The 55,326-nt window shown below is 70.0% G+C and carries 55 protein-coding genes and 2 pseudogenes (2 of these 57 running past the window's edge); 30 read left to right on the forward strand and 27 right to left on the reverse strand.

Annotation, left to right across the window (positions count from 1 at the left end; genetic code table 11):
• Both AB0H84_RS10485 and AB0H84_RS10490 read left to right on the forward strand, forming a co-directional pair.
• On the forward strand, positions 1–101 hold the end of the coding sequence (locus AB0H84_RS10485) for a prolyl oligopeptidase family serine peptidase (protein WP_357601269.1). Its footprint begins 1,963 nt before the window's first position; 101 of the gene's 2,064 nt are visible here — the last part of the coding sequence; its start codon lies off the left edge, out of view; it ends in the stop codon at positions 99–101.
• Positions 102–258: 157 nt separating this feature from the next.
• The gene (locus AB0H84_RS10490) at positions 259–450 is read left to right on the forward strand and encodes a hypothetical protein (protein WP_357601272.1); all 192 of its coding nucleotides are present in this window, start codon (positions 259–261) and stop codon (positions 448–450) included.
• Positions 451–629: 179 nt separating this feature from the next.
• On the opposite strand, the gene AB0H84_RS10495 is transcribed toward AB0H84_RS10490, so the two are convergent.
• Positions 630–935, reverse strand: a complete 306-nt coding sequence (locus AB0H84_RS10495) for an IclR family transcriptional regulator C-terminal domain-containing protein (RefSeq protein ID WP_357601275.1) — start codon at positions 933–935, stop codon at positions 630–632.
• Positions 936–1,138: 203 nt separating this feature from the next.
• Here AB0H84_RS10495 and AB0H84_RS10500 point away from each other — a divergent pair, with 203 nt between their 5' ends.
• A complete protein-coding gene (locus AB0H84_RS10500; RefSeq protein WP_357601278.1) occupies positions 1,139–2,542 on the forward strand; it encodes an alpha/beta fold hydrolase in 1,404 nt (467 codons plus the stop codon).
• A 122-nt stretch (positions 2,543–2,664) separates the two neighbouring features.
• Here the strand turns inward: AB0H84_RS10500 and AB0H84_RS10505 are convergent, their stop codons facing one another.
• Positions 2,665–3,114: a MarR family transcriptional regulator gene (locus AB0H84_RS10505; RefSeq protein ID WP_357601281.1), complete on the reverse strand. Its 450-nt coding sequence runs from the start codon at positions 3,112–3,114 to the stop codon at positions 2,665–2,667.
• A 65-nt stretch (positions 3,115–3,179) separates the two neighbouring features.
• Here AB0H84_RS10505 and AB0H84_RS10510 point away from each other — a divergent pair, with 65 nt between their 5' ends.
• On the forward strand, positions 3,180–4,058 hold the full coding sequence (locus AB0H84_RS10510) for an MBL fold metallo-hydrolase (protein WP_357601284.1): 879 nt from the start codon (positions 3,180–3,182) through the stop codon (positions 4,056–4,058).
• A 460-nt stretch (positions 4,059–4,518) separates the two neighbouring features.
• On the opposite strand, the gene AB0H84_RS10515 is transcribed toward AB0H84_RS10510, so the two are convergent.
• Both AB0H84_RS10515 and AB0H84_RS10520 read right to left on the reverse strand, forming a co-directional pair.
• The gene (locus AB0H84_RS10515) at positions 4,519–6,276 is read right to left on the reverse strand and encodes an ABC transporter ATP-binding protein (protein WP_357601287.1); all 1,758 of its coding nucleotides are present in this window, start codon (positions 6,274–6,276) and stop codon (positions 4,519–4,521) included.
• Between the two features lie 39 nt (positions 6,277–6,315).
• Complete coding sequence (locus AB0H84_RS10520) at positions 6,316–8,004, reverse strand: ABC transporter ATP-binding protein (protein ID WP_357601289.1); 1,689 nt, start codon at positions 8,002–8,004, stop codon at positions 6,316–6,318.
• A 142-nt stretch (positions 8,005–8,146) separates the two neighbouring features.
• Here AB0H84_RS10520 and AB0H84_RS10525 point away from each other — a divergent pair.
• From AB0H84_RS10525 to AB0H84_RS10550, 6 genes and pseudogenes are all read left to right on the forward strand, one after another.
• Positions 8,147–8,473: pseudogene (locus tag AB0H84_RS10525) on the forward strand (hypothetical protein); the annotation flags it as partial.
• A 22-nt stretch (positions 8,474–8,495) separates the two neighbouring features.
• Positions 8,496–8,632, forward strand: a pseudogene (locus tag AB0H84_RS10530) (nitrate reductase); the annotation flags it as partial.
• A 59-nt stretch (positions 8,633–8,691) separates the two neighbouring features.
• Positions 8,692–9,246 carry a nitrate reductase molybdenum cofactor assembly chaperone gene (narJ, locus tag AB0H84_RS10535; protein ID WP_357602022.1) on the forward strand — a complete coding sequence of 185 codons (555 nt, stop codon included), beginning with the start codon at positions 8,692–8,694 and terminating at the stop codon, positions 9,244–9,246.
• A 1-nt stretch (position 9,247) separates the two neighbouring features.
• Positions 9,248–9,382: a hypothetical protein gene (locus AB0H84_RS10540; protein WP_357601292.1), complete on the forward strand. Its 135-nt coding sequence runs from the start codon at positions 9,248–9,250 to the stop codon at positions 9,380–9,382.
• Positions 9,383–9,405: 23 nt separating this feature from the next.
• Positions 9,406–9,558 carry a respiratory nitrate reductase subunit gamma gene (locus AB0H84_RS10545; RefSeq protein WP_357601294.1) on the forward strand — a complete coding sequence of 51 codons (153 nt, stop codon included), beginning with the start codon at positions 9,406–9,408 and terminating at the stop codon, positions 9,556–9,558.
• 47 nt (positions 9,559–9,605) lie between these two features.
• Positions 9,606–10,226, forward strand: a complete 621-nt coding sequence (locus tag AB0H84_RS10550) for a phosphotransferase (RefSeq protein WP_357601297.1) — start codon at positions 9,606–9,608, stop codon at positions 10,224–10,226.
• Between the two features lie 7 nt (positions 10,227–10,233).
• Here AB0H84_RS10550 and AB0H84_RS10555 read toward each other — a convergent pair whose 3' ends face one another.
• Positions 10,234–10,902, reverse strand: coding sequence for a phosphotransferase (locus AB0H84_RS10555; RefSeq protein ID WP_357601300.1), 669 nt, complete (start codon positions 10,900–10,902; stop codon positions 10,234–10,236).
• A gap of 74 nt (positions 10,903–10,976) precedes the next feature.
• Between AB0H84_RS10555 and AB0H84_RS10560 the strand changes: the two genes are divergently transcribed.
• The 5 genes from AB0H84_RS10560 (at position 10,977) to AB0H84_RS10580 (ending at position 14,511) form a co-directional block, all read left to right on the forward strand.
• Positions 10,977–12,059: a serine hydrolase domain-containing protein gene (locus tag AB0H84_RS10560; protein ID WP_357601303.1), complete on the forward strand. Its 1,083-nt coding sequence runs from the start codon at positions 10,977–10,979 to the stop codon at positions 12,057–12,059.
• 87 nt (positions 12,060–12,146) lie between these two features.
• Positions 12,147–12,362 carry a hypothetical protein gene (locus AB0H84_RS10565; protein WP_357601306.1) on the forward strand — a complete coding sequence of 72 codons (216 nt, stop codon included), beginning with the start codon at positions 12,147–12,149 and terminating at the stop codon, positions 12,360–12,362.
• A gap of 132 nt (positions 12,363–12,494) precedes the next feature.
• The gene (locus AB0H84_RS10570; protein WP_357601309.1) at positions 12,495–13,031 is read left to right on the forward strand and encodes a sigma-70 family RNA polymerase sigma factor; all 537 of its coding nucleotides are present in this window, start codon (positions 12,495–12,497) and stop codon (positions 13,029–13,031) included.
• On the forward strand, positions 13,028–14,170 hold the full coding sequence (locus tag AB0H84_RS10575; RefSeq protein ID WP_357601312.1) for a CU044_5270 family protein: 1,143 nt from the start codon (positions 13,028–13,030) through the stop codon (positions 14,168–14,170). Before AB0H84_RS10570 ends, AB0H84_RS10575 begins: the two co-directional genes overlap by 4 nt.
• A 74-nt stretch (positions 14,171–14,244) precedes the next feature.
• Complete coding sequence (locus tag AB0H84_RS10580; protein ID WP_357601315.1) at positions 14,245–14,511, forward strand: hypothetical protein; 267 nt, start codon at positions 14,245–14,247, stop codon at positions 14,509–14,511.
• A gap of 1 nt (position 14,512) precedes the next feature.
• Here AB0H84_RS10580 and AB0H84_RS10585 read toward each other — a convergent pair whose 3' ends face one another.
• Together AB0H84_RS10585 and AB0H84_RS10590 are read right to left on the reverse strand one after the other, a co-directional pair.
• Entirely contained in the window at positions 14,513–16,630 is a 2,118-nt protein-coding gene (locus AB0H84_RS10585; protein ID WP_357601318.1) for an RtcB family protein, read from the reverse strand.
• Between the two features lie 94 nt (positions 16,631–16,724).
• On the reverse strand, positions 16,725–17,552 hold the full coding sequence (locus AB0H84_RS10590; RefSeq protein WP_357601321.1) for a helix-turn-helix domain-containing protein: 828 nt from the start codon (positions 17,550–17,552) through the stop codon (positions 16,725–16,727).
• On the opposite strand from AB0H84_RS10590, the gene AB0H84_RS10595 reads away from it, so the two are divergent.
• Entirely contained in the window at positions 17,551–18,093 is a 543-nt protein-coding gene (locus AB0H84_RS10595) for a TIGR03086 family metal-binding protein (RefSeq protein WP_357601324.1), read from the forward strand. The genes AB0H84_RS10590 and AB0H84_RS10595 overlap by 2 nt on opposite strands.
• Before the next feature lie 36 nt (positions 18,094–18,129).
• Here the strand turns inward: AB0H84_RS10595 and AB0H84_RS10600 are convergent, their stop codons facing one another.
• On the reverse strand, positions 18,130–18,501 hold the full coding sequence (locus AB0H84_RS10600; protein WP_357601327.1) for a VOC family protein: 372 nt from the start codon (positions 18,499–18,501) through the stop codon (positions 18,130–18,132).
• An 85-nt stretch (positions 18,502–18,586) separates the two neighbouring features.
• Here AB0H84_RS10600 and AB0H84_RS10605 point away from each other — a divergent pair, with 85 nt between their 5' ends.
• Both AB0H84_RS10605 and AB0H84_RS10610 read left to right on the forward strand, forming a co-directional pair.
• Complete coding sequence (locus AB0H84_RS10605) at positions 18,587–19,048, forward strand: MarR family transcriptional regulator (protein WP_357601330.1); 462 nt, start codon at positions 18,587–18,589, stop codon at positions 19,046–19,048.
• 47 nt (positions 19,049–19,095) lie between these two features.
• Complete coding sequence (locus AB0H84_RS10610) at positions 19,096–20,526, forward strand: serine hydrolase domain-containing protein (protein ID WP_357601333.1); 1,431 nt, start codon at positions 19,096–19,098, stop codon at positions 20,524–20,526.
• A gap of 55 nt (positions 20,527–20,581) precedes the next feature.
• Here the strand turns inward: AB0H84_RS10610 and AB0H84_RS10615 are convergent, their stop codons facing one another.
• Genes AB0H84_RS10615 through AB0H84_RS10625 form a run of 3 tightly spaced genes read right to left on the reverse strand, consistent with a single transcriptional unit; the run spans position 20,582 to position 23,993 of the window.
• Positions 20,582–21,322, reverse strand: coding sequence for a succinate dehydrogenase/fumarate reductase iron-sulfur subunit (locus AB0H84_RS10615; RefSeq protein WP_344992652.1), 741 nt, complete (start codon positions 21,320–21,322; stop codon positions 20,582–20,584).
• A complete protein-coding gene (locus AB0H84_RS10620; protein WP_357601336.1) occupies positions 21,319–23,244 on the reverse strand; it encodes a fumarate reductase/succinate dehydrogenase flavoprotein subunit in 1,926 nt (641 codons plus the stop codon). Before AB0H84_RS10620 ends, AB0H84_RS10615 begins: the two co-directional genes overlap by 4 nt.
• Complete coding sequence (locus AB0H84_RS10625; protein WP_357601339.1) at positions 23,244–23,993, reverse strand: succinate dehydrogenase cytochrome b subunit; 750 nt, start codon at positions 23,991–23,993, stop codon at positions 23,244–23,246. The genes AB0H84_RS10620 and AB0H84_RS10625 overlap by 1 nt, the downstream gene beginning before the upstream one ends.
• A 134-nt stretch (positions 23,994–24,127) precedes the next feature.
• Between AB0H84_RS10625 and AB0H84_RS10630 the strand changes: the two genes are divergently transcribed.
• The 7 genes from AB0H84_RS10630 to AB0H84_RS10660 all read left to right on the forward strand — a co-directional run bounded on the left by AB0H84_RS10630 (position 24,128) and on the right by AB0H84_RS10660 (position 31,441).
• Entirely contained in the window at positions 24,128–25,057 is a 930-nt protein-coding gene (locus tag AB0H84_RS10630; RefSeq protein ID WP_357601341.1) for a LysR substrate-binding domain-containing protein, read from the forward strand.
• A 33-nt stretch (positions 25,058–25,090) separates the two neighbouring features.
• On the forward strand, positions 25,091–26,224 hold the full coding sequence (locus tag AB0H84_RS10635; protein ID WP_357601344.1) for a fused response regulator/phosphatase: 1,134 nt from the start codon (positions 25,091–25,093) through the stop codon (positions 26,222–26,224).
• Positions 26,221–27,366 (forward strand): ATP-binding protein, encoded by a 1,146-nt coding sequence (locus AB0H84_RS10640; protein WP_357601347.1) that lies wholly within the window; start codon positions 26,221–26,223, stop codon positions 27,364–27,366. The genes AB0H84_RS10635 and AB0H84_RS10640 overlap by 4 nt, the downstream gene beginning before the upstream one ends.
• On the forward strand, positions 27,359–27,808 hold the full coding sequence (locus AB0H84_RS10645) for a response regulator (RefSeq protein WP_357601350.1): 450 nt from the start codon (positions 27,359–27,361) through the stop codon (positions 27,806–27,808). Before AB0H84_RS10640 ends, AB0H84_RS10645 begins: the two co-directional genes overlap by 8 nt.
• A 187-nt stretch (positions 27,809–27,995) precedes the next feature.
• Positions 27,996–28,781, forward strand: coding sequence for a hypothetical protein (locus AB0H84_RS10650; protein WP_357601353.1), 786 nt, complete (start codon positions 27,996–27,998; stop codon positions 28,779–28,781).
• Between the two features lie 12 nt (positions 28,782–28,793).
• Entirely contained in the window at positions 28,794–30,692 is a 1,899-nt protein-coding gene (locus AB0H84_RS10655) for a fumarate reductase/succinate dehydrogenase flavoprotein subunit (protein WP_357601356.1), read from the forward strand.
• Positions 30,689–31,441 carry a succinate dehydrogenase/fumarate reductase iron-sulfur subunit gene (locus tag AB0H84_RS10660; RefSeq protein WP_319711691.1) on the forward strand — a complete coding sequence of 251 codons (753 nt, stop codon included), beginning with the start codon at positions 30,689–30,691 and terminating at the stop codon, positions 31,439–31,441. Before AB0H84_RS10655 ends, AB0H84_RS10660 begins: the two co-directional genes overlap by 4 nt.
• A gap of 45 nt (positions 31,442–31,486) precedes the next feature.
• On the opposite strand, the gene AB0H84_RS10665 is transcribed toward AB0H84_RS10660, so the two are convergent.
• The 12 genes from AB0H84_RS10665 to AB0H84_RS10720 form a co-directional block, all read right to left on the reverse strand.
• Complete coding sequence (locus AB0H84_RS10665) at positions 31,487–32,800, reverse strand: hypothetical protein (protein WP_357601359.1); 1,314 nt, start codon at positions 32,798–32,800, stop codon at positions 31,487–31,489.
• Positions 32,801–33,180: 380 nt separating this feature from the next.
• Positions 33,181–33,585 (reverse strand): (deoxy)nucleoside triphosphate pyrophosphohydrolase, encoded by a 405-nt coding sequence (locus AB0H84_RS10670; RefSeq protein WP_357601363.1) that lies wholly within the window; start codon positions 33,583–33,585, stop codon positions 33,181–33,183.
• Positions 33,582–34,676: a bifunctional lytic transglycosylase/C40 family peptidase gene (locus tag AB0H84_RS10675; RefSeq protein ID WP_357601366.1), complete on the reverse strand. Its 1,095-nt coding sequence runs from the start codon at positions 34,674–34,676 to the stop codon at positions 33,582–33,584. Before AB0H84_RS10675 ends, AB0H84_RS10670 begins: the two co-directional genes overlap by 4 nt.
• Positions 34,673–35,314 carry a hypothetical protein gene (locus AB0H84_RS10680; protein WP_357601369.1) on the reverse strand — a complete coding sequence of 214 codons (642 nt, stop codon included), beginning with the start codon at positions 35,312–35,314 and terminating at the stop codon, positions 34,673–34,675. The genes AB0H84_RS10675 and AB0H84_RS10680 overlap by 4 nt, the downstream gene beginning before the upstream one ends.
• A gap of 2 nt (positions 35,315–35,316) precedes the next feature.
• Positions 35,317–37,578 (reverse strand): type IV secretion system protein, encoded by a 2,262-nt coding sequence (locus tag AB0H84_RS10685; RefSeq protein WP_357601372.1) that lies wholly within the window; start codon positions 37,576–37,578, stop codon positions 35,317–35,319.
• Positions 37,575–40,055: an ATP-binding protein gene (locus AB0H84_RS10690; protein WP_357601375.1), complete on the reverse strand. Its 2,481-nt coding sequence runs from the start codon at positions 40,053–40,055 to the stop codon at positions 37,575–37,577. Before AB0H84_RS10690 ends, AB0H84_RS10685 begins: the two co-directional genes overlap by 4 nt.
• A gap of 47 nt (positions 40,056–40,102) precedes the next feature.
• Complete coding sequence (locus tag AB0H84_RS10695; protein WP_357601378.1) at positions 40,103–43,282, reverse strand: TcpE family conjugal transfer membrane protein; 3,180 nt, start codon at positions 43,280–43,282, stop codon at positions 40,103–40,105.
• 25 nt (positions 43,283–43,307) lie between these two features.
• Entirely contained in the window at positions 43,308–43,553 is a 246-nt protein-coding gene (locus AB0H84_RS10700; RefSeq protein ID WP_344993050.1) for a hypothetical protein, read from the reverse strand.
• Positions 43,554–43,634: 81 nt separating this feature from the next.
• Positions 43,635–44,354 carry a conjugal transfer protein gene (locus AB0H84_RS10705; RefSeq protein WP_357601381.1) on the reverse strand — a complete coding sequence of 240 codons (720 nt, stop codon included), beginning with the start codon at positions 44,352–44,354 and terminating at the stop codon, positions 43,635–43,637.
• A gap of 621 nt (positions 44,355–44,975) precedes the next feature.
• Complete coding sequence (locus tag AB0H84_RS10710) at positions 44,976–45,275, reverse strand: hypothetical protein (protein ID WP_357601384.1); 300 nt, start codon at positions 45,273–45,275, stop codon at positions 44,976–44,978.
• 233 nt (positions 45,276–45,508) lie between these two features.
• Positions 45,509–46,732 carry an exodeoxyribonuclease VII large subunit gene (gene xseA, locus AB0H84_RS10715; RefSeq protein WP_357601387.1) on the reverse strand — a complete coding sequence of 408 codons (1,224 nt, stop codon included), beginning with the start codon at positions 46,730–46,732 and terminating at the stop codon, positions 45,509–45,511.
• 26 nt (positions 46,733–46,758) lie between these two features.
• On the reverse strand, positions 46,759–47,994 hold the full coding sequence (locus AB0H84_RS10720; RefSeq protein WP_357601390.1) for a hypothetical protein: 1,236 nt from the start codon (positions 47,992–47,994) through the stop codon (positions 46,759–46,761).
• A 101-nt stretch (positions 47,995–48,095) separates the two neighbouring features.
• Between AB0H84_RS10720 and AB0H84_RS10725 the strand changes: the two genes are divergently transcribed.
• The gene (locus tag AB0H84_RS10725; RefSeq protein ID WP_357601392.1) at positions 48,096–49,061 is read left to right on the forward strand and encodes a 4-hydroxy-3-methylbut-2-enyl diphosphate reductase; all 966 of its coding nucleotides are present in this window, start codon (positions 48,096–48,098) and stop codon (positions 49,059–49,061) included.
• A gap of 38 nt (positions 49,062–49,099) precedes the next feature.
• Here the strand turns inward: AB0H84_RS10725 and AB0H84_RS10730 are convergent, their stop codons facing one another.
• Positions 49,100–49,606, reverse strand: a complete 507-nt coding sequence (locus tag AB0H84_RS10730; protein ID WP_357601395.1) for a DUF6542 domain-containing protein — start codon at positions 49,604–49,606, stop codon at positions 49,100–49,102.
• Between the two features lie 14 nt (positions 49,607–49,620).
• Complete coding sequence (locus tag AB0H84_RS10735) at positions 49,621–50,877, reverse strand: DNA recombination protein RmuC (RefSeq protein ID WP_357601398.1); 1,257 nt, start codon at positions 50,875–50,877, stop codon at positions 49,621–49,623.
• 79 nt (positions 50,878–50,956) lie between these two features.
• Between AB0H84_RS10735 and ychF the strand changes: the two genes are divergently transcribed.
• Entirely contained in the window at positions 50,957–52,033 is a 1,077-nt protein-coding gene (gene ychF / locus AB0H84_RS10740) for a redox-regulated ATPase YchF (protein ID WP_357601400.1), read from the forward strand.
• A 182-nt stretch (positions 52,034–52,215) separates the two neighbouring features.
• Here the strand turns inward: ychF and glpX are convergent, their stop codons facing one another.
• Positions 52,216–53,250: a class II fructose-bisphosphatase gene (gene glpX / locus AB0H84_RS10745; protein WP_357601403.1), complete on the reverse strand. Its 1,035-nt coding sequence runs from the start codon at positions 53,248–53,250 to the stop codon at positions 52,216–52,218.
• A gap of 234 nt (positions 53,251–53,484) precedes the next feature.
• Here glpX and AB0H84_RS10750 point away from each other — a divergent pair, with 234 nt between their 5' ends.
• The 3 genes from AB0H84_RS10750 to AB0H84_RS10760 are packed head-to-tail and all read left to right on the forward strand — an operon-like array spanning position 53,485 to position 54,940.
• Positions 53,485–54,093 carry a TetR/AcrR family transcriptional regulator gene (locus tag AB0H84_RS10750; protein WP_357601405.1) on the forward strand — a complete coding sequence of 203 codons (609 nt, stop codon included), beginning with the start codon at positions 53,485–53,487 and terminating at the stop codon, positions 54,091–54,093.
• 11 nt (positions 54,094–54,104) lie between these two features.
• A complete protein-coding gene (locus AB0H84_RS10755; protein WP_357601408.1) occupies positions 54,105–54,635 on the forward strand; it encodes a DUF4245 domain-containing protein in 531 nt (176 codons plus the stop codon).
• Between the two features lie 35 nt (positions 54,636–54,670).
• Positions 54,671–54,940 (forward strand): exodeoxyribonuclease VII small subunit, encoded by a 270-nt coding sequence (locus tag AB0H84_RS10760; protein WP_357601411.1) that lies wholly within the window; start codon positions 54,671–54,673, stop codon positions 54,938–54,940.
• Between the two features lie 34 nt (positions 54,941–54,974).
• On the opposite strand, the gene AB0H84_RS10765 is transcribed toward AB0H84_RS10760, so the two are convergent.
• On the reverse strand, positions 54,975–55,326 hold the 3' portion of the coding sequence (locus tag AB0H84_RS10765) for a nitroreductase family deazaflavin-dependent oxidoreductase (protein ID WP_357601414.1). Its footprint extends 62 nt past the window's final position; only the last 352 of its 414 coding nucleotides appear in the window; its start codon lies beyond the right edge, outside the window; its stop codon occupies positions 54,975–54,977.

The following is a 55,326-nucleotide window of genomic DNA, read 5'->3' on the forward strand; positions in this document are numbered from 1 at the left end:
TGCTCCCGCTGTCCGGGGTGACGCACATGACGCCGCAGGAGGTCGTGGCGGAGAACCTGCTGCTGCTTCAGGTCGACTTCTTGAAGAGGTCGCTGGGCTGAGCCAGGTGCGGAGGGCGTCGAGCGCCCGGCCCACGGTCAGGCCGGTGACCACGATGGAGGCGACGAGAGTTGCCGATCACGACAGAGGCGACGAGAGTTGCCGATCACGACGGAGGCGACGAGGGTGCCGGAAAGCGCCGACACGGACCCTCACGGCATGTCATCCCGCCACCGCAAGACCCATCCGACCCGCTCCCGGGCAGGGCTCCGGCGCCCGTGCACGGCAGAGCCCCCGGCGGCGTCGGCAGCGCTTGACTACGGACGGCTCCGGCCCGGCGACGCCGGGCGCTTCGTCGTCGCCGGGGACCGCGACCTGCTCACCTCATGGCTGGACGCCACCGCGCTGTGAGCTCGGCGGCGAGCCGCACCGGCCTCGTCACGTGGCCCACGCTGCGTGCGAAGGCGCCGATCGGTCGGCGGGGAGCAGTCCTACCGTCCCGACATGCGGTCTCGCCTCAAGTTCGACGGCTTCGCCGGCGGCAAGCCAATCGATCACGGGACGCCGGGCGTCGAGCTGGGCGACGGCCATCACTTCGCCTCCGGCGCGAGGACGAAGGGCTGGTCGAGTTGGGCGCATTCGGTGGAGGTCCCGGCGCACACGGTCTTCAGCCTGTGGCCCCGATCGCGCATGTCGGCGTCGCTCCATTTCGCGCTGACATTGGCGATCGCCGCCGCGCCGAGGATCTCCGACCTGGCGTTGAGGATCGGGGCGGCGATCGCGGAGCTGCCCACCTCGACGTCACCGATGCTGACGCCGTATCCGCGCTCCCGGGTCCGCGCGAGGTCTGCTCGAAGCGCGTCGGGGTCGATCGGCGTCCTGTCGGTGAAACTCACGAGCGTTCGGGAGACGCATCCGGGAAGTCAACACGCTCGAAACACTCCTGCGGGTCCATCCGCGCTCCTCCGACCCGCACGCCCAACAGCTCCCACCGCGAACCTCGCCCACGGTCTGACAAACGCAGGTCTGACTACCTGCCCCCGAAAACCAAACCCTGGTCCGACGCGATCCCGGCCCCCGCTCCGGCATCGTGAACGCCATGTTCAAGCCCCTCACCATCACCCTCACGCTCGGGACGTTGCTCGGCACAGGCCTGCACGCCCCGGCGACGGCGGCGGCCGCCGCGAGCGGACCGCAAGAGTGGCAGACCTGCCCCAACGACAAGATCGGCATGGAGTGCACCGACCTCCAGGTCCCGGTCGACTGGCAGAAACCCGACGGCCGCAAGATCACCCTCAAGCTGGGCCGCCTCAAGGCCACCGGCAAGTCGGAAGGCTCGGTTCTGGTGGCCTACGGTGGCCCCGGCGGCCCCGGCATCGCGATCACCCAGTCCAGCCCCGGCTGGTGGGCCAAGCTCCGCGAGCGCATGGACATCGTGACATGGGACACCCGCGGCTACGGCGAGCAGTTCAGCGGCCTCAGCACGGGCCTGCCGTGCACGTGGACCCGCATCCCCATCCCCGACGCCCCCAGAAATGACGCGGATTTCGGCCGCCTGTCCGACACCAACCGCGGCTACGCGGAGGCCTGCCGGCACCAGGACCCCGAGCTGTTCGCCAACATGAGCTCGGCGGATCAGGCCAGAGACATGGAGGCGATCCGGAAGGCCCTGGGAGCGGAGAAGCTCAACTATTACGGCGCCTCTTATGCGGGCTTCTACGGCCAGGACTACGCCCGCCTCTTCCCCAACCGGGTCCGCACGATGGTCCTGGACGGCACCTGGAGCCACAGCGCAGCCGACTGGGAGGGCGAGCTGGAGGAGATGGCCAAGTCCAACGAGGAGTTCCTGCGACGCTTCTTCACCTGGTGCGCCACCAACGACTGCGATGACGTCCCCGCTCTCTGGCCCAAACTGATCGCCCGAGCCGACCGCACCCCCATCCCCACCAAGACCGCCAACGTCGCCTACAGGGCCCGCGACCTGCAGAGCTTCGCCCTTGCACTGGCCCGCCAGGGCGCCCCGGCCTGGCCCAAGCTGGCCCAGGCCATTCGCAAGGCCGCCAAGGGGGACGCCTCCGACTTCGTGCCCGAGCGGGGCGCTCGCTACCCCGACCAGAGCACAGGGGTCACGGAATGCGCTGATTGGCCGCGCTTCGCCAACCGCACCGAACTATCCGCCACCACGAAACGCCTGCTCCGCGTGGCCCCCAACACCGGCACCGCCAACACGATTGCCTCAGGGACCCTGGGCTGCATCGGCTGGCCCCAGCCCGTCACCAACCCACCCGCGCCTCTGCCGAAGGGCCTGCCGCCGATGCTGGGAGCAGGCACGTGGGGCGAGTCGGACGCGGTGGAACGCGTCCTGTCCCAGGTGCCGGGCAGCACCACCATCCACCACGACGGGCCCGGCCACACGCTGTACGGATTCAACGCCTGCGCCCGCGACCACATCAACGCCTACTTCACCGACCGCACCCTCCCACCTGCCAAGACGCAATGCTGACGCGCCCCCGGCGAGATCGCGTCGCGTGCGGATCGTGCCGCCTGCGGATCGCGCCCCCGGTGAGATCGCGCCGCCTGCGGATCGTGCCGAGCCCGGCAGTGAAGAGGCGGGGCTCCCTCCGTCTACTGCAGTGCTCGGAGGAGCAAATCGTTCAGGGCGGCCTGCTCCTGCAGCGTGATCTTCGCCAAGGGTGAGTCCTCGGTAAGGAGCGCGAGGAGGCGTTCACGCAGGGCGACGCCCTCGGCGGTAAGCACGAGTTGCTTGGCTCGGCGATCGTTCGGGTGAGGGCGCCGTTCGACGATGCCCTGTTCCTCCAGCCGGTCGACGACGAACGTGGCGTTCGACGGCTCGCACCCCATGCGATCGGCGAGGTCGCGCATGGTCAGCGGGCCGGTGAGCTCACGCAGTGCAACGGCTTGGGCGGTGGTCAGGTTCAGCGCGCCGGCCCGCTCTCTGACGTGGCCTTCGATCTGCCTGGCCAGGGCGTTGACGAGCCCGCACAGGTTCCGCTCGGCAACGGCCAGGGCCTCGCTGTCGGTGGCGGCCGTGCTGGTGGGGTCGGACAAGGTCATAGCACAAGGATACCTCAAGCCTGCACATTTGCAGCTTGAATAGTTCTAGTTGTAAGTTCTTAAGCATGAGCACTTACGAGGAGCGTCTGCGTCGGCCGTCCCCCATCCGTTCGCTGGAGTTCGGCGACTTCAAGGTCACCTATGTGCCTGACGGCGCGGTGCAGCTGAAGCCGTACGGATGGCTGCCTGGCACGACAGGGCAGGACTGGGAGGAGAACGCCGCCTTCCTTGACGACACGGGACACCTGGTGGGCAGCATCGGTGGCCTGCTCGTGGAGTACGGCGAGAGGGCGCTGCTGATCGATGCGGGAGTCGGACCGGTGTCCCTTCCGGACGACCCGGGCGACCCGCGGATCGGTGTCATCCAGGGCGGCCAGTTCCTGGAGAACCTCGCCAAGCTGGGCCGCAAGCCGACGGAGATCGAGGCGGTGGCCTTCACCCACCTGCACCTCGACCACCTGGGCTGGGCCTGGCACCCCGCGCCGGGCAGCGACCGGCCTGCCTTCACCGGGGCGGCCTACCTGTTCAGCGAGCCCGAATGGGAGCAGCGCCAGCTGAGCATCGAGCAGGGCACCACCGAGGAGATGCTCGCCGCGCTCTCGCCCCAAGTGCGCACGGTGCGTGAGGGTGAGGAGATCTTCCCGGGTGTTCGGATGGAGCTGGCTCCGGGGCACACGGCTGGGCACGCCACGTACACGATCACGTCCGGCGACCAGCGGCTGATCGCTTTCGGCGACGCCATCCACACCTCGGCCCAGCTCCGCCACCCGGACTGGTTCGCCGCCCCGGACCTGGACACGGCGGAGTCGACCATGCACCGGCGCCGGCTCGTCAAGGAACTGCAGCAGCCTGACACGATCGGCTTCGGGATCCACTTCGCCGACGTGGTGTTCGGCCGCGTCGACGACACGGCTGACGGCCCCATCTGGGTTCCCGTCGCCTGATCCCCTCACCGAACGAGTGCTCCTGGGGCGCGGCGCACAATCCCGGGAGGGCTGCCCGTGGAGCGCGACGCAGAGCCCCAGGAGAGGTGCCCGTGGAGCGCGACGCAGAGCCCCAGGAGAGGTGCCCGTGGAGCGCGACGCAGAGCCCCAGGAGGGGTGACCGTCCTGGGGCATGTGCACTACGCGCTCAGGGCGAGTGGCCGCTCTGGGCGCGTGCATGACCGTTCAGGGCGAGTGGCCGCTCTGGGCGCGTGCATGACCGTTCAGGGCCAGTGGCCGCTCTGGGCGCGTGCATGACCGTTCAGGGCCAGTGACCGCTCTGGGCGCGTGCATGACCATTCAGGGCCAGTGGTTGCCCTGTGTGCGTGCATCACGCGCGTTCAGGACGGGTGGCCATCCCTGGGACGCGTGCACCACGGGATCAGGGCGAGTGGCCATCCTGGGGGCGTGCACCGCACGTTCAGGACGGGGTGGTCGTCGGGGTGCCGTGCCAGCTGCTCCAGAGAGCAGCGTACGAGCCGCCCATGCCCACCAGTTCCTCGTGTGACCCCAGCTCGCTGATCCGCCCGTCCTCCACAACAGCCACCCGATCGGCATCGTGCGCCGTGTAGAGCCGGTGGGCGATGGCGATCACCGTGCGCCCGTCCAGTACGGCGGCCAGCGACCGCTCCAGGTGCCGGGCCGCACGAGGGTCGATCAGCGAGGTGGCCTCGTCCAGTACCAGGGTGTGCGGATCGGCGAGCACCAGGCGGGCCAGGGCGAGCTGCTGCGCCTGCGCGGGTGACATCGCCAGGCCGCCGGAGCCCACTTCCGTCTCCAGGCTCGAGGGCAGGGCGAGCACCCAGTCCAGCGCGTCCACCGCCTCGAGGGCCTTCCGTACGGCCGCGTCGTCGGCGTCCGGGCGGGCGATCAGCAGGTTGTCGCGCAGCGACCCCTTGAACACGTGGTGCTCCTGCGTGACCAGCGCCACGTGACCCCGCAGCTCGCCCAGCGGCAGGTCCACGAGCGGCACCCCGCCCACGGTCACCGATCCGGTACGCGGCCCGTGGATGCCCGCCAGCAGCCGCCCCAACGTGGACTTGCCGGCCCCGGAAGGCCCCACCATGGCCAGCCGTTCCCCGGGGCGGACGGTCAGGGACACGCCGTGCAGCACGTCGCGGCCCTCGCGGTACGCGTAACGCACATCGGCCGCCTCCAGCAGATCCCCGGAAGGGCGCGAGGAGCCGGCCGCCCGGTCGTCGGGCACGTTGGACACGCCCAGCAGCCGGGCCATGGACGCCCCGCCCACCTGCAGCTCGTCGATCCAGCTCAGGAACCGGTCCAGGGGGTCGATCAGCTGCTGCGCGTAGAGCGTGGCGGTGGCCACCTGGGAGAGCGCCACCCACCCGTTGGCGTAGAACACGCCGCCGACCAGCAGGGTGGTCACGACCGGGATCACGTATCCCAGCTCGACCGCGGGATACCACCTGGTGCGGAGCCCGAGCGTGTACCGTTCGGCTGCGAAGGAGCGGCTGATGTCGCCGTCGGTACGCGACCGGCGGCGCGTCTGAAGCCCGAGCGCCTCCACCACCCGGGCGCCCTCGACGGTTTCGGCCAGTCCTTCGGTCATGTCGGCATAGGCGGCGTTCTCGCGGAGATAGCCGTCCCGAGCCCGTTTCAGGTACCACCGGGTGGAGATCCAGATCACCGGCACGGCGACCAGCATCGGCAGCATCAGCAGAGGGCTGACCAGCAGCAGCGCGCCGATCGTGATCAGAAAGGTGACCAGGGCGATCAGCGTCTCCGGCACGGCGTTCCGTACGGTCCGGGAGAGCGAGTCCACGTCCCGGGAGGTACGTGTGATCAGGTCACCGGACCCGGCCCGCTCGACCGTGGAGAGCGGCAGTCCGAGCACCCGGTCCACGAACTCCTCCCGGAGCTGGGCGAGCACCTTCTCGCCGAGCCTGGCCGAGGCCAGCACCGCGTACCGCACGAGCGTGCCCTGCAGCAGCAGGAAGCCCCCGATGGCGGCGGCCACGACGGCGACGTTGACATCGGCACCGTACTGGACGTCCTGCACCAGCCCGCCGAGCTGCCACGGCACGACCAGACCGGCGACGGCCGCCAGCCCGTGCAGGGCGAGCGCGATCCCGAGTTGGCGCGGGTAGCGGAGTGCCAGCCGCCTGGCGTAGGCGCGCACCTGTTTCCGGTCGGCGACCGGCAGGATCTCACGAGCCATGCGGCCTCATCCCCTCCCCACCGTCACAAAAGTCATGGTTCAGCCCTCCCCACGGGTCACGGCCGCGGCGTACTCCGGCGAGTCGTCGAGCAGCTGCCGGTGCGTGCCCTCCGCGAGCACCCGCCCGTCCGCCACGTAAACGACGTGGTCGGTACGGTCGAGCACCAGCGGGCTGGTCGTGCAGATCAGCGTGGTCCGACCGGCCCTGGCCTTGGCCAGGCGTTCGGCGATGCGGGCCTCGGTGTGGGCGTCGACGGCGCTGGTGGGCTCGACCAGGATGAGCACCTCGGGGTCGGCCAGCAGCGCCCTGACCAGGCGCAGCCGTTGCTGCTGGCCCCCCGAGAACTCCCGCCCGCTCTCCGCCACCATGGCGGAGAGCCCGTCGGGCAGCGCCTCGACGATGTCCTCGGCGCAGGCGGCGTGCAGGGCCTGGCGCATCTCCTCCTCGGTGGCCTCGCCGCGCACGTCCAGCTCGTCGCGCAGGCGGCCGCTGAACAGCCGGGCGCCGTTGTCGGCGACCAGGATCCGGGAGCGGACCTCCTCGATGGGCAGCGTGGACAGCTCGGCCGCCCCGAACATGACGTCGCCGTCGGCGTAGCGGCCGAGCCGGTCGGCGATGGCGATGGCATCCTCGGGCGCGTCGGCGGCGACCGCCGTGAGGCAGCCGGGCTGGAGGGTGACGCCGCTGTACGAGTCGCGCAGCACGCCGCCCGCGCTGCTCCCGGTGCCGCCGGTGATCTCGGGCTCGATGGACAGGATCCGGATCACGCGCCCGGCCGCCACGTGGCCCTTGGTGAGCTTGTCGGCGGTCTCGGTGAGCGTGCGCATGGGCCCGATCAGGAATACGGCGTAGAGGTAGAAGGCGACCAGCTGCCCGGTGGGGATCTTCCCGGCGACGGCGAACGAGGCTCCGATGCCGGTGACGATCGCGATGAGCAGGCCGGGCAGCACGATCTGGGCGCCTTCGAGCACCGACTCGACCCCGGCCACGCCTACCCCGGCCTGCCGGACCCGCTGGGACTCGGCGCGGTAGCGCGCGGCGAAGACCTGCTCGCCGCCGATGCCGCGCAGCACCCGCAGGCCCGCCACGATGTCGGCGGCCCTGGTGGACAGGTCGCCGGTCAGCTCGCGCTGCCTGGCCTGCCGCTTGTGCAGCGGCCGCAGCAGCGGCCCGACGGCGACGGCCATGAGCGGCACCCCGAACAGGACCAGCAGCCCCAGCGGCAGCGAGGTCGAGATGAGGATCACGGTGACGGTGACGACCGCCACGACGGCGCCGACGCCGCGCGGCAGGATGTCCAGGGAGCTGCCGATGTGGGCGATGTCGGAGTTGCCGACGCTGACGACCTCGCCGGTCGAGAGCCGCTTCGGCAGCGTGGCGCCCAGCCGGGCGGCCTGCCCGGCGGTCAGCTGGACGGTGCGGTACGCGGCGGCCAGCCAGTTGTAGACCGCCATCCGGTGCCGCATGATCCCGGTGAACGCCTGCACCAGCCCCAGCCCGAACAGGACCGACGCCCAGAGCAGCAGCGCCCCGGTGTCCTTGGCGGTGACGGCCTCGATCCCCTTCCCGAGCACCGCCGGCATCAGCGCCTGCACCAGCCACCACAGCGTCGCGAAGCCGATGCCACCGAGAAGGGGCACGCCCTGCCGCCGCGCGGTCCACCACAGATAGCGGAGCGGGCTGCGTATGTCGGGCTCGCCGGGATCGGCTTCAGGAAGGGAGCGCATGGCCTGACAAGGTTGACAAGGCACCGCCCGGCCGGGCAAACGATTTTCCGCCCGCCGGCGCCACCACAGGCACGTGACCTTTACGAAGCTCAGGCATACACCCTGTGTAACAGAGGGTCACCATCTGTGATGGAGTGGGGGTATGAGCGCGGAGGACCTCCTGCTGAAGACCGGCCGATTCCTGCGCAGGCCGGCCACCAGCACCGACCTGCGCACTCTCCGCCTGAAGGGCGGAACGGAAGGCGCCGGCTTCCACCGCGACCGGTGGAGCCATGACAAGGTGGTCCGCTCGACGCACGGCGAGAACGGCACGTGCTCGTGCTCGTGCTCGTGCTCGTGCTCGTGCTCGTGCTCGTGCTCGTGGAAGGTCTGCGTCAAGAACGGCATCATCACCTGGGAGACGCAGCAGACCGACTACCCGAGCGCGGGCCTCGACCGCCCCGAGTACGAGCCGCGCGGTTGCCCGCGACCGCGACCTGTACGAGGCCCGCCCGTAGTACCGCACGCTGCCGATGGTCTGGTACGTCCCCCGCTCTCCCCCGTCGTGGACGCGCCGGCCGGCGGAGGCCACGACGGCGAGGACGCGGGCAACCCGTTCGCTGCCATCGAGTCGCTCCGCATCCCGGTCGGCCGCGGCACTCCCGCCGGCCTGTTCCCGCCCAAAAGGGCCCCCAAGAGAGGAAGCTCATGAACAGGGCCGTGATCTGGCAAGCCGCCGCGCATCTCCTCGCCTACCCCGACGAGCGCTTCTGGCGCCGCCTCCCGCTCATCAGGGAGGCCGCCGAGCCGCATTTCGGGACGTTCCTGTCGCAGGTCTCCGAGCTTGACCCCGGCGAGCTGGCCGCGCACTACGTGGAGACGTTCGACCTGCACCGGCGCTGCTGCCTCTATCTGACCTACTACACCGACGGCGACACCCGCCGCCGCGGCCGCTCGCTGGCCGCGCTGAAACAGCGCTACCGTGCGGCCGGGTGGGAGCTCATGGATGACGAGCTGCCCGACTTCCTCCCGGTGATGCTGGAGTTCGCCGCGCACGATCCCTCCGGCGCCGCGCTGCTCAAGGAGCACAGGCCGGGGCTGGAGCTGCTGCTCACCGCCCTGACCGACCGCGACTCGCCGTACGCGTACGTGATCGGCGCGGTCTGCGCGACCCTCCCGCCGATCACCGCCGCCGAACGGCTCCAGGCCACGCGCCTGACGCAGGGCGGGCCGCCCGCCGAGACCGTGGGAGGCTACCTGTGACGTGGGCTCCAAGAGCTGGACGGACGCGATCGGCGTCTCCAACGACCCCTACGGCGTGGCGACCACGGTCGCGGGGTTCGTGCCGAGCGAGGTGAGCCACCGCACCACGGTCGCGCCCGGTGCCGCGGCGTCTTGATCCTCCAGCCGGACACCCCGTCGATGGGTCAGGCCGACATTCTTTACAAGGTGCACACCGTCCTCGGGATGGGGCTGGTCGCTCTCTTCCCGTTCAGCCGCCTAGTCCATGCGCTTTCGGCCTCTTTGGGGTATTTGTTCCGTCCTTACATCGTGTATCGGAGTCGCGTTCGATAGCGTGCCGGGCGTCTGGGAGCGGCTCGGGTGCGCCAGAATCGACCCTTGTGAAGCACGGGTACACCAACAGCACATTCGGCGACGGCGCCCTGGTCGTGAAGTGCTACCAGGGCCCGGAGGCGGCGTTCCGGCTCGGCACGGAGAGCAGATACCTGCGCCGCCTGCGTGGCCGCATCCCCGTGCCCCGCGTGCACAAGGTCACCGAGACGAGCCTCACCACCCGCTTCGTCTCCGGCGTCCACGGCCAGGACCTCCTCGACGAGGGCCACGCCGCGGAGGTGCTCACCGAGTGCGGCCGGATCCTGTCCGAGCTCCACCGGCTGGGCATCGTGCATGGCGACTTCGGCCCGCAGAACATGCTGTTCGACCCGGCCACGTTCCGGACGACCGCCATACTCGACTGGGAGTGGGCCCACCCCGGGCGCCCGGTCGAGGACCTGGCGTGGTGCGAGTGGATCATCCGCAGCCACCACCCGGAGCACGTCCCGCTGCTCTCCCGCTTCTTCGCCGCCTACGACGGCCCGGTCCCCGAGTGGGCCGAGCGCCATGAGGCGATGGTGACGCGCTGCCGTGACCTGCTCGACTTCTGCGTCCGCTGGGAGCCGGGCGGTGGCGGCGAGAAGCTCTGGCGCGAACGCATCGACGCCACGAGCCTCTGGACCGAGTAGCCCCCCGTCAGGCGTGGGCGCGGATCAGCCGCACGGCCTCGTCGAGCAGCGAGATCTCCCGCCGGGTGAGCGTTGAATTCGCGCCTCTCCTCGCCTTGGCCTGCTCGAGCCCGTCATCGAAGTCCATGGCGCCGCCGAGCCCGGCGAGCAATGCGACGAGGGCCACCCGCGCCGGACCGGCGAACTCCCTCTCCTCCTCCACCGCCACCTGCGCGATGATCACCGCGGACATGGCGCAGTCCATCCCCGGCGGCCCCTCCTGGCTGTTGCACCAGTCGATCACCACGGGCCCTCGGGGCGTCAGCATGACGTTGTCCGGATGCAGATCGAGATGGAGCACCCGATCAGCGGGGTCCACGGACACCCGGGCCGGGATCTCGTGCAGCCGCACCAGCAGCCGTGCGAGAACGGCGCCCGCCTCCTCAGGTGTGATCGCCCCGTCGATGAGCGCCCGCAACATGGTCGGCCCGGTCAACCGCCCCATCACGAGATCGGTGGCCTGAGCCGCGCCGGGATACACCTCGGGCACCGGGAAGCCGTGCGCGGCCACGTACGCGATGACCGCCGCCTCCCGCCGCGCGTCGATGTCCACTCGATAGCGCCGTAACACCCGATCGCCGTCGATGGCGTACACGTCCGCGGTCCGTCCGGACCCCAGCAACTCACCGATCTCCATGGCCGCAACCTATCGATGGATGCGAGGACAAAAGCCGTGGCCGGCCCGTGGTGACGCGGGTTAGGTTCCCGTTCATGGCCGACGTACATGGCACGTGCGAGGACCGCTTCGGTGAGGTGCGCGACCTGCTCGCCACCTCACTCGACAAGGACGACGTGGGCGCCTCCGTGGCGGTCCACGTTGACGGCGAGCCGGTGGTGGACATCTGGGGCGGGTACGCCGACGCCGCCCGTACCACCCCCTGGGAGCGCGACACCATCACCAATGTCTGGTCCACCACCAAGACGATGACGGCGCTGTGCGCGCTGATCCTCGCCGACCGGGGCGAACTCGACCTGGACGCGCCGGTCGCCGCCTACTGGCCGGAGTTCGCCGCCGCGGGCAAGGAGCGCGTGCGGGTACGGCACCTGCTCTCCCACACCGCCGGCCTGCCCACCTGGGACGGGCCGATGGCGCTCGAGGACCTCTACGACTGGCACGCGGCCACGTCGCGACTGGCCGCGCAGGCTCCGCACTGGGAGCCTGGCGCCGAGGCCGGATATCACGCGATCACTCAGGGGTTCCTGGTCGGGGAGGTCGTCCGCCGCGTCACCGGTCGCAGCCTGGGCGCGTTCTTCGCCGAGGAGGTGGCCGGGCCGCTGGGCGCCGACTTCCACATCGGCCTTCCCGCCGAGCACGACCACCGGGTCGCCCCCAACATCCCACCTCCGGACGCGCCTTCCGACTCGTCCGGCAATCCCCCGGTACAGCCCGCGGACGTGAACACCACCGCCTGGCGGCGGGCCGAGATCCCGGCCGGGAACGGTCATGGCAACGCCCGCTCGGTCGGCCTCGTCCAGTCCGTGCTCGCCTGCGGCGGAACGCTGCGCGGGGTGCGGCTGCTGTCGGAGGCAGGCTGTGAGCGTGCCCTGGAGGAGCAGTACCAGGGGTTCGATCCCGTTCTGGGCGCGCGGATGCGGTACGGCATGGGCTACGGGCTGTCCGGCGAGGCGCGTACGTGCTTCTGGGGTGGGCGGGGCGGCTCCATGGTGCTGATCGACCTCGATGCCCGCATGACGGTGGCGTACGTGATGAACCAGATGCTCGAGCAGGGCAGGCTCGGGGACGACCGCGGCTTCGGGTTCGTGCTGGCCGCATACGAGGGGCTGGCCGCCTGATTGCGCTGTATCCAATTTATAGCCCTTTTGTAGCGCCAGTCGTGATTGTTGATCACGTAAGCCCCCCGCAGAAGGGAAGAAACACGCATGCGCGTTCGTGCAGGTATCGTCGCAGCAGGTATCGCAGCGCTGGCCGCCATCGGCGTCGCCGCGCCGGCCCAGGCCGCGTCGTGGACCTACATCGGCGAATACACCAGTTACAGCAAGTGCGTCGACATGGGTCAGTCGTACAAGCGTGAGGGCTGGCACGAATACAAGTGCTCGCTGAACGGCACCGGCTGGTACTACCTCTGGGTCAGGTAGTACGGAATACGAACGGCGCCTCCTGGACAAGGGGGCGCCGTTCGGCATGTATCCAGCCGAGGTGTAACAACGGGAGGGTTCGGACCACTTCGTGGTGTCAGAAGAACGCATCCCGAACGAAGGGGCTGGGCGGTGACGGATGATGCGCACCGGTTCACCGGCATGTACGACGAATGCCGGCAACGCGTGTGGGCCTATGTGGTCAGCCGCGCGGGGCGGCAGGTGGCGGACGAGGTGGTGAGCGAGACGTTCGCGATCGCCTGGCGGCGGCTGGACGACGTGCCCGAGCCGGCGCTGCCGTGGTTGCTGGGCGTCGCGAGGAACGTGCTGCGCGACAACGTACGCGCCGAGGTACGCCGGGAGGCGATCGCGGCCGAGCTGCGGGCCTGGACCGAGGGGGACGTGGCTGATCAGGTGACCGAGCGGCTGGGCGTGCTGCGCGCCCTGGCCACGCTGGCCGAGGACGACCGGGAGCTCCTCGTCCTGGTCGCCTGGCACGGCCTGTCGCCGAAGGAGGGCGCGCGGGTCATCGGCTGCTCGTCGGCGGCGTTCCGCGTACGGCTCCATCGGGCCCGCAAACGGCTCAAACAGGCCATGGAAGCCACGGATGCCGGCGCCCGCCGCGAACCCCTGCCCCACGTGCGGAACCTCAGCGAGGAGTGGTCATGAACCCCATCGACGAACTCAAGGCCGCCAGACCCGCCCACCTCGATGACCGGCCCATCGACCCGCGCACCAGAGCCGCCGAGCTCTCCCGCGCCATGGCGGCCCCGAGGCCGGTACGGCGCGGGCGCCGGGCCGTCCGGCCCGCGTGGGGGCTGGGCCTGGCCGGGGCCGCGGCGGCCGTGACGGCGGCGGCCGTCGCCATCTCCATGAACGGCACGACACCGGCGCCACGCCCGCCCGCCGGCAGCCCCGCGAGCGTCCCGAGCACCCAGAAGGTGACGTTGTCGGCCCGCGACGTGCTGCTGGCCGCCGCCGACAAGGCGGACCGGCAGCCGGACGGCGCCGGCGCGTACTGGCACAGCGTGTCGGTGGGACGCTACCTGTACAGCGCCGCCCAGGGCGGTTACCTGGTCATGGAGCAGCAGCGGAGCGAGATGTGGACGCCCCGCGCCACCGGCGCCGACCAGCAGCAGTGGAGTCGGCAGCAGTCGCTCGGCGCGCGCCCGGCCACTGAGCAGGACCGCCAGGCGTGGGAGCGGGCCGGTTCGCCTGCCGAGATCAAGGTCGTGGTGCCCGGGAAAGGACGTCTGGGCGACCACGTGCTGAAGACCTCCCCGGGCAAGGCCCAATCCAGTCACAGCCCCCTGGTGGACGGGGACAAGGTGTTCTGGCTGGGCCGTAACGTCACCATGAAGGATCTGCGGGGGCTGCCCAGCGACCCGGGCAAGCTCAAGCGGTGGCTGCGGGCCTCGTACGGGGGCCACGACACCGAGTCCTCGAGCGTGCCGATGTCGGAGGAGACCTGGCTGTTCAAGGTCAGCATGGGGCTGATCATGGACATGCCGGTGACCCCCGAGGTGCGCGGGGCCGCGTTCCGGATGCTGGCCGAGCTCGACGGCGTGAAGGTCATCGAGAACGTCACGGACGCGGAGGGACGCCCGGGCACGGCCGTGTCGATCAAGGAGCGCACCAAGGACGGCGTCACAGAGAATCGGCTGATCTTCGACGAGGCGACCGGACGCGCGCTGGCGAACGAGAACGTCCTCGTCAAGCCGAGCGGCCTCCAGGCCGGCTTCGAGCCGGGCACGGTCTGGAACTCCACCACGCTGATCGAGGCCGGCTGGACCGACGCCAAGCCCTAGGAGACCTGGCGGGACTCGTCGTTGGCGTTGGTGCGGATCTGCTGGATGCGCTGCTTGGTCAGGCCGGCGACGCCGTGGCCGTCATCGGGCGGGACAGGTCCAAGGCCGTCCCCGGGGCGGCGTTCATCCCCGGCGGACCTGAGCGGCACGGGCTGCCGGTCGAGGAAGGCATCAAGCCGATCGTCGCCCTGATCGACGCCCCGCCCGCCGAGCCGCTCAGCGCCTTCCTTCGCGAACACCGGATCAGCGTGGCCCACCCGGCCTTCGCCCCTGCCGCCGCGGAACGGCTCCACTCCCGCACGCTGGAGCTGATCGACTGGGGCGAGGGCCCGGCGAGGTGAGCTACCCCTTGTAGTTGAAGATCTGGCGCAGCGTGTGCTGGACCTCCACCAGATCCTCCTGGTCCGCCATCACCTGGTCGATGGGCTTGTACGCCTCCGGGTGCTCATCGACCAGCGCCGCGGCCCGGTTCGCGTTCCAGGTGCGGCCGCCCATCGCCTGTGTCAGGGAGGCGACGGACAGCTCGCGCTTGGCCTTGGTACGCGACATGCGGCGGCCCGCGCCGTGCGCGCAGGAGTTGTACGACTCGGGGTTGCCGCGACCACGCACGATGTACGACTGGGCGCCCATCGAGCCGGGGATCACGCCCTCGTCACCGGTGTCGGCCTTGATGGCGCCCTTGCGGGTGATCCACAGGGTCTTCCCGTAGTGGCTCTCCTGCTGGGTAAAATTATGGTGACAATTCCGGGTAAGGATATTGTCCTCCAGCGCAAAGGCATGGGTGCCGTCCACCACCGCGCAGAACACTTCCTCGACCCGGTCGGTCTCCTCGACCGCGGACACGGTCCAACCCCGCCGTTCCACCGCACCACGACCCGCCTCGAACCGCTGCCGATGTTCCGGAATGAGGAAAAATGAAGGGTCAAGGTCGCCGCGCATCAGGCCGAGCAGATAGAGCGAGCTCGGCTCGGTTCCAAAACCGACGCGCTTGCGCTCGCGGATACCGTACGTGCCGACACCGATGAGGTTGCAGATCACGCGCACCTGCTCCAAGTGCTCGCGGGATGCCGACGCGAGAGTGGGCCGGCCGGTCTTGCCGACGTCGCCATCGGCGGCGAAGTATCCAGCCACCCAGCCGTACAGGTAGGAAGCCGAGCTGTCGAGGGATGGCGTGCTCGTCTTCCAATCGACGGGCAAACCGCTGATCACCTTCATGGTGTTGTATGTCCGCAGCGGTCTCCCGATGCCCTCGAAGAGATCCAGCAGGTGAAGATCCTTCTCGCCGCAGAAGATTGCACGGGAGCTGTTGGGCGATGTAACCGATCCGTCACCGAAGACGAACCCCCGGGCGGCGCCTCTCCGGTCCACACTCATGCCATCTGGCCGCCTGGCGAAGGTCCAAGCGAGCCGGTCGCCTGGCTTCAGCTGGGCCGTTGTCACCTCGGCGGGCCGCTTCCCCCAGTACCGCGTGCCGCCGCTGCTGTGTGTCCGAAGGAGCCACCGATGCTCGGGGGTGGCGTAGATGACCTTCTCGACACCGTTCCGCGACAAACGTACGCGTATGAGCTTCTGATGGCCGAAGGAGCGGACCGGGGCCTTGACCCATTCGCCAGCAGTAGTGAGCAGCTCATGGACGCCACCGGCCAGTTCGGCTATGGGCCGCACGCCCCCGCTCGTCATCACCATGGTTTCGCCGGCAAAGCAGTTGATCGTGCGCACCCGCTGCCCCTTGCCGGCGACCCGGAACAGGGCGTTGATCAGCACCTTGTCCATCCGGGCACGCGAGGCCATGGCGTAGTGCTGCGCCCACAGCATGTCCTCGATGTACGCGGTGAACTCCGGCGTGCTCTGCACGAGGTAAGCCAGGTCAGGGTCCTCCAGGCCGAGGGCCTGCTTCTTCATCAGCTTCTTCGCGCCCGTGATGTGCATCTGGGCGAGCTGGTTGCCGATGCCGCGCGAGCCCGAGTGGAGCACCGTCCAGACGTGGTCGCGCTCGTCGAGGCAGACCTCGACGAAGTGGTTGCCGGACCCGAGGGTGCCGAACTGCTCGGCCACCTTCCTCGTCTGCTTCGGGTTGAGGTCGGTGTGCGGGAGCCCGAGGTCGCTGAGCGCGCGGTCGATGGACGGGTCGTCGTGGCCCTTGCCGACGCCGGCCGGGATGCGCTGCTCCACCATCGGCATCAGTGCGGCGAGGGTGTCGGGCAGGTCGGCGGCCGTGAGCGTGGTCTCGGTGGCCACCATGCCGCAGCCGATGTCCACGCCGACGGCGGCGGGGATGATCGCGTTCTCGGTGGGGATCACCGAGCCGACCGTCGCACCGATGCCGACGTGCGCGTCGGGCATGAGAGCGACGTGGCCGGAGACGAACGGCAGGCGCGCGGTGCGGGCGGCCTGCATGATCGCGCCTTCGTCGATCTCGCTGGCCCACGACAGCAGGTTCGGTGCGGGCTGGTTCGGCATGGAACGAATCTCCTCACTGGTTGTTGATCAGTGTGTGTGACCAGACAAGGAAATCCCACTTATTTTAGCGAAAGGGGAGTTTCGCGGGCGGGCATCACTCCTGGCTTCTGAGCCTCGCGTACGCGGCGGGCGGCATGCCGACCGCGGCGGTGAAATCCCTGGTCAGATGGGCCTGGTCGGTGTAGCCGAGCTCGGCGGCCAGCGTGGCGAGGTCGAGGCCCTGGTAGACCCGCTCCGCGGCCTCGTGCAGGCGGAAGCGGCGGATCACCCACTTGGGGCCGATGCCTACATAGTCCCTGAACAGCCGCTGCAGCGAACGCACCGACCGCCCGGACCTGGCGGCCAGCTCGTCGACCCTGGTCACGGAGACGTCGTTCTCCGCCATCGCCACCAGCGCATCGGCCTCTTCCGCCAGCGGATCCCGTTCCGGCCGCCGGCTCACCAGGAATCTGTCGATGAGCGCGATGGCGGCCAGAGCGTCGGTCTCTGCCAGGACCTGCTCGACCAGGGTCGCGCCCGCCGCGCCGTACATCTCGCCGATCTCCACGAAGCGGCCGGTCAGCTGGGACACCGGAGCGCCGAGGAACGGCCGGAAGCCGCCGGGGCGGAAGCGGGCGCCGATCGCGCGGCCGCTGTCCCGCATCGTGTAGGAGAACCCGCCCCTGATCACTCCCGCGACCTGGTGGAAGTCCCGGGTGATCGTCATGTTCACGGTGGGGTGCGAGACGATGCGCTGTTCGTACGGCTCGGCGAGGTCGGTCCACGTGACGACCCAGTAGTGACTCACGTACGCCGAAATTTCGGGTGATGGCGCGTGGCGGGAGAAATCGAAGGCTTTGAGCCCCGCGTACGGGTTGACCCAGCCGCGCTGTCGCGTTTCTACAAGCCGCGCCTTGGGCAGAGCGGGCACCATGGCTGCCATGGAAGACATGATGCCGCTGATGGCGCGTGCCACCGAACGGACCGTGGAATTGGTGCGCAAGGTGCGGCCCGAGCAGCTCGGACTCTCGACTCCCTGCGAGAAGTTCGACGTCAAGGACCTGATCAACCACCTGGAGTGGGTGGCGGAGATGTTCGAGTCGCTGGCGGACAAGGGGCCGAGGCTCGAGCAGGGGCCGTACGCGGGCGACTTCCCCGAGCGGGCGGAGCGCACGCTGACCGCCTGGTCGCGGCCCGAGGCGTGGGAAGGGACCAGTGCCGCCATGGGCCTGCCGATGGGCGTGCTGGCCCACATGTACCTCGTCGACATGGTCGTACACGGCTGGGACCTGGCCAGGGCCACGGGCCAGGAGTACGAGCCGGACCCTGAGGCCGTCTCGCGGGCGCTGCACTTCACCGACCAGATGGTGGAGATGGGCAGGCAGCGCGGCGCCTTCGGCCCGCCGGTGGCGGTGCCGGACGACGCCCCCGCGTTCGACCGCCTGCTCGGCGTCATCGGCCGGGACCCGGCCTGGAAAGCATGATCCGTACCAGCAGCACCCTGGCGAGGACCGCCGTGCTCAGCCTCCGTGCGCGGTGAGGAGGTAACCCTCGGGGCCGGAGAAGGTGAAGACGCGGCCGAAGGGGCCGTCCTGCGGCGGGCTGACGATGGGCACCCCGGCGGCGGCGAGCTGGTCGTGCAGCCCCTGCGCGTCCTCGGTGCGGAACCACAGGGCCACCCCGAGACCGGGACGCGCGACGCCGTCGAGATCCACGCCCGGCAGCGGCTCGCGGACGGCGAACGGGATGGGCTCGGTGGCGAACACCACAGCGTGGGGAGGCGAGACCGGCGCCCGCCGCATTCCCAGGCGCGTCTCGCAGAACGCGGCCGCCGCCTCGACATCGCGTACCTGCAGAGCGATGAAGTCGGGGCCGTCGACGGTGACGGTCATGGGTCCTCCTTGAGGTTGGTCTGCATGTCAGGACTTTGACATTCAGGACTGTACGCGCCACCGTTCTGTATGTCAAAATCCTGACATGGAAGAGCCGAAGCCGATGGATCCGCCCCACCTCGCTGAGGACGTCACCGAGCACGTGGGGTACCGACTCAAGCGCGCCGCCGCGGCGCTGCGCAACGCCATGGACAAGGCCCTGCGCGAGCACGGCCTGACGGTGCCGCAGTACGCCTGTCTCGAACTCCTCGACCAGCAGCCCGGCCTGTCCAATGCCGAGCTCGCCCGCGGCACGTTCGTCACCCGGCAATCCATGAACGTCGTCCTCCGCGGCCTCCAGGACGCGGCGCTGATCACCCGGCCCGCCGCCGCAGACCACGGGCGCGCCCTTCCCGCCCACCTCACCCCAGAGGGTCGCAGTCGTCTTGACGCAGCCCGGTCCGCGGTCTATGCCATCGAACGCGACATGGTCGCCGCGATCCCGCAGCGGCGCCTGGCCGCCATCCTCACCGACCTCGACCGCATGGCGGCGGCGCTGGGTGGTTGACCGCTGCTGTCTCGTACCTTGATGGGTGGTTTTGTTAGGGTGCCTGGATGTCTGCTCAACGCGCGCTGCTGCCGCGGTCGGCACCGGCCGCCTCGGGGGTGTCGTCCCGTGCGGTTGCCGCGCTGCTGGACCGGCTCGAAGCGCAATCCGTCGAGTGCCACTCCATCATGGTCGTACGCCACGGTCACGTCGTCGCCGAAGGCTGGTGGGCGCCGTACTCGGCCGAACGCCCGCACCTTCTCTACTCGCTGACCAAGTCGTTCACCTCGGTCGCCGTGGGGCTCGCGATCGCCGACGGGCTGCTCTCGCTGGACGACCGGGTGGTGGACGTGCTGCCCGACCACGTTCCGGCCGACATCTCGGAGCAGGGCCGCCGCATCACCGTTCACCACCTGCTGTCCATGACAGCCGGACACCGTACGGACAGCCTCGCCGAGGCCTGGCGACTGGAACCGGGCGACCTGGTGAAGGGCTTTCTGCGCCTACCGTTTCCCGAGGCCGAGGGAGCACGGCACACGTACGACAATTCGACCACCTTCCTCCTGGCCCGGATGGTGGAACGGGTCACGGGCCGCGGCCTCCCTGAACTGGTCGACGAGCGCCTCCTCAAGCCGATGGGCGTCGACCACGCCGAATGGGATCGGGTGGCGAGCGGTGCCGCCTTCGGGTTCCACGGACTCCACCTGACGACCGAGGCCGTCGCCGCTTTCGGTGAACTGCTGCTGCGCGGCGGCCTGTGGGGCGAGCGGCGGCTCGTCCCGCGCGAATGGGTGGAGCTCGCCACCAGACGGCACATCGACACGCTGCCGTTAGAGGACGGCTCGGGGGACGCCGACTTCCTCTGCGGGTACGGTTACCAGTTCTGGATGTCGCGTCACGGTTACCACGCTGACGGCGCCTTCGGCCAGAAATGCCTGGTCGTCCCGTCGCATGATCTGGTGGTCGCCGTGACCGCCGCCACTACGCGGGTCCAGGCGATGCTCGACGCGATATGGGAGTGCCTGCTGCCCGGCATGGACCACCCGGGAAGCGCCGAGGACGACGAGATCCTCGCCGATCGGCTGCGGCGGCTGTCATTGGCGCCGGTGCCGGGTGCGGCCGCCCAGGAGCGTTCCGTCAAGGCGAGACTTGACGCCTCCGCCGAGGATTCGGCTCTGCCCGACGGAACCACGGTGATCGTCGATCCCGTGGGCGGTGGATGGCTCGTGCGATTCGGGTCGATCCTCGACGTCGAGGTCGGCCACGGCGAATGGCGGGAAAGTTCGCCGCTCGGCCGCCCTGTCGTCGCGGCCGGCGCCTGGCAGGGCAGTACGTTCGTCGCCGAGCTCTACGTCATCACCACCCCGCACCGGGTTCGGCTGGTGGTCGACGCCGACGCGGGGACAGCGGTGGCGACATGGAACATCGTGCCCCTGACCGGCCCCAGTCTGGCGTTGCACGTGCGCTCGCCCCTGATGACCCGGCCCGACGTCGCGTAGGTGATGTCGGCCGAACAGCCCGGCCCTTCGTCTGGATGAAGGGCCGGGCCACCTACTACTTGGCGTTGGCCTTCAGGTAGTCGGCGTTCATGCGGGCGATCGTGTCCAACGGGATGCCCTTCGGGCACACCGCCGTGCACTCCCCCGTGTTCGTGCAGCCGCCGAACCCCTCCGCGTCCATCTGGTCCACCATGGCCTTGGCGCGCGAGAGGCGTTCCGGCTGGCCCTGGGGCAGGAGGCTCAGGTGGGTGATCTTGGCGGCGGTGAAGAGGGAGGCCGAGCCGTTGGGGCAGGCCGCCACGCAGGCGCCGCAGCCGATGCACGTGGCCGCGTCGAAGGCCGCGTCCGCGTCCTCCTTGCGTACCGGGACGCTGTGGGCGTCCGGGGCCGAGCCGGCCGGGACCGAGACGAAGCCGCCCGCCTGGATGATCCGGTCGAAGGCGCTGCGGTCCACGACCAGGTCCTTGACGACGGGGAAGGGGGCCGCGCGCCACGGCTCGATGGTGATCTCGGCGCCGTCCTCGAAGTGGCGCATGTGGAGCTGGCACGTCGTCGTGGCGCGCTGCTCGCCATGGGCGACGCCGTTGATGACCATGCCGCACATGCCGCAGATGCCCTCGCGGCAGTCGTGGTCGAAGGCGATCGGGTCGTCGCCCTCCAGGATGAGGCGCTCGTTCAGGACGTCCAGCATCTCCAGGAAGGACATGTCCGGGGAGATGTCCTCCACCCGGTACGTCACCATCCGGCCGGAATCGGCAGGCCCGCTCTGACGCCAGACCTTCAAGGTCAGATTCACTTGTAGCTCCGCTGGGTCATCTTGACGTACTCGTACTCGAGCGGTTCCTTGTGCAGCACCGGCTCGCCGGAGGGCGAGAACTCCCAGGCCGACACGTGCGCGAAGTGCTCGTCGTCGCGCAGCGCCTCGCCGTCGGCGTCCTGGGACTCGGCGCGGAAGTGGCCGCCGCAGGACTCCGTGCGGACCAGGGCGTCCAGGCACATGAGCTCGGCCAGGTCGAAGAAGTCCGCGACGCGCCCGGCCCGCTCCAGCACCTGGTTGAGCTCCTCGGCGGTCCCGGTCACCTTGACGTTGCGCCAGAACTCCTCGCGCAGCTCGGGGATGCGCTCCAGCGCCTTGCGCAGCGACTCCTCCGTGCGCTCCATGCCGCAGTAGTCCCACATGAGCTTGCCCAGCTCGCGGTGGAAGGAGTCAGGGGTACGGTCGCCGTTCACGGACAGCAGCCGGTCGATCTTCGAGCGGACCTTGATCTCGGCCTCCGCGACGGCCTCCTCGTCCACGTCGCCGAACGGCCCGGCGGCCAGGTAGTCGCCGATGGTGGTCGGAAGCACGAAATATCCGTCGGCCAGGCCCTGCATCAGCGCCGACGCGCCGAGGCGGTTCGCGCCGTGGTCGGAGAAGTTGGCCTCACCGATGACGAAGAGCCCCGGGATGGTCGACTGCAGGTCGTAGTCCACCCAGAGGCCGCCCATCGTGTAGTGGACGGCCGGGTAGATGCGCATCGGCACGTCGTACGGGTTCTCGCCCGTGATGCGCTCGTACATCTCGAACAGGTTGCCGTACTTCTTCTCGACGGCGTCGCGCCCGAGACGGTTGATGGCGTCGCGGAAGTCCAGGTACACGCCCAGGCCGCCGGGGCCGACGCCGCGGCCCTCGTCGCAGACGTTCTTGGCGGCGCGGGAGGCGATGTCGCGCGGGACCAGGTTGCCGAAGGCCGGGTAGATCCGCTCCAGGTAGTAGTCGCGCTCCTCGTCCGGGATGTCGCCGGGGGCCCGCGTGTCGTTCTTGCGCAGCGGCACCCACACGCGGCCGTCGTTGCGCAGCGACTCCGACATCAGCGTCAGCTTCGACTGGTACTCGCCGGAGACCGGGATGCAGGTCGGGTGGATCTGCGTGTAGCAGGGGTTGGCGAAGTACGCACCGCGCTCGTGCGCCCGCCAGATCGCCGTCGTGTTGCAGCCCTTGGCGTTCGTGGACAGGAAGAAGACGTTCCCGTAGCCGCCGGTGGCCAGCACCACGGCGTCGGCGATGTGGCGCTCGATCTCGCCGGTCACCATGTCGCGCACGATGACGCCGCGCGCCCGCCCGTCGGAGACGATCAGGTCGAGCATCTCGTGCCGCGTGTACATGGTCACGGTCCCGGCCGCGACCTGCCGCTCCAGCGCCTGGTACGCGCCGAGCAGCAGCTGCTGGCCCGTCTGGCCGCGGGCGTAGAACGTACGGGATACCTGGGCGCCGCCGAACGAGCGGGTGTCCAGCAGGCCTCCGTACTCGCGGGCGAAGGGCACGCCCTGCGCCACGGCCTGGTCGATGATGTTCACCGAGACCTGGGCGAGGCGGTAGACGTTCGACTCGCGGGCGCGGAAGTCGCCGCCCTTCACCGTGTCGTAGAAGAGGCGGTAGATGCTGTCGCCGTCACCGCGGTAGTTCTTGGCGGCGTTGATCCCGCCCTGCGCGGCGATGGAGTGGGCGCGGCGCGGGGAGTCCTGGTAGCAGAACGACTTGACGTTGTAGCCCAGCTCACCCAGCGTCGCGGCGGCCGAGCCGCCCGCCAGGCCGGTGCCGACCACGATCACGTTGAGCTTGCGCTTGTTGGCGGGGTTGACCAGCTTCGCGCTGAACTTCCGCTTCTCCCACCGCTCCTCGATGGGCCCGGCCGGAGCCTTGGTGTCCCGGATCTCCGAGCCTTCGGAAAACTTCATCACTTCACAACTCCGAACGTGATCGCGAGCGGCGGGGCCAGGAAGCCGACGACCAGCACGATGGAGAGCAGCCCGGCGATGGGCCGGAGAGCCTTGTCACGCGTGCGGTTGGCCCAGCCGAGAGTCTGGAAGGCGCTCCAGATGCCGTGCCGCAGGTGCAGGCCGACCATGACGACGGCCACCAGGTAGATCAGGGTCACCCACCACCGGGACGGGTCGAAGCCGGCGATCATGCGGTCGGCCGGGGAGGAGTCGTACCCCTTGGGGTTCACGACGCCGAAGGTCAGGTCGAGCAGGTGCCAGATGACGAAGAGCAGGATCGTCAGGCCGCCGAACCGCATGATGTGGGTGGCGTAGCCGTTCGCCTGCGACTTCTTGGCGACGTACTTGACCGGCCTGGCGTGGCGGGCCCGGCGCGCCAGCGAGATGGCGGCCCACATGTGCAGGACGACCGACACGACGAGCCCGATCTCGAGCAGCGTCAGCACCGTCCGGTACGGAGCGATCGGCTCGAGCAGCGTGCGCAGCGCGTACGCGTACTCGTTGAACGACTCCTTGCCGAGGAAGATCTTGAGGTTGCCGAGCATGTGGAGGACGAGGAACAGCACCATCGCGGCCCCCGTGACGGCCATGACGACTTTCTTGCCGTTCGACGAGCGCAGGAACCCCTCGGGCCTCCTGCTCGTTGGAGCCTTCTTGGGAGCTGGAACAGGCGCGGTGGCGGCGCCGCGCTCTATCGTGGCAGTCACATCTTCAGAAGCTAGATATCCAGCGATGATCCGTCCAAGTCATGACGGGTCTGGTTTCGATAGCCTGTGGCTATGATGCTTGGTTTGCACGGTTACGCAGGCCGAGAAAACGCACGCGGTGCGAGGAAAATCACATGCAGTTGCAGCAGCTCGCGTACTTCGTCGCCGTCGCGGAGGCCAGGCACTTCACCCAGGCCGCCGAGCGCATGAGGGTCGCGCAGCCGTCGCTCAGCAAGCAGATCAAGGCCCTGGAGGCCGATCTGGGCGCCCCGCTCTTCTCCCGGGCGCGGGGCAACGTCACGCTGACCGCCGCCGGCGAGGCCCTGCTGCCGCTCGCCCGGCGGATCCTCGCCGACGCCGACACCGCCAGGCAGGAGGTGGCCCAGCTTGCCGGGCTCCGCAGGGGCCGCGTACGGCTCGGCGCCACGCCCTCGCTCTGCGCGGGCCTGCTGGCCGACGCGCTGGCCCGCTTCCACCGCGCGTACCCGGGCATCGAGCTGCTGGTGGAGGAGGGCGGCTCGCGTGACCTGGTCAGGGCGCTGGCCCGGGGGCAGCTCGACATGTCGCTGATCATCATGCCGCTGCAGAGCGACGACCCCGCGCTGGTGACCGAGGAGATCCTGCGGGAGAATCTCGTCGTCGTCGCGCCTTCGCACGAGCGGTTGAAAGGCCCGTACATGGAGATCGAAGCCCTGCGCGGGCGTCAGATGGTCATGTTCAGGCGCGGCTACGACCTTCGGGAGGCCACGCTGGCGGCGTGCCGGCAGGCGGGGTTCGAGCCCAAGTTCGCGGTGCAGGGCGGCGAGATGGACGCCGTGCTGAGGTTCGTGGAGGCGGGGCTGGGCGTGGCCGTGGTGCCCTCGATGGTGCTCGACGGCCGCCCCGGACTCTCGGGCACGCCGCTCGCGCCGCCCGGCCTCAGCCGTACGATCGCGCTGGCGCACCGCAAGGACGTCGAGCCGACCAGGGCCGCCCAGGCGTTCAGGGAGACCCTGCTCTCGTTCGTCGTGGAGGCCGGTCACGAGGGCACGCTTCCGCAAGGGGTGGAGCTCATCGCAGAATGAACATCGACAGGCCCGACTCCAGGTGAGGCGTTAGTGACAGCACATCTCTCAGAAACGCTGACGCTGCTTCTCATCGAGGACGACGACGGCGACGCCTTCCTCGTGGAGGAGCTGCTCAACCAGGCCGACGCGCCGCCGAAGATCTTCTGGGCGCGCAGCCTGCAGGAGGCCAAGGCCAAGCTGACGCCCCAGATCCAGTGCGTGCTGGTCGATCTCTCGCTGCCCGACGCGACCCGGCTGGAGGCGCTGGAGGAGGTGCTGGCGCTGGCTCCGCACGCCGCCGTGCTGGTGCTCACCGGGCTCCGGGACGCGCACGTGGGCGTGGCCGCCGTGCAGGCCGGCGCGCAGGACTACCTGGTCAAGGGGGACATCGACGCGCGGCTGCTGGCCAGGGCGATCAGATACTCGATGGAGCGCAAGCGCGCCGACCTGGCCCAGCTCAGGCTCGTGCAGGCGGAGCTCATGGCCAAGGAGAACTCCAGGCTGCAGAGCGCCCTGCTGCCCAGCCCCCTGCTGCACACCCGGGCGATCGACCACGTCACCCGCTACCTGCCCGGCAGCGGCGGGACGCTGGCCGGCGACTTCTTCGACACGGTGCAGACCCCTGACGGCTCGGTGCACGTCGTGATCGGGGACGTGTGCGGGCACGGCCCCGACGAGGCGGCGCTCGGCGTGGCCCTGCGCATCGCCTGGCGCACGCTGGTGCTCGCCGGCCAGACGGACGACACGCTGCTGCGCACGCTCGACGCCCTGCTGCGGGCCGAACGCAAGGGCCCCGAGATCTTCACCACCCTGTGCATGGCCACGATCACCGCTGACCTGCGCCTGGCCAGGATGCGCGTGGTCGGGCACCCGCCGCCCGTGCTCGTGCGCGACGGCGCTGTTCAGGTGGTGGACGGCACGCCCTCCGGCCCGCCGCTCGGGATCTTCGCGGACGCGGAGTGGCCGGTGATCGACGTGCCGCTGGGCGAGGAGTGGTCGATGATGCTCTACACCGACGGCCTGATCGAGGCGACCGTGGGCGAGCGCGACGAGCTGCTCGGCGTCGACGGTCTGATCGACCTCGTACGCGAGCACGGCACCATAGATCTCGACCGGCTCATCACCCGGGTGGGCGAGCTGAGCGACGACCTCGCCGTGGTCCTGATCCGGAGGAGGAGACCATGAGCATCACCCCGCTTCCTCCCGCCAGGGAGCCGACCGGGCTGGGCAGGCTGCCCGTGGCCCGCTGGTTCCTGGTCATCGGGGTGGTCGCCGGCGTCGTGCTCCTGACCGGGATCGTGATCGCGATGATGATGAGCGCGCACGCCCGCGAGCTGGCGAAGGTGCCCGCCGTCGAGGAGCAGCTCGCCCGGCTCAACGTGGCGCTGATCGTGCTCTTCGCGGCCATGCTCGCGTTCGTCGTGGCGCTGGCGTTCATCATCCGGTACGCGGTGCTGAAGCCCGTCGACCAGCTCGCCGAGCAGGTGCGCAAGGTCGCCGCCGGCGACTTCGACCACATCCTGCACGTCGACCGGCCGGCCGAGCTGGCCGAGCTGTCCAGCCACATCGACTCCATGCGCGGCCGCATCGTGTCGGCCTGGCGGACGGCCGCCGACCAGGCCGAGGAGCTGCGCAGGTCCAACGGGGAGCTGGAGCAGTTCGCGTACGTGGCCAGCCACGACCTCCAGGAGCCGCTGCGCAAGGTCGCCAGCTTCACGCAGATGCTGGAGCAGCGCTACGGCTCCCAGCTCGACGACCGGGCCAAGCAGTACATGCACTACAGCGTCGACGGCGCCAAGCGCATGCAGCTGCTGATCAACGACCTGCTCGACTTCTCCAGGGTCGGCCGGATCACCGGCGAGAAGTCCGTGGTCGAGTCGGGCGCGGCACTCGACACGGCGCTGGAGAACCTGTCGGCCACGATCGAGGACACCGAGGCCACCGTCACCAGGGACGAGCTGCCCAAGGTCAGAGGCAACCGGCTGCAGCTCACCCAGCTCTTCCAGAACCTGATCGAGAACGCCGTGAAGTTCCGCTCCGAGGCGGCTCCGCGCGTCCACATCGGGGTGCGCAGGTCCGGCGACATGTGGGAGTTCAGCTGCGCGGACAACGGCATCGGCGTCGAGCCCAAGTACGCCGACCGCATCTTCCTGATATTCCAGCGGCTCCACCCGCGCGACGTCTATCCGGGCACTGGCATCGGACTGGCCCTGTGCCGCAAGATCGTCGAGTATCACGGCGGGCAGCTCTGGCTCGACGGCACTGCCGAGAGCCAGGGCGCGACGTTCCGATGGACCTTGCCGGCGGCTGGAGACGACGATGAATGACGGGCGTCCGATCGAGGTGCTCCTGGTGGAGGACGACCAGGGCGACATCCTGCTGACCAAGGAGGCCTTCGACTTCAACAAGGTGCGCAACCGGCTCAACGTGGTCAACGACGGCGAGCAGGCGATGGCGTACCTGCGCAGGGAGGACGGCTACGCCGACGCGCCGCGCCCCGACCTCATCCTGCTCGACCTCAACCTGCCCAGGATGAGCGGCATGGAGGTGCTGGCGGAGGTCAAGGCGGACATCGAGTTGCGCACGATCCCGGTGGTGATCCTGACGACCTCCGAGGCGGAGGAGGACATCCTGCACAGCTACCGGCTGCACGCCAATGCGTATGTGTCCAAACCGGTGGACTTTGAGCAATTTATCCGGGTTGTCCGGCAAATCGATGATTTTTTCGTGACAGTGGTTAAGTTGCCGGCCAAGGGGCAGCGCTCCTGACGGGCCTACGTGACAGGAATCACAGCAAGTCATCGAAATTGTGAGTGACCCCGCTCACAATTTCCCATGCTGTCGTCGTAACGTATCCCCCACCAACGCGCGCCTGAGCGGCTACCGCACGCGCGCCCAGCGAAACGAAACCACGGACCCCATGCGCGATGGTCCGCGGGAGGTGGAGAGGTCCGCGATGACCCAGACGACGCCCGAAGCCCCTGTCAGAAGGCAGCGAGCGCAAGTCAAGGTGCGCACGCTGCGCACGGACAGATGGTGGCTGGTCCCGCTGCTGACATTCCTCGGGCTCAGCTCGTTCCTTGTCTATGGCGTGTGGGCGATCATCGATAACAGCTATTTCGTCGATCCCTACATAGCGCCGTTCGCCTCGCCGTGCCTGGCGACGTCGTGTCCCGAGGGGGCACGGCTGTTCGGCCTGGCGCCGTTCGGCGACTGGTACGCCCTGCCGCCGGGCCTGCTCATCCTGGGCCTGCCGGGCGGGTTCCGGCTTACCTGCTACTACTACCGCAAGTCCTACTATCGCTCGTTCTGGCTGTCACCGCCGGCGTGCGCCGTGCAGGAGCCGCACGGCAAGTACACCGGTGAGCGGCGCTTCCCGCTGATCCTCCAGAACATCCACAGGTACTTCTTCTACGCGGCCATCGTGATCGGCCTGATCCTGGCCTACGACGCCGTCCTGGCGCTCGTCCACAAGCCGATCGGCCTGGGCACCTGGGTCCTGGTCGTCAACGCGATCCTGATCAACGCCTACACGCTGTCGTGCCACTCCTGCAGGCACATCACGGCGGGCAGGCTCAACCACTTCTCCCGTCACCCGCTGCGCTACCGGGCCTGGACGTTCGTCTCCAAGCTCAACGCCAAGCACCAGCCCCTCGCGTGGGCCTCGATGTTCTCCGTCATGGGCGCCGACCTGTACGTCCGCCTGGTGGCCAAGGGCATCATCGCCTTCCCGTACGCGTAAGGACCAGCTTCAGTGGAAAACTCGCTTAACACAGAGCGTCACGAATACGACGTCGTCGTCATCGGCGCGGGCGGTGCCGGCCTGCGGGCCGCGATCGAGGCCCGCCAGCAGGGCAAGCGGACGGCGATCGTGTGCAAGTCGCTGTTCGGCAAGGCCCACACGGTCATGGCCGAGGGCGGCGCGGCCGCCGCGATGGGCAACGTCAACCCCGACGACAACTGGATGGTGCACTTCCGTGACACCATGCGGGGCGGCAAGTTCCTCAACAACTGGCGGATGGCCGAGCTGCACGCCAAGGAGGCGCCCGACCGCGTCTGGGAGCTGGAGGCCTGGGGCGCGCTGTTCGACCGCACCAAGGACGGCAAGATCAGCCAGCGGAACTTCGGCGGCCACGAGTACCCGCGGCTCGCGCACGTGGGCGACCGTACCGGGCTGGAGCTGATCCGCACGCTGCAGCAGCGCGTCGTCGCGCTGCAGCAGGAGGATTACGAGAAGCACGGCGACTACGAGGCCTACATCAAGGTCTTCGCCGAGTGCACGGTCACGCGGCTGCTCAAGGACGGCGACCGGATCTCGGGCGCGTTCGGCTACTGGCGCGAGACCGGCAACTTCGTGCTCTTCGACGCCCCGGCCGTGGTCCTGGCCACCGGCGGCATCGGCAAGTCGTACGTCGTCACGTCCAACTCCTGGGAGTACACCGGTGACGGCCACGCCCTGGCCCTGCTCGCCGGCGCCAACCTGATCAACATGGAGTTCATCCAGTTCCACCCCACCGGGATGGTCTGGCCGCCGTCCGTGCGCGGCATCCTCGTCACCGAGTCCGTACGCGGTGACGGCGGCGTGCTGCGCAACTCCGAGGGCAGGCGCTTCATGTTCGACTACATCCCGGACGTCTTCAAGGACAAGTACGCCACCACCGAGGAAGAGGGCGACCGCTGGTACACCGACCAGGCCAACAACCGGCGCCCGCCGGAGCTGCTGCCGCGTGACGAGGTGGCCCGCGCGATCAACGCCGAGGTCAAGGCCGGTCGCGGCTCACCGCAGGGCGGCGTGTTCCTCGACGTCTCGACCCGGCTGCCCGCCGAGGAGATCAAGAAGCGGCTGCCGTCGATGCACCACCAGTTCAAGGAGCTGGCCGACGTCGACATCACCGCCGAGCCCATGCAGGTGGGCCCGACCTGCCACTACATCATGGGTGGCGTCGAGGTGGACGCCGACACCGGCGCCGCGGCCGTACCGGGGCTGTTCGCCGCGGGCGAGGTGTCCGGCGGCATGCACGGCTCCAACCGGCTGGGCGGCAACTCGCTCTCCGACCTGCTGGTGTTCGGGCGCCGGGCGGGCGCGGGCGCGGCGGCGTACGTGGACTCGCTGGAGGCCAGGCCCAGGCTCCTGCCCGAGCTCGTGGAGGAGGCGCGCGAGGAGGCGCTGGCGCCGCTGGGACGCGACGGCGAGAACCCGTACGAGGTCCACCACGAGCTCCAGCGGACGATGAACGACCTGGTCGGCATCATCCGCAAGGCCGAGGAGGTCTCCGAGGCGCTCCAGGTCGTGGAGAAGCTCAAGGAGCGCGTGCGCCTGGTCGGCGCGGCCGGCTCCCGCATCTACAACCCCGGCTGGCACCTCGCGATCGACCTGCGCAACATGGTGCTGGTCTCGGAGTGCGTGGCGCGCGCCGCGCTGCTGCGCGAGGAGAGCCGCGGCGGGCACACCCGCGACGACTTCCCGGGGATGAACCCGGAATGGCGCCGCAAGCTGCTCGTCTGCTCCACCGAGGACGGCTCCGCGGTCACGGTCGAGGAGAAGCTCCAGCCGCCCATGCGCGACGACCTGATCACCCTGTTCGACAGGGACGAGCTGAAGAAGTACCTCACCGACGAAGAGATGGCCGAGTTCGACGGGATTTCGAAATGAGCTACAAGGCGAAGTTCAAGGTCTGGCGCGGTGAGGGCGGCGAGGGCAAGCTCGAGGACTTCACCGTCGAGGTGAACGAGGGCGAGGTCGTCCTCGACATCATCCACCGGCTGCAGGCCACCCAGGCGCCCGACCTGGCGGTGCGCTGGAACTGCAAGGCCGGCAAGTGCGGCTCGTGCAGCATGGAGATCAACGGCAAGCCGCGGCTGGGCTGCATGACCCGGATGTCCACCTTCGAGGAGGACGAGACCATCACGGTCACGCCGATGCGGACGTTCCCGGTCATCAAGGACCTCGTCACGGATGTCTCGTTCAACTACCAGAAGGCCAGGGAGGTCCCGTCCTTCACGCCTCCGGACGGCGTCCGGCCCGGCGAATACCGGATGCAGCAGGTCGATGTCGAGCGGTCCCAGGAGTTCCGCAAGTGCATCGAGTGCTTCATGTGCAACAACGTCTGCCACGTGATCCGTGACCACGAGGAGAACAAGGCCAACTTCTCCGGCCCCCGTTTCCTCATGCGGATCGCGGAGCTGGACATGCACCCGTACGACGTGGCGGACCGGCAGGAGGCGGCGCAGGACCAGCACGGGCTCGGCTACTGCAACATCACCAAGTGCTGCACCGAGGTCTGCCCCGAACACATCAAGATCACCGACAACGCGCTCATCCCGATGAAGGAGCGTGTGGTGGACCGGAAGTACGACCCGCTGGTGTGGCTCGGCAACAAGATCTTCAAGCGCGCGAAGTAGGCACGCACGAATCAGGGGGGCTGGATGTCCAGCCCCCCTTTCGTGTCACTTCTTACGGCCCCAGAGCCTGCGCTTGGGGTCAGGCATCTCCTTGGTGGGCTCCGGACGCTCCTCCTGAGCCTGCTGCTCCCCTGGCGCCTGTGGCAGCGGCTGGACGGCGGTCACGTCCGCGTCGGGGGCCAGGTAGGGCGGCGGCTCGTACTCCTGCCGCCGGGACCCGGGCGGCACGAACAGGGACTGGCCCTGCCACGGCTCCGAGTCACCGGGCTCCGCCGCCGAGGCCGGACCGAGCGGGCGCTCCTGGCCTTCGCTCTCGTACGGCCCGGCGCCGCCGGGCGGGATGTCCGCCGGCGGCGCCACCGGCGGGACGAGCGGCTCGAACGGGTCGCGGTATTCCTTGCCCTTGGGCGGCTCGTGGCTGAAGGAGTCGAACTCGTCCGGGTGCAGCACCACCGGCTCCGCCGCGGCCTCCGGGGGCGCGTACTGGGGCTCCTCGTAGACCGGGGGGACAGGCCCCGCCGGGTACGTCTGCACCGGCACGAAGCTGATGATCGGCGCGTACGCCGTGCCGCCCGGGTACCCGGGGGCGGGGAAGCCGGCCGTGGTGTAGTAACCGGGTCCGGCGGGGTAACCGGGGCCGGCTGGGTAACCAGGCCCGGCGGGGTAGCCCCCGGCCGGCGGCAGGTCCGGGCGTACCGGCTGCGGTCCCGCCTTGCGCACCGCCGCCGCGTGGGCCATCCTGCGCAGCCGCCCCTCGAAGATCAGGACGGCGAAGAGCGCGAGCAGGACCAGCACCAGCGCCGGGATGCTGAGCTTCTGCGCCAGCGACTTCTGGTCGAACTCCGGCGCCGCGTTGCGCAGCTCGAGCGGCACCTCCTCGGAGGAGGAGGCCGGCTGCGTCTCGGTGGGCGTCGGGGAGGCGGTGGGCGCCGGGGAAGCGGTGGGCGCCGTCTCGATCGGCGCGACCTCCGGCATGTCGACGGAGGTGTTCGGCGCGGCGGACGTCTCGGGCACCTCGGCGCTCTGCGTGGGCAGAGGCTGTGGGTTCTGCGTGGGCAGGGTCGGCGCGGTGGTGGCCGGGGCCGGGGCCGACGTGGTCTTCCTCGGCGTGGGGGTTTTGGTCGGCTTCTTCGGAGTCGCCGTGACGGTCTTGGTGATCGTCGTCTCGGGCTGCTCGGTATCCGACGGGTCCGCCGTCACGGTGGTCGTCACCGTGGTCTCGGGCGTGGTGTCGCAGAACTCGCCGGCGTCACACGGATCGACGGGGTCGTACGCCGACACCGAGGCGCTCGCGCTCTGCACGATGAACGGGGTCACTCCGGCGCCGGCCAGCCCCAGCGCCAGGACGATAGCGGACACGGCCGTCGCTCGCGTGCGTGCCACCGGTGCCCTCCGCGCAGTCCCAGATCCTTGGTCAAAGGAATACTAGTCTGGTCAAAGTAACAGTAAAGCCGGGATTAACCTACGTTTTTCGTTTTCGCCGTCTTTGTACCGTGCCAATCCACCACAGAGCGCCCAGAAGTGGCCCCGCGGAACCGCTCGACGTCGCCCGTCCTGATCCACTTCCCCGGCCCCTCGACACCGTCGAGCACCAGCGACATCCGGCTCGCCGCCACGGAAACGGATGGCACCGCCAGGATCAGTGCCCCCGTGATGACCCAGCCACGCCGCATCACTCCACAACTCCCCCATTGCGACATGTCACCCGTAGTAGTCATTGTGTCACGCAAGCGCATGCCTTAATCGCGGGAAAGCAGTAGATTTTCCACGGTCTTCATGACAGGCAGATCCGCGCCCAGCCACTCGACGGAGAAGTACTCGCCCGGCCCGAGCCACCGCAGCTCCAGGTGCTCCCGGGCCTCGGGCACGCCGGAGGCCAGCGAGCACAGCCAGACGCGCATCACATACCCCTCGGAGAGCGGCCAGTCCCCGCCCACCCGCTCGCCCACCGCGATCTCCACGCCGAGCTCCTCGCGGCACTCCCGGACCAGCGCCTCCGCCTCGCTCTCGCCGGGATCCACCTTCCCGCCGGGAAACTCCCAGCCGCCCGCGAGCGCGACGGGCTCCGCGCGCTGGGCGGCGAGCACCCGGGCGCCCGGATCGACGATCACCGCGGCCACCACGACCGTGTCGAATTCGTTCACAAGGAAGGATTCTGCAACTTCTTGAGCTGTTCCAGAACGTCGGGGTTCTGGAGCGGACGGGTGAAGCCCATGCGGTTGTCGCGTGCCTGGTAGCTCGTCACCTTGATCGGCCCGCACAGCCGGCACCTGGCCTCCAGCATCTTGCCCTTCGACACGACCAGCCCCACATGGCCGGGGCGGTCGGGGCCCGTACCCGGCCCCGCGTTGAAGAACACCAGGTCCCCCGGCTGCTCCTGCCCCTCTAAGACCTTCACCCCGAACGGCCACTGCGTGAACGTCGTACGGGGAATCGACAGCCCCGCCGCCCGGTACGCGGCATAGATCACACCCGAGCAGTCGAAGGCGTCCGGCCCCGTCCCGCCCCAGAGGTACGGCTTGCCGCGCTGCGCGAGCGCGTACTCGAGGATCTTGGCCACGATGTCGTTGGGGGCGGCCTCCACCAGCGGTTCGTCGCACTCCTTCGAGGCCTGCGGCGGCACCTTCAAGTCGCCCGACTTGGCGTACTTCTTGGCGATCTCCACGACCTGGTCGACGTACCACCAGGCCCGGTTGTAGACGAACAGCGCCTGGCGCACGTTCTCGGGCGCCCCGTTGCGCTTGAGCATCCTGGCCGCGCCCAGGATGGCGTCGGCCGGGTTGTAGATGTCGCCCACGCCGTCGCCGTCACCGTCGGAGGCGTACCCGGTGAACCTCGACGACATCGGGACCCTGGCCTTGCCGCCCCACGTGGAGATCAGGAACTGCATCGGCCCGGCCGCGCCCGCGTAGTTCGTGCCGCTCTTGACGCCGGGCAGGTCGGAGCGGCCGTGGTCGGTCTCCCGCTTGCCGACGGCGGCCAGGATGTTCCACTGGACGCCGATCTTCTTGCCGTACTTCTTGTACAGGCCCAGATAGTCGGGAGGGATGTCGGACGCGCCCGAGTCGGACACCTCCTCCACCTGCTTGCTGTCGTTGCAGTCGGGAGAGGTGCCGCCGTCGCTGAGGAACGACGGCATCGAGATCAGCAGCATCGGCGACACGATGACCGCCGCGAGCAGCAGCAGCCCGGCGGCGCCGATCAGCAGGGCGAGCCGGGCCCGTGAGAGCTTCACCCCGCGGTGTCCCCCTCCTCGTCGCCCTCCTGGCCCTCCTCGGAAGGCCGGATGTCGAAGATCCGCCAGTCGTCCACGGCCTGGCTCACCGTGACCGCGTACTCCTCGGTGAGCTGCTTGTCGCCGCTCTTCGCGGTGACCTGCCGGGTCGCCGTGACCACGAAGACGATGGAGGTCCGCTCGATCTGCCTGATCTCCTTCAGCCTGGCCGTGGCCTTGGAGACGATCTGGTCGTTGCGGTTCTGCTCGACGGTGCCGGCCGAGGTGAGGGTCCTGGTCAGCTCGTTGCCGAGCTCAGGCGTCGTGAACACCTTCACGCGGGCCGCGTACGCCGCCGGGTCCTCGTCGTAGCGGAAGGTGCCGTACGCGGCGGTGAACCGTTCGGCCAGGTCCGCCGCCGCGGCGAGCTGCTCCTTCTTCATCGGCAGGTACGAGTAGACGTCGAACGGCGCCCCGCTCGCGGTCGCCAGCGGCGTGTTCGGCGCGGGAAGCGCGCTCGCCACCCTGGCGGGCTCCCGCTGGGGCCCGGCCTGGTCGTCCTCCGAATCCGGCCACATCGTCAGATAGATGCCGACCGCGGCGATGACCACGACGATGGCGGCAAAAGCCACCCCGCGCTTGTCACCTCGCTCCGCCATGTTCAGTCCTTGTCCTTGCTCGGCTTGAGCCAGAACGGCACGGAGGGGCTGTCACCCCCGGAGCCGCCGCCGTTGCTGCTGCTGCGCAGCCAGAGCGGCGGGGCCTCGGAGGTGCGGGACGACGGCTCGTCGGACCCGAAGATCCGCGGGCCGGACGAACCGCCGGACGCCCTCGGAGCGCCGCTCGGCCGCGACCCGCCGCCGGACCTCGAGCCGCCGCCCGAGCCGCCCGACCCGGAGCCGCCGAACAGCCCGCCGGCGGACCCGCGCGAGCGCGTGCCGCCCGACCGGGAGCCGCCCGTGCCGCCGAACCGGGAGCCACGCGAACCGCCGGACGAGCCGCCACGCGACCCCGACGACGAGCCGCCCCGGGACGCCCAGCCGCCACCGGACCCTCCGCCGAACCAGCCGCCCGCCGAGCCGCCGGACCCGCCGGACCCGCCCGTGCCGCCGGACGCGGCCGCGCCGGCCGCCCGGGGGCCGCCCGCCGCGGCGCCGCGCGTGCGGGTGGGCGTGCCGCCCAGGTTGAGCGGCGGGGCCGTGCCCCTGCGCGGCTCCAGCGGCGCCCTGGCGCCCGCCTTGCCGCCCTGCTGGTCGGTGTCCAGCGGCGCCGCCGTGGCCGGGATCCTGGCGCCCGTGGTGACGCCCTCGCCCTCCTCGGCGCGTACGCGGGCCTGACCCGCGGTGGCCGCGGCCGTAGCCGCCGCTCCCGCCGGATTGGCCACGCCGGCCGCCCTGATGAGCGGCTCGGCCTTGCGCAGCCCCCAGCGGCCGATCCGGGCCGAGGCGACCGGCGGCAGCACGCCCGCGGAGCGCTCGAGCACGGACGAGCTCGCGGCCTCGCCGAGCATGCGGGTGGCGACCGTGTGGCCGCTCATGGAGGCGAACAGGTGCTGGAACGGCCTGCGGTAGAAGAAGACCGCGATCGTCAGCAGGGCCATGAAGAGCACCTGCATGCCCCAGGGCATGGCCGTGGAGATGATCAGCGCGTAGCCGTACACGAGGACGCTGAGCACCAGCGTGAGCACGGCCTGCCTGAGCAGCGTGCCGACGAGCATCTCCACCCAGCGCATCGCGACGATCCGGCCGCTGCCCGGATGCACGCCGATCAGCAGGAACACGGGCCCGAGTATCAGCAGCAGCAGGAAGCCCACCTTCAGCACCAGCAGCGAGACCGCCACCAGGAAGATGAGCAGGCCGGCCACGATGGCCGCGATGAACGCGCCGACGGCCACGCCGAGCCTGTTGGACCAGTCGCGGCCGGAGAAGACGGTGTAGACGGGGTCGTTCTTCAGCTTCTCCGCCAGCGAGGCGTACTCCGACTGGCGGGCCCCCACGTCGGGCGCCGGCTGGCCGGCCACGGCCCGTGGGACCGACTGCATCTCCAGGACCTTGCGGCCCCAGTCGCGCACGATGGGCTGCTGCGGGTCGGCGGTGCCGAACAGGCCCACCAGCCACGGCTTGCAGACCAGCGTGGACCACAGCGCGTCGGCGTTCTGGTCGACGCCCGGCGTGCCGGTCTGGCCGTACCCGCCCGCCTTGACCTGCGGGGCGCTCTCGCCGGGCGGCGGCAGGCAGGAGGCGCCGCCCGCGCCCGGCAGGCCGGAGAAGGCCGAGTTGACGACCTCGCCGGTCTTGTCGGTCACGACCTTGCCGAGGCCGGTGAAGTCGCCGGGACGGCTGAAGAACCACACCGCCACGGTGACCGCGAGCACCATCCAGATCACGCCCTCGGCGGTCGTGGTGGCCCGCTTGCGGATCAGCCCGTACCAGGCCAGCCAGATCGCCCCGATGATCACGATCGGCTGGAGGAACTTCCAGTACATGGCGTCGGCGAGGTTCGTGACGATGTCGTCGACGACGTCCTTGATCGCCTGGAGCGGTCCCTCCGTCGACGCGGCCTGGTACGTGGTGATCGTCAGCCGGTCGACGGCCTTGGCCGCGGTGAAGATGCCGTTGGCCCACATGTTGCCGAGCACGGCGACGTAGTCGGAGCAGCCCAGGTCGTGGGTGTGCCAGAACTGGCCGCTCATGCCGAACTGGGAGTAGTTGGTGACCGGGGCCTGCGCCCCGCCCTGCGGGGCCGGCGCCTGGATCAGGCCGTCCATGCCGCCCCCGATCATCTCGGGGTTGAGCGGGCCCGACAGGTCACAGGGCGCCGCGGCGGCCGGGACCGACAGGCCGCCCACGACGAGCGGCATCACCAGGATGCCGGTGACGAGCGCGAGAGCCAGCGCGAGGCGTCGCGATAGCCGGATCTTCATGACCGTACCTCCTGCGCTCTGCCCACGCCCCCTTGATGATCATCATGCCCGTCGCCGTCGGGTTTGTCGTGTGTCGGGTTCGTGTCGAGCCAACGGAGAAGTTCCTCGGAGATCAGGTCTACTCCGATCCGCCCGGCCCTGCCATCCAGATCGCGGAAAATGCATTCCCCGTTGCCGAGCGAGCGGAGCACGGCCTTGTGCTCCTCCGACGGCTCCACACCGAGCAGCGACATGACGTGTTCCACCTCCACGCGTTCGGTGGACCTGAACGCGAAGACGGATGACAGGCAGTTGGTCACCTGCTCGTTCAGCAGGTCTCCCGCGTTCTGCGAGACCAGCACCAGAGCGGTGTTGCGGGAGCGGCCCATCCGGCTGACCTCGGGCACCAGCTTGGCGCCCTCGGGCGTGGAGGTGATCGCCCACGCCTCGTCCAGGAAGATCGCCTTGGGGGCGCGCCGGTCGAGGCCGTTCATCAGCCTGCGCGCGAACTGGGAGACCAGGTAGAGCAGCGCCACCGACAGGCGCTGCTCGTAGGAGTAGTCGTCCCTGGTCGTGGCCACGTCGGGCAGCGTGAGGCCGCCCAGCGTGAACACGGTCGTCCACCCCTCGCTGTCGATCTGGTCGCCGCCGGAGGGGTCGAAGCAGAGCCTGGCCAGGTGCATCTCCGACATGGAGCGCAGCACGGCGCCCAGGTTCTTCGACGCGGGGTCGTCGGCCTGCTCCAGGAAGTCGACGACCTTGCCGAGCGAGGGGTCCGGGCCGTTGGAGACCGCCGCCACCGCCTGGATCATCGCCGACTCGCGCTCCTCCGACATGCGCGGCAGCAGCAGCCGCAGCGTCTCGGTGGCCATGGTCTTCTTCGCCGCGATGTCGTCGCCGAACGAGAACGGGTCGAGCAGTCCCGGCGCCGCCGACCCCAGCGGGATGACGCGGGCCTTGCGGCCCCGCTTCTCCAGCAGGCGTACCAGCGACTCCGCGTCGCCCTTGGGGTCGATCACCGCGACCGTCACGCCCCTGAGCGCCATCTGGTAGATCATCAGCAGCGCGAGCGTGGTCTTGCCGCCGCCGGGCTCGCCGGTGATCGCGATGGCCGTCGGCCGGTTGCGGGTCGCCGCGACCAGCGGGTCGAAGTGCACGATGCTGCGGGCCCTGCCGACGGTCTCGCCGATGTACGGGCCGAGCCAGCCTTCGTTGCCGCCGTCGTCGAGCCGGTCTCCGAGGTCGACCGTGGCGGTGGCCATGCCCCCCGCGATCGTGCGCAGCGGCTGCCGCTGGGCGTAGGCGTTGACGCGTACCTTCTCGCCCGGCAGCGACTCGCAGAACAGCGAGAACTGGTCGCCCGTCGAGTTGACCACGTCGATGCCCATGTCGCGGTAGTGCTCGACGACCGCCTCGACGCGCTGCACGCAGATGTCCTCGGTGGGGGCCGCCACGATCAGGCGGTGCCAGCCGTACACGAAGGGCAGGCGCTCCTTGGTGATGCCGTGTTCCAGCAGGCGGGCCGCGTCGATCTGCTCGGCCAGCGCGAGCGGCGCCTCCGCGCCGGCCTCGCGGATGTGGTGGTCCATGTCGCGGGCGTGCGCGAGCTTGCGCGCCACGTCCTTGGACGCCTTGACCGGCGGGATGAGCCGCATCCGCGACGAGATCTCCACCGGGAACGGGAGCTGGTCGGCGAAGTGCATCCACGGCTCGCCGTCGGGGAACGGCATGAGGTCGGGGAAGCGCGCGAACGACAGGTAGGACACGTACGAGTCGCCCTGCGGCTGCACGATGCGCAGCAGCGACCTGCCGTTGTGGATCTCCCCCTCCACGAGCGACTCGATCTCGCCTCTGCCCCAGCGCCGCTTCGGGCTGGCGCTCGGCGGCGGGTCGCCCAGCGCGCCCGCGGCCGCGTGCTGGAACAACCACGCCACCTCGACGGAGGTGGCGTGCCTGGCGTAGAGGGCGCTGGATGCGAGTGCTCTGCCGAGGCGTTCGGCGGATTCGGTCCACCGCCCGATCTCGCTGTCGGGTACGTGGTCGTCCTCCATGCCGAGCGCCTTCTCGGTCTTCTGGTAGAGGCCGAAGATCTGGGCGAGCGCGCCCGCGCCGAGCTGCTTGCCGCGCGGGCCGAGCCGTACGCCGAGGTAGACCTCCTTGGAGCAGAAGTCCTTCGCCCAGACGTGCCGGTACATCTCCTCCAGGTAGTCGCGCCAGCCGGGCCCCTCGTCGGAGGTGGCGTTGAGCGCCATCGCCCACTCCGCGGCGGGGTACGTGCGGTGCGCGACCCTCAGGTGGACCTCCGCGTCGGGCATCCTGATCGCGGCCAGCGCGATCGTGATGTTGGTGGCCAGGGCCTCGCGCTCATCCGGGGTGACGAACTCGTAGCTGACCGTCGGGAGGCGGAAGTACGCCCATGCGCTGGTGTCCGTGAGCAGGATGCGATCGTCGAAATAGCGGACCGCGAGGCGCTGATGCGCTCGTGACGCCCTGCTCATGCCGCCCCCTCGGCGCACGAACGGGCCCTACCTGCTCGCTTGTTCACTTATCGCTCACCGATTCTCGTGCCCGGGGGGTCACTCGCCAACTCCTCCTCGCTCGGACGGACGGTCTGTGCCTGTGCCTTTGCCGCGAAGCCTGCGACCACGACGCCGGCGAGGGCGAGGTAGGCCCGCCTACCGGCCGCGCGCAACTGCCCGGGATCGACGACCTCCGCGCCGTCGGGCGCCAGTCCGTCCTCCCAGGGGACCCTGACGATGGCCCGGCACCTGCCTCTGGCCACCGACTCCGCCTGCTCGACGTCCGCCATCGAACGCCTGCTCACGCCGTTGACCACCATGACCGCGCGCCTGCGCAGGTCCGCGCAGCCGTGCCCGTCGAGCCACTCGTACGTCATCGCCACCGCCTCGGACGCCTCCTCGCTCGCGGGGACCACCAGCACGAGCTGGTCCGCGTACGGCAGGACCCGGGCGGCCAGCGCCGGGGCCGGGTCGATGACGGCGAGCTTGTAGTGGCGGTCGAGCAGGCGCATCGACTCGCCCAGCCGGTGGTCGGAGAAGAACGACCGGTCCGCCAGCCGCTGCTCGGCGCCCGCGTCGGTGTCCGCGCTGATCACCTCGAGCCCCGAGGCGGTCCTCGTCGTGTACCCGCGCATGGTGAGGTACCCGCTGACGCGGTCGAGCCCGGACAGCAGCGAGGTGAGGGTTTCGGGCGTCTCCGGCTGGATCTTGCTGGTCAGGGTGCTGCCGCCGGTGTTGGCGTCGACCGCCACCACCCTGTCGTCGCGGTATTTGGCGAAGGTGTGGCCGAGCATGAGCGCCGTCGTGCTCTGGCCCGCGCCGCCGGTGCAGCCCAGGACCACGATCCTGCGGCTGCCGCTGAACACGCCTCTGGCCCTGGCCTCGTCGATCTCCGAACCGTCGGTCCGCACCCCGCCGCCGCCGACGACCACCTGAGCGATCCGCCGCCACCCGCCGGAGTCACGTCCCACCACGGACTCGACCCGCCGCACCCGGCCCTCCCCCGGCCTGGGCACCGGCACAGGCGCCACAAGCCCCCCGGCCCCCTCCCGAGCCGCCGCCCCCTGGTCCCTGCCACCACGAGCCGCCGGCTCCACACGCTCACGGGGAGCACGCTGCTCCACGCGCCCACGGCGGGCACTCTCATCCACGCGCTCACGGCCGGCACTCTCATCCACGCGCCCACGGCCGGCACTCTCATCCACCCGCTCACTGCGGGCGACCTGCTCCACCCGCTCGCCACGGGCGGCCGGCTCCATGCGCTCGTCAGGGGCAGTCGGCTCCACGCGCTCGCGGCGCGTCGCGGGCTCGTCCGGCCGCCCGCCACCCGAAACTCGCTCCGGCACGTCGGCACGGCCCTCGGCGGCTCCCCGCCTGTCGTCACCCGTCGACTCAGCGGTCCTCTGGACATCCGCCCCAGCCGGCTCGGCGGTCTTCCGAACGTCGGCCCCAGCCGGCTCGGCGGTCTTCCGAACGTCGGCCCCAGCCGACTCGGCGGTCCTCTGCGCGCCCGCCCCCGCCGACTGGGCGATCTCCCGGGAACCCGCAACCGCCGACTCGGCGATCCCCTGGGCATCCGCGTCACGTGCCGGCACGGCGCTCTCCTGGGCATCCGCGTCGCGCGCCGGCTCGGCGCTCCCTTGGGTGTCCGCGTCATCGGGCACCGCGGCGATCACCTGTGGGATGCCACTGTTCGACGCCTCCGCGCCGCCGGTTGTGCCCGATGCCCCGACCGGCGCGCCCGATGCAGTGCCCGGCGCGCCCGATGCGGTGCTCGGCTGAGCCGAATCCTGCGTGACGGGCGAATCGGAGGCGGTCTCCGTTCGGGCGTGCTTGGGGGCGGCGGGGCGGGGCAGCGGCTTGGCGTTGGGGTCGAGCGGCGGCCAGACACGCTTCGTGCCCGGCAGCACCAGCGCCGGACCCAGCCGGGGCGGCTGGCCCTTCCTGTGCTGATCCCGCGCGGCCTCGTCCTCGCGCCGCTCGTCCTCGGGCCGCTCGTCCTCGCGGCGCTCTTCCTCCCGACGTCGCACCGTGTCGGCAGGGGGAGCGTCGGCACTCGCCGCGAGCTTCCTCAGCCGTCGCAGCGCCTCGGTGTCGATGGGCTTGCCGGTGGCGGGCTTGCGACTCTCCCGGGTGCTGAGCGGCTCGCCCGCCCGCGCCTCGTCGGGCGATCCGTGCCCGAGTCCCGGTACGGCCTCCACCTCCCGAGCAGCCGCCTCGTCCCTTCTGTCACGCTGCCGAGCCGCGGCCTCTGCTCTTCCGCCACGCTCTCGTACGGCGGCCTCTCCAGCGCCGCCACGCTCCCGGGCGGCACCCTCCGTCGTACCGCCACGCTCCCGGGCGGCACCCTCCGTCGGACCGCCACGCTCGAGGGCGGCACCCTCCCCAACCCGCTCCCGGGCGGCAGCACCCGTCTTGCCGCCACGCTCCTGAGGGGCAACATCAGTCTTGCCGCCATGCGCCAGGGCGACGGCCTCCGTCGGCGCGCCTTCGTGGCCCGTGACCAGGGGTACCTCCTGACGCCGTCCAGGGCCGCCTGGAAGGGCCTCCTCGCGGCGCAACGCACCCGCCTTGGACCCTGGCGCCGGGGCCGGGGCCGCCTGGCGTGTCGGGGCCTTGAGGGCGGGCGCCGTGCCGCGGCGGGTGCCCCAGCGGCCGGTGGTCGGCTCCGCCACGGGAGCCTGGGAGGCGGCGGCAGCCGCAGCGGCGACCGCGGGGCGTACCTGACGGGGACCGAGGATCCGCTGGCCGTCGCGTCGCCGCTGCGGGTGGCGGGCCTTGCGGGGGGCCTTCGACTTGGCCCTGGCGGGCAGGGTGCGCCAGACGCGGGCGGAGAACGTGACCGTCTCGGGCTCGGACGTGGGCGCGAGGCGGTACCACGCCTTCGGCTGGCCCAGGTAGCGGAGCTGGGACTCGAGGAGCTCGGTGAGCCGCTTGCCCTCGATGACCGGACGGGTGGACAACCACGTCACGATGCCCGGCGGCACGAGGTACAGCACGTGCCAGGGCATCTCCACCGGCACGCCCACCAGGACCAGCAGGAGCGACCACGGGACGAACACCCCGACGAACACGCCGATCCAGACGATCGGCAGCGGCATCGGCAGCCGCAGGTCGTACAGCTTGTAGAGCCGCTTCTCGATCCGCCAGATGTTCGTATATGTGGGCAGGTCCACGCCGGTCCTCCTCTCCACCCGCTCGTTCATGACCGCCAAGGAGCGGTCTCAACCCTCACTTGATGCCCAGTGCGCCGGCGATCGCCTTCGCCGTCACCTCAATGATGTTGGGAACGTAGAAGATCACTCCGATGGCCACAGCCAATATCAGGAACTGCACGAATCGCGTGATCTCGCGGGTGAAGAGGAAGAAGAGCGCGACCACGGAGACGACCACGAGGAACAACGGGGCGAAGAACCCGCGCAGGAAGTTGGCGAGCCCTCCGGTGTCCAGGCCGGTCGGCGTCGGCGTCGGCGACATCTCGATCAAGGTGAGCACTACGGTCTTCAAGGTCACTTCTTGTCCTCCCGGGGGGTATCGATCAGCAGCGCGGCCGTGCCTCTACCCAACGACCCGACCGGCGCCGCGGATGTCGGCGACGAACCACTTGTCGCCCTGCTTCTCGACGGTCAGGCGGTAGGCCATCTCCAGCGTGCCCTGCACGGCCGCCGGGTCGGTGGCATCGGGGGTCGAGGGCGTCTCGCTGTTCGGCACGACCCACACCACGACCGCCTGGATCTCTCGTGTGGCACCCCCCACAGGCACCACGACCTTCTTCAGCTCTTTGAACGTGAACGTGCCGCCGAAGCTCGGCAGGGTCTTGCCGGAGGCGACATAGCGCTGCAGACCGGCGGTGTTGCCGAGGGCGTAGTCCGTGAAGAAGCCCTTCAGTTGCTCCTTGAGCTCGCTCGCGGTCGCCTCGTCGGTCTCCGGCGCGGCCAGTTGGGGCACGTCGGCCGGGCCGGGGGCGGGCAGGACCGCGGGACGCCCGACGACGGCGAACCTGCCGCCGGCGTCGTCGCCCGCGTAGTAGACCGGGACGGACAGCATCAGCCTGCGCGGGCCTGACTGGAAGGCCACGCTCACCACCGCGTTGTGGGCGTCGCTCGCGTCGATGTCGTACGGCTGGATGGCGACGGCCGAGAGCTTGCCGTAACCGTCCCATCCCATTTGCGGGTCCATGCCCTCGGCCAGGAACGCGGCGAGCTTACGCGACCTGCTGGCCGCGTCTTCCGGGCTGAAATTGAGATAGACCCCGGCGAACTGGGCGGCGAAAGCCATGCCCCGGTCGGCGGGAAAACCCTGGTGAGCAGGTGCGACGGCATTAGGGGTCGATGTCCCTTGCTGGGTAAATCGCTCAAATGGGGCACGAACCCCATTCACTACGATAACCACAATAAGCGCCCAGAGAACGATGCGGCCGACCCACACCAGCCACCGTCCGCCGCCGCCCGACCAGCCGCCGCGCCGCGGCCTGCGGGACGGCGGCTCGTCGTAGTCAGCTGTGTCAAGGCGCGCCGAAAGCTCGGGGTCGCCAGCGATCCGAGGATCGTGCTGGACGGTAGACCTACGAGCCATCACGCCTCCGCTCGCGCCGATCCCCCCGGCTGGCGCGGTGTCGTCCGTTGCCGATCCCCATCATCCGCGGTGAAGTAGTCACCCTATCCGGTCTCCGCCATTGTTCCAGGAAAGCCACGCCCATGCTGCGGCATGACAGACCTGACGGCAAACCGGACCGGATGACAGGCGTCATTGCCGATTCCGGTCATCTCCTGGGTGAATAGCCTTTTGACCAGGGCAGACGCCTGAAAACGCATAGCGCGACAGTCACGGATTCCTGTCCAACAGGCATGGACTCTCGCGACCTGCGGATTCGGTATGGATCGCGGCGGCCCCGGACCGTCAGGCGGGCTCCGGGTCCTGCGTGGGCCTCGGCTGCCGCCTGCTGTGCAGGTCCACGACCGTCGGCTGCACCGCCCGCTCCAGGGAGCCGCGCAGGTCGGCCAGCATCTCCGCGGCGTCGCGGTCACGCATGCGCGTCGCCATCTCGTTGCGCTCGTCGACCTTCCTGCGGAGGTACGCCTCGCGGTTGACGCGCAGGCCGTACATGAGCTCGACCCTGATCAGGGCCAGCTCCTCCTCGAGACTGATGCCCGCGAGCGTGGGCGCAGGACGTCGTTTCCGGATGATGCGACGGATCATTGAGGGCCTCCCGAGTCAGCGTGAACGCCGTGACGATTCGACGCGCGGGGGCCCAAAGTGGTTGACGCATCAGTTTTCCCGGCATCAGACGCCTATCGACTCCCGACATCAGACGCCTCAGGGGGCTTCACCGCCGTCCACGCGGCAACTTAGCGTAACCAACGACTGCGTTCAGTGATTGCGCCGACGACACGCGACAACTCGCCGGGCAGGACGGCATGTGGGACGACGGCTCACGCGTCCTCGGGCGGGCCGGGCTCCTCCGCGCGTACGGTCAGCCGGTCGTCGCTCAGGCGGATCGTCAGCAGCGAGCCGGGAGAGACGTCCTTGGCGAGGCGCACCACCTCGCCCGACGGGTGCTGGACGATGGCGTAGCCGCGCTCCAGCGTGGCCGCCGGGGAGAGCGCGACCAGGCGGGCACGCAGGTGGGTGAGATCGTCGGAGGCCCGGTCGAGCGAGCCGGACAGCGAGCGCCTGGCCCGGTCGCGCAGCGACTCGACCTGCTCGGCCCGGCGCTCCAGCTCGCGCACCGGGTCGGCCAGCGCGGGCCGCGAGCGCAGCGACGTGAGCCAGGACATCTCCCTGTCGAGCCAGCCGCTCATCACCCTGCGGCCCCGGTCGCGGAGCTGGCGCACCAGCGTGAGCTGCTCGCCGACGTCGGGCACGACCTTCTTGGCCGCGTCCGTGGGGGTGGAGGCCCGCACGTCGGCCACCAGGTCGAGCAGCGGGCTGTCCTGCTCGTGGCCGATCGCGCTGACGACGGGCGTCCGGCAGGCGGCCACCGAGCGTACGAGCGTCTCGTCGGAGAACGGCAGGAGATCCTCCAGGGAGCCGCCGCCGCGGGCGATGACGATCACGTCGACCGCGGAGTCTGCGTCGAGCTTGCGCAGCGCCTCGGTCACCTCGCCCACCGCGTAAGGGCCCTGGACGGCTACCTCCTCGACCTTGAACCGCACGGCGGGCCAGCGCCTGCGGCTGTTCTCCAGCACGTCGCGCTCGGCCGCGGAGTCGCGGCCGCAGATGAGCCCGATCGTGCCGGGCAGGAACGGCAGCCGCCGCTTCCTGTCGGCGTTGAACAGCCCCTCGGTCGCCAGGAGCTGCCTGAGCCGCTCCAGCCTGGCCAGCAGCTCGCCCACGCCGACCGGGCGGATCTCCAGAGCGGTGAAGGCGAACGAGCCTCTGTTGACCCAGAAGTCGGGCTTGACCTGCATCACGACCCTGGCGCCGTCGGCCGGCCTCGGCACGGCGGCCTCGTAGACGCCGCGCGGGGTGGTGACCTTGGCCGACACGTTGGCGACCGGGTCGCGCAGCGTCATGAACACCGTGCCGCCACGCGCGCTGAGGTCGGTGATCTGGCCCTCGACCCAGACCGTGCCGAGTCTGCCGATCCAGCCGCCCACCATCTGCAGGACCGTACGGATCGGCAGGGGAGACTCGGGTGAGGTCTTCTCGGTCATGGCCGAAGACTACGGGGTACGGGTGACTACTCCCCGGCCTGCAGCTTCGCCAGGCGGTTCTCGAACATCTTGATCACCTCGGGCCGCACCTTCGTGGCCTTCTCGAAGGCGAGGAAGTCGCCGATCTGCTCGGCGGTCTTGCCCCGCATCCTGGCGCGCAGGGACGCGACGGTCATCTCGGAGTAGCCGGGCAGCGGCTCGGCCAGGTCCTCAGAGGCGGCTGCGGCTGCGGGTGTGGCTGCGGCCGCGGCTGCGAGGCCCGGAGCGGCAGCGGCACCGAGCTCCGGCGCGGCAGCGGCAGCGGCAGCGGCAGCGGCAGCGGCAGCGGCAGCGGGCTCCGGTGCGGCTTCGGGCTTGGGCGCGGCCTCCGGCGCGGCGGCGGCCTCGTCGGCGGGCTTCTTGGTCGACTTCTTGGCCGCAGCGGGCTTCTTCTCTGCGGCGGGCTTCTTCTCTGCGGCCGGCTTCTTCTCCGCGGCGGGCTTCCTGGCCGGGGCCTTGCGGGCGGGCTTCGGCTTGGCCTCGGGGGTCTCCTCCGCGACGGCGGCCTTCGCCTCGACCTCAGCAGGCTCCTCAGCGACAGCGGGCTTCTCGGCGACGGCGGGCTCGGCGACCGTGGCGGCGGGGGCGGCCGCGGGCTCGGCGGCGACCTCCTCCACGACGGTGGCCGCGGGCTCGGCGGCCTTGGGCTCAGCCGCGGGCTCGGCGGCCTTCGACTCGGCCGCGGGCTCGGCGACCTTCGACTCGGCCGCGGGCTTCTCCGTGACGGCGGGTTCGGTGGCGGCCTTGGGCTCCTCCGCGACCGCCTGCTTGGTGGCGGCCTTGGGCTCGGCGGCGGGCTCCTCCTCGACCGCGGGCTTGGTGGCGGCGGAGGTCTCGGTGTCGGCGGTGGCCGCGGACTTGCCGGCCGGCGTGAAGATGACCGGGTCGGGCTTGGTCTTGGCGGCGCCGTTGGGCTCGGCCGCGCCCGGGCGCGGCGCGAAGATCACCGGCTCCTTGCGAGCGGGCTTCTCCGCTTCCGCCTCCGGAGCCGCGGCCACCTGGTCGGCGGCCGAGGGGCGCGAGTCGTACGCCTCCTCCTGCTCCTCCTTGCTGCCCAGGTTCTTGATGGAGTTCTTCACCCGGTCGACGACCAGCAGCGCCTGGCCGGCCGCGCTGAGCGTGGTCTGGATGACGAGGAGCGGAAGGTCCTTGGCCTTCTCCTTCAGCTCGTCCTTGTTGGTGACGGTCTTGGCGATGTTGCGTATCACGTCGCTGAGGGACATGACGTCTCCCTGGGAGGTCTGTATTGGACGGCTAGTCTGGCAAACGTGCGGGCAAGCACGCACGCGCGGGCCTGATCGCCGCTCCACGTAGCATAGAAAGTATGGAGCCCCAGACCTCTACTTCCCGCCGAGTACTCGTAGCCAAGCCGCGCGGCTACTGTGCCGGAGTCGATCGAGCCGTGGTAGCGGTCGAGAAGGCTCTGGAGCAGTATGGTGCGCCGATCTACGTACGTAAGCAGATCGTCCACAACACCCACGTGGTGAAGACGCTCGAGGCCAGGGGGGCCATCTTCGTCGACGAGACCGAAGAGGTCCCCGAGGGCGAGATCGTGGTGTTCTCGGCCCACGGCGTGTCCCCGGCCGTGCACGAGGAGGCCAGGCAGCGCGGGCTGCGCACCGTCGACGCAACCTGCCCGCTGGTCACCAAGGTGCACAACGAGGCCAAGCGGTTCGCCAGTCAGGACTACGACATCCTCCTGATCGGGCACGAGGGCCACGAGGAGGTCGAAGGCACCTCGGGCGAGGCCCCGGACCACATCCAGCTCGTGGACGGGCTCGACTCGGTCGACAAGGTGCGGGTGAAGGACCCGAGCAAGCTGGTGTGGCTGTCGCAGACCACGCTGTCGGTCGACGAGACCACCGAGACGGTGGCCCGGCTCAAGGAGCGCTTCCCCACGCTGATCGACCCGCCGAGCGACGACATCTGCTACGCCACTCAGAACCGGCAGGTGGCGGTCAAGGAGATCGCCGCCGAGGCGCAGCTCGTCATCGTGGTCGGCTCCGAGAACTCCTCCAACTCCAAGCGCCTGGTCGAGGTGGCCAAGGACTACGGCGCGGAGGCGTCGTACCTGGTCGACAACGCCACGTTCATCCGCGACGAGTGGCTCGAAGGGGTCACCACGGTCGGCGTCACCAGCGGCGCCTCCGTCCCGGAGGAGCTGGTCGAGGAGGTGCTGGCGCGGCTGGCGCAGCACGGGTTCGGCGACGTGACGGAGGTCGAGTCGGTGCAGGAGAGCATGCGCTTCGCCCTCCCCCACGAGCTGCGCAAGGACCTGCGGGCGTCGTAGTCGTCCGCGCGCGGCGTCCCGTACGACCCGCGGGCGTCCTAGTCGTCCGCGCGCGGCGTCCCGTACACCTTGGGCTCGAAGTAGCCCTCCGGTTCGGGCACGAACGTCTGACGCGGGCGCGGCAACTCCGCGCCCGCCTTCAGCTCTTCCCGCAGCTCGCGTACGTTGTCGCGCAGCCCCCGCCGCCAGGTGACGCCCAGCACGATCGCCGAGCCCGCGAACAGCCAGGGCGCGCCGCCGGTCAGCGACGTGTAGAGGCCGAGCGCCAGCGACTGCACGATCGACACCGACCCGAACGCCCGCCCGAGCTCGACGAAGAGCGTGGCGCAGAAGAACACCAGCGGCGGCGTCACCACCAGCGACAGCAGCTCGCGCCGGTTGACCATGAGCGCGCCGAGCAGGCTCGACAGCACGAACGCCGCGCCCACGATCAACTGGATGTCGAAGAGCGCCGCCAGCACGTAGCCCGCCAGGGTGGAGACCAGGGCGAGCGCGATGGCGCCGCGAGCGGTCAGCCTGACCGCGGAACGCCTCTTCTCACCCACTGCCCCACCCCCATTTATTGCGACCCGTTGGCCAACTTACCGTTCGAGTGGGAAAGCAGATGCGAGGTTTCGAGCAGTTCTGGGGATGCCAGGGGTCTGGGCAGGCCATCCAGCATGTCCGGCGAGTCGAGATCGCCGTCCACGACGCCCAGGTCGTGCAGCTTGCGCGCGGTGACCAGGACGCGGCTTTCGAGCGACCCGACCGATTTGTTGTACGCCTCCACGGCCCGCGTCAGCGCCCTGCCGAGCGAGTCGACGTTCCTGCCCAGGGATGACAGCCGCTCGTACAGCTCCTTGCCCAGCTCGAACACCGCCCGCGCGTTCTCGCTCAGCGCGGCCTGCTGCCAGGCGTAGTGCGCGGTGCGCAGCATCGTGATGAGCGTCGTCGGCGTGGCGATGTGGACCCGCCGCGTCATGGCGTACTCGAGCAGGCCGGGATCGCGTTCGAGCGCGGGGGCCAGGAACGCCTCGCCCGGGATGAACAGCACCACGAACTCCGGCGACGGGTTGAACCCCTGCCAGTAGGACTTGGCCGCCAGCCGGTCGATGTGCTCGCGCACGTGCCTGGCGTGGGCGTCGAGCCTGACGGAGGCCAGGGACTCGTCGGACGCCTCCGCGGCCTCCAGATAGGCCGCCAGCGAGACTTTGGAGTCGACCACGATGTTCTTGCCCCCGGCGAGCCTGACGACCATGTCGGGGCGCATGGAGCCCTCGGTGACCTGCTCCTCGAAGTCGCAGTGATGCTGCATGCCGGCGATCTCGGCCACCCGGCGCAGCTGGAGCTCACCCCACCTGCCGCGCGCCTCCGGCCGTTGCAGCGCCCTGACGAGCGCGGTGGTCTGGGAGCGCAGCTGCTCGTTGCTCTGCCGTACGAACTCCATCTGCTTGGCCAGCTCGGCACGGGCCGCACGCTGGCCGGACTCGGTGTCGCGGAGCTGCGACTCGACCCGCGCCAGCGCGTCCTTCAGCGGCTCCACCAGGTGCTCGACGGCCTGCCTGCGCTGCTCCAGGTCGCCCGCGGCCTCGGCGCGGGTGGCCGCCAGCCTGCTCTCGGCCAGCTCGAGGAACCGGATGTTGTTGACGTCGAGCGCGCGCGTGGACAGGGACTGGAAGCGCTCGGCGAGCTGCTCCTCGACGTAGACGAGCTTGTCGGCGGCCGCCTTGGCCCGCGCGTCGGCCTCCGCCACCCGCACCGCCGCTCTCGTCCTGGCCACCAGGAACCCGATGACGAGTCCGGCGGCCAGACCTGCGAGAAGCGAGACGATGTCCACCCGGCCGATGATGGCAGGACTGCGGCGCGCCGTTCCCGCCCGACACGCCCGTTACGCTCAGCACGTAAACTTGATGCCCGTGAGTCTCTCCATCGGGATCGTCGGTCTGCCCAACGTCGGCAAGTCCACGCTCTTCAACGCGCTGACGAAGTCCGGCAACGCGCTCGCCGCGAACTACCCGTTCGCCACCATCGAGCCGAACGTGGGCATCGTGGGCGTGCCCGACGACCGCCTGCCCAAGCTGGCCGAGATCTTCGACTCGGCCCGCGTCCTGCCGGCCAAGGTCGAGTTCGTCGACGTGGCGGGCCTGGTCAAGGGGGCTTCCGAGGGGCAGGGCAGGGGCAACCAGTTCCTCGCCAACATCCGCGAGACCGACGCGATCTGCCAGGTCGTCCGCGTCTTCAGCGACCCCGACGTCACGCACGTGGACGGCGACATCTCGCCCAAGCGCGACATCGAGACCATCAACACCGAGTTGATCATGGCCGACCTGCAGACGGTCGAGAAGGCCGTCCCGCGCCTGCAGAAGGAGGCGCGCAACAACAAGGACAAGAAGGCCGCGCTGGAGGCCGCGGAGGCCGCCCTGCGGGTGCTGGAGACCGGCAAGACCATCTTCGAGAGCGGCCTCGACCGCGAGGAGCTGCGCGAGCTGCACCTGCTGACGGCCAAGCCGTTCCTGTACGTCTTCAACCTCGACGCCGACGAGCTGACCGACACCGCGCTCAGGGAGCAGCTGTCGACGCTGGTCGCCCCGGCCGAGGCGGTCTTCATGGACGCCAAGATCGAGTCGGAGCTGGTCGAGCTCGACGAGGAGGAGGCGCTGGAGCTGCTCCAGTCCGTCGGCCAGGAGGAGTCGGGGCTGCGGCAGCTGGCCAGGATCGGCTTCGACACCCTCGGCCTGCAGACCTACCTCACGGCCGGGCCGAAGGAGAGCAGGGCCTGGACGATCCGCAAGGGCGCCACCGCTCCCGAGGCGGCCGGCGTGATCCACACCGACTTCCAGCGCGGCTTCATCAAGGCCGAGGTCGTCTCCTTCGACGACCTGGTGGAGCTCGGTTCCATCGCCAACGCCCGCGCGGCGGGCAAGGCCCGGGTCGAGGGCAAGGACTACGTCATGCAGGACGGCGACGTGGTGGAGTTCCGCTTCAACGTCTGAGCACGGCGCCGATAGGCGGGTTGGGAAGGCTGTTCAGCGGTCGGGCCGGCACGGCCGCCGGCCGCTGCTCCGTGACCGCATGTCTCAGCCTGCGGTGTCGAGGTTGATCGCCATGTCTCAGCCCGCGGTGTCGAAGTTGATCGCCATGTCTCAGCCCGCGGTGTCGAAGTTGATCGCCATGTCTAGCCCGCGGTGTCGAAGTTGATCGCGCTGTACGCCCGCAGCTTCCAGAGCTGGTGCTCGCTCTGGATCTTGCGGATCGTTCCCGACCGGCCGCGCATCACCAGCGACTCGGTCACCGCCGAGCCCGCGCGGAACCGTACGCCCTGCATGAGCTCGCCGTGCGTGATGCCGGTCGCCGCGAAGAACACGTCGTCGGAGCTGACCAGGTCGTTCGTGGTGAGCACCTGGTCGAGATCGTGCCCCGCGTCCAGGGCCTTGCGGCGCTCGGCGTCGTCGCGCGGCCAGAGCTTGCCCTGGATCACGCCGCCCAGGCACTTGAGCGCGCACGCGGCCACGATGCCCTCCGGCGTGCCGCCGATGCCCAGCATCAGGTCGATGCCGGTGCCCGTACGGGCCGCCATGATCGCGCCGGCCACGTCGCCGTCGGTGATGAACTTGATCCGCGCGCCCGTCTCCCTGATCTCCTTGACCAGCCGCTCGTGCCTGGGCCGGTCGAGCACGACCACGGTCACGTCGGAGGACGAGCAGTGCTTGGCCCTGGCGACCGCGGCGATGTTCGCGGAGACGGGGGCCTCGATGTCGACCACGTCGGCCGCCTCGGGGCCGGTGACCAGCTTCTCCATGTAGAAAACGGCCGACGGGTCGTACATCGAGCCGCGCTCGCTCACCGCGATCACCGACACCGCGTCGGGCATGCCCAGCGCGGTCAGCCTGGTGCCGTCGATGGGGTCCACGGCCACGTCGCAGTCGGGGCCGCTGCCGTCGCCCACCTGCTCGCCGTTGAAGAGCATCGGGGCATGGTCCTTCTCGCCCTCGCCGATGACCACCACGCCGTTCATGGAGACCGTGTTGATCAGCTGGCGCATGGCGTTCACCGCCGCGCCGTCGGCGCCGTTCTTGTCGCCCCTGCCGACCCATCTGGCCGCCGCCATCGCCGCCGCCTCCGTGACGCGGACCAGCTCCAGCGCCAGGTTCCTGTCAGGGGCGTGCTCGCCCGTGGCGAGCGCGGGCGGTACGGATGTCTGATCGGACATGATTGAGCAGCCTCCTCGTGGAAATCTACGTCGATCGTAGTTGCCCCTCTATTCCCGCCCAGAGGCGGATAATCTGCCGGGACACCGGTGGGGTTCGTGACAGAGGACGCCCTCGGTAAGCTGCGAGTGGATTGCCCTGTCATATCGGGGAACGGATTTTGCGCCATACCGTGTGCACGTGAAGGATCTTGCCTCCACCATGGAGCATGGCGCCCTGCCATGGAGGAGATCTGAATGAGCGATGTGGAGAACATGGCCGTCCCGCCACGCACGTCCGAGCGGGGCGCGGCCACGCGTAGCTCGCTGCTCGCCGCCGCCAGGGAGGTCTTCGTCTCCAAGGGGTTCGCCGAGGCGGGCGTGACCGACGTGGTGGCGAGGGCCGAAGCCAGCGTGGGCAGCCTGTATCACCACTTCTCCGGCAAGGCGGATCTCTACCTCACGTTGTTCGAGGAGTTCCAGGCCAACCAGACGCAGCGGACCAAGCAGGCCGCCCGTGCGGCCCGGGCCGCCGGCGAGACCGACCCGATGCGCGTGTTCATCAGCGCCGCCCGCGCCTATCTCGACGGGTGCCTGGAGGATCGCGAGCTGGCCGAGCTGTTCCTGCGCGGCGACGGGCCGCCCGGCTTCGACGTCGTCATGCGCGACAGGCTGCGCAAGTGGGCGCAGCTCAACGCGGCGCTGTTCGAGGACGAGAGCGCGCTGGTCGTGGTGGTCACGGGCGCGCTGGCCGCGGCCGTGTCCGAGGTGGTGCGTACGGGCGACCGCGCCCTGGCCGAGGAGGTGCTCGCCATCATCGGCCAGATCCGCCCGGCCACTTCGGCGACCGCCCCCACCAGCGGGTAACCTCGCCAACTGTGCGACGGTTCACCCAAGGTTTCTACGGCTACGTGGTAGCGCTGTTCGTCTGCCTCGCGGCGGCCGGACTGTTCCTGCTGATCGCTCCGCAGAGCCGGGAGGAGCACATCCCGCGGCTCGACTACTCGATCACCGTCGCCAACTTCGGCCACTCGGTCCCGTACGGCGTGTACGCCCCGCAGAGCGACCCGGCGGGCTGGGTGCCCAACAGCAACAAGATCGCCAAGGGCGAGAACGGCGCGCAGGTCCTCTATCTCGGCTACGCCACGGCCAAGCGCCAGCACGCGATGTTCGCGCAGAGCAACGAGCGGCCGGCGGCCGGGTTCGCCAGCCGGATGGCCAACTCCGACAAGGCCGTCGGCACGCAGCAGGTCGGCGACGTGACGTGGGAGCAGCGCTTCCGCCAGGACAAGAACCAGCGCTCGCTGGTCCGCGTCCTGCCCGAGGTGACTCTCGTGATCACCGGTACGGCCGACTGGCCCGAGCTGGCGGAGCTGGCGTCCGTCCTGCGGCAGCGCCCCCAGGGCTGAGCGTTCCGGCGCTTCACGTACGCCCTGGTCCTCGGATGTCGGCCGGCGCGTCTAGGGTGGTGCCCGTGGCAGCAGACGAGAAGGCACCCTCATACGAGCAGGCGCGCGAGGAGCTGACCGAGGTGGTGCGCCGGCTGGAGACCGGCGGGCTGACCCTGGAGCAATCCATCGAGCTGTGGGAGCGCGGCGAGAAGCTGGCGGCGGTCTGCGAGGAATGGCTCCAGGGGGCCCGGGTCAAGCTCGCCGCCGCCATGGCGCGCCGCTCCGAGCCCACAGCGGGCAACTCCAACGACACGCCGTTCTGACGGTCCCCGCCCTCTCGCCGAACGAGGCTTACGGTCAGGCTGCCGTGCGGTAGAGCGCTACCACGGGGATGCGGCGGCTCGTCTTGGTCTCGTACTCGGCGAAGCCCGGCCACTTCTCCGCCATCCGCGCGTAGAGCTCGTCGCGCTCGGCGCCCTCCAGGATCACGGCATTGACCTCGAACGTCTCCTTCCCCAGCTCCGCCGTCGCCCGAGGCGTGGCGCGCAGGTTGTGATACCAGGCAGGGTGATGGTCCTGGCCGGCGTTGGAGGCGATGACGACGTAGCGGTCGCCGTCGGCCAGGTACATCATCGGCGAGGTCGTCGGCTTGCCGCTCTTGGCTCCTGTGGTCGTGAGCAGGACGAGAGGAGCCCCCTCGAACATGCCG

The sequence above is a fragment of the Nonomuraea sp. NPDC050786 genome (assembly GCF_040654115.1).
Lineage (GTDB): Bacteria > Actinomycetota > Actinomycetes > Streptosporangiales > Streptosporangiaceae > Nonomuraea.

Bases quoted from the DNA above. Each gene is read 5' to 3' on its own strand.
- AB0H84_RS10630 (WP_357601341.1), top strand. From the start codon at position 24,128: ATGCAGTTGCAGCAGCTCGCGTACTTCGTCGCCGTCGCGGAGGCCAGG.
- AB0H84_RS10700 (WP_344993050.1), bottom strand. From the start codon at position 43,553: ATGTCGCCGACGCCGACGCCGACCGGCCTGGACACCGGAGGGCTCGCC.
- AB0H84_RS10680 (WP_357601369.1), bottom strand. From the start codon at position 35,314: ATGGCGGAGCGAGGTGACAAGCGCGGGGTGGCTTTTGCCGCCATCGTC.
- AB0H84_RS10565 (WP_357601306.1), top strand. From the start codon at position 12,147: ATGCGCGTTCGTGCAGGTATCGTCGCAGCAGGTATCGCAGCGCTGGCC.
- AB0H84_RS10610 (WP_357601333.1), top strand. From the start codon at position 19,096: ATGTCTGCTCAACGCGCGCTGCTGCCGCGGTCGGCACCGGCCGCCTCG.
- AB0H84_RS10650 (WP_357601353.1), top strand. From the start codon at position 27,996: ATGACCCAGACGACGCCCGAAGCCCCTGTCAGAAGGCAGCGAGCGCAA.
- AB0H84_RS10620 (WP_357601336.1), bottom strand. From the start codon at position 23,244: ATGAAGTTTTCCGAAGGCTCGGAGATCCGGGACACCAAGGCTCCGGCC.
- glpX (WP_357601403.1), bottom strand. From the start codon at position 53,250: ATGTCCGATCAGACATCCGTACCGCCCGCGCTCGCCACGGGCGAGCAC.
- AB0H84_RS10695 (WP_357601378.1), bottom strand. From the start codon at position 43,282: ATGAACGAGCGGGTGGAGAGGAGGACCGGCGTGGACCTGCCCACATAT.
- AB0H84_RS10705 (WP_357601381.1), bottom strand. From the start codon at position 44,354: ATGGCTTTCGCCGCCCAGTTCGCCGGGGTCTATCTCAATTTCAGCCCG.
- AB0H84_RS10750 (WP_357601405.1), top strand. From the start codon at position 53,485: ATGAGCGATGTGGAGAACATGGCCGTCCCGCCACGCACGTCCGAGCGG.
- AB0H84_RS10640 (WP_357601347.1), top strand. From the start codon at position 26,221: ATGAGCATCACCCCGCTTCCTCCCGCCAGGGAGCCGACCGGGCTGGGC.
- AB0H84_RS10725 (WP_357601392.1), top strand. From the start codon at position 48,096: ATGGAGCCCCAGACCTCTACTTCCCGCCGAGTACTCGTAGCCAAGCCG.
- AB0H84_RS10515 (WP_357601287.1), bottom strand. From the start codon at position 6,276: ATGGCTCGTGAGATCCTGCCGGTCGCCGACCGGAAACAGGTGCGCGCC.
- AB0H84_RS10720 (WP_357601390.1), bottom strand. From the start codon at position 47,994: ATGTCCCTCAGCGACGTGATACGCAACATCGCCAAGACCGTCACCAAC.
- AB0H84_RS10505 (WP_357601281.1), bottom strand. From the start codon at position 3,114: ATGACCTTGTCCGACCCCACCAGCACGGCCGCCACCGACAGCGAGGCC.
- AB0H84_RS10600 (WP_357601327.1), bottom strand. From the start codon at position 18,501: ATGACCGTCACCGTCGACGGCCCCGACTTCATCGCTCTGCAGGTACGC.
- AB0H84_RS10555 (WP_357601300.1), bottom strand. From the start codon at position 10,902: ATGGAGATCGGTGAGTTGCTGGGGTCCGGACGGACCGCGGACGTGTAC.
- AB0H84_RS10590 (WP_357601321.1), bottom strand. From the start codon at position 17,552: ATGGCAGCCATGGTGCCCGCTCTGCCCAAGGCGCGGCTTGTAGAAACG.
- AB0H84_RS10545 (WP_357601294.1), top strand. From the start codon at position 9,406: ATGGGTCAGGCCGACATTCTTTACAAGGTGCACACCGTCCTCGGGATG.
- AB0H84_RS10605 (WP_357601330.1), top strand. From the start codon at position 18,587: ATGGAAGAGCCGAAGCCGATGGATCCGCCCCACCTCGCTGAGGACGTC.
- AB0H84_RS10575 (WP_357601312.1), top strand. From the start codon at position 13,028: ATGAACCCCATCGACGAACTCAAGGCCGCCAGACCCGCCCACCTCGAT.
- AB0H84_RS10685 (WP_357601372.1), bottom strand. From the start codon at position 37,578: ATGAAGATCCGGCTATCGCGACGCCTCGCGCTGGCTCTCGCGCTCGTC.
- AB0H84_RS10510 (WP_357601284.1), top strand. From the start codon at position 3,180: ATGAGCACTTACGAGGAGCGTCTGCGTCGGCCGTCCCCCATCCGTTCG.
- AB0H84_RS10660 (WP_319711691.1), top strand. From the start codon at position 30,689: ATGAGCTACAAGGCGAAGTTCAAGGTCTGGCGCGGTGAGGGCGGCGAG.
- AB0H84_RS10520 (WP_357601289.1), bottom strand. From the start codon at position 8,004: ATGCGCTCCCTTCCTGAAGCCGATCCCGGCGAGCCCGACATACGCAGC.
- AB0H84_RS10560 (WP_357601303.1), top strand. From the start codon at position 10,977: ATGGCCGACGTACATGGCACGTGCGAGGACCGCTTCGGTGAGGTGCGC.
- AB0H84_RS10760 (WP_357601411.1), top strand. From the start codon at position 54,671: ATGTCGGCCGGCGCGTCTAGGGTGGTGCCCGTGGCAGCAGACGAGAAG.
- AB0H84_RS10585 (WP_357601318.1), bottom strand. From the start codon at position 16,630: ATGCCGAACCAGCCCGCACCGAACCTGCTGTCGTGGGCCAGCGAGATC.
- AB0H84_RS10490 (WP_357601272.1), top strand. From the start codon at position 259: ATGTCATCCCGCCACCGCAAGACCCATCCGACCCGCTCCCGGGCAGGG.
- AB0H84_RS10595 (WP_357601324.1), top strand. From the start codon at position 17,551: ATGGAAGACATGATGCCGCTGATGGCGCGTGCCACCGAACGGACCGTG.
- AB0H84_RS10690 (WP_357601375.1), bottom strand. From the start codon at position 40,055: ATGAGCAGGGCGTCACGAGCGCATCAGCGCCTCGCGGTCCGCTATTTC.
- AB0H84_RS10710 (WP_357601384.1), bottom strand. From the start codon at position 45,275: ATGATCCGTCGCATCATCCGGAAACGACGTCCTGCGCCCACGCTCGCG.
- xseA (WP_357601387.1), bottom strand. From the start codon at position 46,732: ATGACCGAGAAGACCTCACCCGAGTCTCCCCTGCCGATCCGTACGGTC.
- AB0H84_RS10500 (WP_357601278.1), top strand. From the start codon at position 1,139: ATGTTCAAGCCCCTCACCATCACCCTCACGCTCGGGACGTTGCTCGGC.
- AB0H84_RS10645 (WP_357601350.1), top strand. From the start codon at position 27,359: ATGAATGACGGGCGTCCGATCGAGGTGCTCCTGGTGGAGGACGACCAG.
- narJ (WP_357602022.1), top strand. From the start codon at position 8,692: ATGAACAGGGCCGTGATCTGGCAAGCCGCCGCGCATCTCCTCGCCTAC.